This window comes from Bradyrhizobium diversitatis (assembly GCF_016031635.1).
In the GTDB taxonomy this organism is placed as follows: Bacteria; Pseudomonadota; Alphaproteobacteria; order Rhizobiales; family Xanthobacteraceae; genus Bradyrhizobium; species Bradyrhizobium diversitatis.
This window is the reverse complement of record NZ_JACEGD010000004.1, coordinates 171,048-228,718: the sequence shown is the minus strand read 5'-3', so window position 1 is coordinate 228,718 and position 57,671 is coordinate 171,048. Positions and strand designations below refer to the sequence as shown.

At 64.4% G+C, this 57,671-nt stretch carries 47 protein-coding genes and 1 pseudogene (2 of these 48 cut by a window edge); 28 read left to right on the top strand and 20 right to left on the bottom strand.

The window, feature by feature from the left end; all coding sequences use genetic code 11:
* Positions 1–29, bottom strand: partial view of a DUF1214 domain-containing protein gene (locus H1B27_RS05290; protein WP_061877991.1) — the start only. It extends 550 nt beyond the left edge of the window; only the first 29 of its 579 coding nucleotides appear in the window; its start codon is at positions 27–29; the stop codon falls past the left edge of the window.
* Positions 30–38: 9 nt separating this feature from the next.
* A complete protein-coding gene (locus H1B27_RS05285) occupies positions 39–2,327 on the bottom strand; it encodes a transglycosylase domain-containing protein (RefSeq protein ID WP_197965259.1) in 2,289 nt (762 codons plus the stop codon).
* 290 nt (positions 2,328–2,617) lie between these two features.
* On the opposite strand from H1B27_RS05285, the gene H1B27_RS05280 reads away from it, so the two are divergent.
* Together H1B27_RS05280 and H1B27_RS05275 are read left to right on the top strand one after the other, a co-directional pair.
* Complete coding sequence (locus H1B27_RS05280; RefSeq protein WP_197965258.1) at positions 2,618–3,133, top strand: YcgN family cysteine cluster protein; 516 nt, start codon at positions 2,618–2,620, stop codon at positions 3,131–3,133.
* 165 nt (positions 3,134–3,298) lie between these two features.
* Positions 3,299–4,882 carry an MDR family MFS transporter gene (locus H1B27_RS05275; RefSeq protein WP_061878638.1) on the top strand — a complete coding sequence of 528 codons (1,584 nt, stop codon included), beginning with the start codon at positions 3,299–3,301 and terminating at the stop codon, positions 4,880–4,882.
* Positions 4,883–4,886: 4 nt separating this feature from the next.
* Here H1B27_RS05275 and H1B27_RS05270 read toward each other — a convergent pair whose 3' ends face one another.
* The 6 genes and pseudogenes from H1B27_RS05270 to H1B27_RS05245 form a co-directional block, all read right to left on the bottom strand.
* Complete coding sequence (locus H1B27_RS05270; protein WP_197965257.1) at positions 4,887–7,382, bottom strand: GAF domain-containing sensor histidine kinase; 2,496 nt, start codon at positions 7,380–7,382, stop codon at positions 4,887–4,889.
* Between the two features lie 99 nt (positions 7,383–7,481).
* Positions 7,482–9,137, bottom strand: a pseudogene (locus H1B27_RS05265) (thiamine pyrophosphate-requiring protein); the annotation flags it as partial.
* Between the two features lie 89 nt (positions 9,138–9,226).
* The gene (locus tag H1B27_RS05260; RefSeq protein WP_197965255.1) at positions 9,227–12,157 is read right to left on the bottom strand and encodes an ATP-binding protein; all 2,931 of its coding nucleotides are present in this window, start codon (positions 12,155–12,157) and stop codon (positions 9,227–9,229) included.
* A 182-nt stretch (positions 12,158–12,339) separates the two neighbouring features.
* Entirely contained in the window at positions 12,340–12,762 is a 423-nt protein-coding gene (locus tag H1B27_RS05255; protein ID WP_197965254.1) for a putative quinol monooxygenase, read from the bottom strand.
* An 81-nt stretch (positions 12,763–12,843) separates the two neighbouring features.
* A complete protein-coding gene (locus tag H1B27_RS05250) occupies positions 12,844–13,689 on the bottom strand; it encodes a VOC family protein (RefSeq protein WP_197965253.1) in 846 nt (281 codons plus the stop codon).
* A gap of 38 nt (positions 13,690–13,727) precedes the next feature.
* Positions 13,728–14,741: an aldo/keto reductase gene (locus H1B27_RS05245; protein ID WP_197965284.1), complete on the bottom strand. Its 1,014-nt coding sequence runs from the start codon at positions 14,739–14,741 to the stop codon at positions 13,728–13,730.
* Positions 14,742–15,155: 414 nt separating this feature from the next.
* Here H1B27_RS05245 and H1B27_RS05240 point away from each other — a divergent pair, with 414 nt between their 5' ends.
* From H1B27_RS05240 to H1B27_RS05225, 4 genes are all read left to right on the top strand, one after another.
* Complete coding sequence (locus H1B27_RS05240; RefSeq protein ID WP_197965283.1) at positions 15,156–16,091, top strand: helix-turn-helix domain-containing protein; 936 nt, start codon at positions 15,156–15,158, stop codon at positions 16,089–16,091.
* Positions 16,092–16,173: 82 nt separating this feature from the next.
* Complete coding sequence (locus H1B27_RS05235) at positions 16,174–16,638, top strand: (2Fe-2S)-binding protein (RefSeq protein ID WP_197965252.1); 465 nt, start codon at positions 16,174–16,176, stop codon at positions 16,636–16,638.
* A gap of 1 nt (position 16,639) precedes the next feature.
* Positions 16,640–18,895, top strand: a complete 2,256-nt coding sequence (locus H1B27_RS05230) for a xanthine dehydrogenase family protein molybdopterin-binding subunit (protein WP_197965251.1) — start codon at positions 16,640–16,642, stop codon at positions 18,893–18,895.
* Between the two features lie 8 nt (positions 18,896–18,903).
* Entirely contained in the window at positions 18,904–19,536 is a 633-nt protein-coding gene (locus H1B27_RS05225) for a hypothetical protein (protein ID WP_197965250.1), read from the top strand.
* 34 nt (positions 19,537–19,570) lie between these two features.
* On the opposite strand, the gene H1B27_RS40965 is transcribed toward H1B27_RS05225, so the two are convergent.
* The 7 genes from H1B27_RS40965 to ku form a co-directional block, all read right to left on the bottom strand.
* Complete coding sequence (locus tag H1B27_RS40965) at positions 19,571–19,810, bottom strand: hypothetical protein (protein ID WP_311976926.1); 240 nt, start codon at positions 19,808–19,810, stop codon at positions 19,571–19,573.
* Between the two features lie 1,351 nt (positions 19,811–21,161).
* A complete protein-coding gene (locus H1B27_RS05215) occupies positions 21,162–22,757 on the bottom strand; it encodes an MBL fold metallo-hydrolase (RefSeq protein WP_197965249.1) in 1,596 nt (531 codons plus the stop codon).
* A complete protein-coding gene (locus tag H1B27_RS05210) occupies positions 22,754–23,674 on the bottom strand; it encodes a ribose-phosphate pyrophosphokinase (RefSeq protein WP_197965248.1) in 921 nt (306 codons plus the stop codon). The genes H1B27_RS05215 and H1B27_RS05210 overlap by 4 nt, the downstream gene beginning before the upstream one ends.
* A complete protein-coding gene (locus tag H1B27_RS05205; protein WP_197965282.1) occupies positions 23,671–25,212 on the bottom strand; it encodes a thymidine phosphorylase family protein in 1,542 nt (513 codons plus the stop codon). Before H1B27_RS05205 ends, H1B27_RS05210 begins: the two co-directional genes overlap by 4 nt.
* 141 nt (positions 25,213–25,353) lie before the next feature.
* Positions 25,354–25,518: a Flp family type IVb pilin gene (locus H1B27_RS05200; protein ID WP_028177856.1), complete on the bottom strand. Its 165-nt coding sequence runs from the start codon at positions 25,516–25,518 to the stop codon at positions 25,354–25,356.
* Between the two features lie 290 nt (positions 25,519–25,808).
* Complete coding sequence (locus H1B27_RS05195) at positions 25,809–26,045, bottom strand: hypothetical protein (RefSeq protein WP_197965247.1); 237 nt, start codon at positions 26,043–26,045, stop codon at positions 25,809–25,811.
* Between the two features lie 60 nt (positions 26,046–26,105).
* Positions 26,106–27,086 carry a non-homologous end joining protein Ku gene (ku, locus tag H1B27_RS05190; protein ID WP_197965246.1) on the bottom strand — a complete coding sequence of 327 codons (981 nt, stop codon included), beginning with the start codon at positions 27,084–27,086 and terminating at the stop codon, positions 26,106–26,108.
* 232 nt (positions 27,087–27,318) lie between these two features.
* Between ku and H1B27_RS05185 the strand changes: the two genes are divergently transcribed.
* The 13 genes from H1B27_RS05185 to H1B27_RS05125 all read left to right on the top strand — a co-directional run bounded on the left by H1B27_RS05185 (position 27,319) and on the right by H1B27_RS05125 (position 42,117).
* Positions 27,319–27,474 carry a hypothetical protein gene (locus H1B27_RS05185; RefSeq protein ID WP_162832009.1) on the top strand — a complete coding sequence of 52 codons (156 nt, stop codon included), beginning with the start codon at positions 27,319–27,321 and terminating at the stop codon, positions 27,472–27,474.
* 235 nt (positions 27,475–27,709) lie between these two features.
* Entirely contained in the window at positions 27,710–28,384 is a 675-nt protein-coding gene (locus tag H1B27_RS05180) for a response regulator transcription factor (protein ID WP_011085905.1), read from the top strand.
* A gap of 98 nt (positions 28,385–28,482) precedes the next feature.
* Positions 28,483–29,859, top strand: a complete 1,377-nt coding sequence (locus tag H1B27_RS05175; RefSeq protein ID WP_061877977.1) for an ATP-binding protein — start codon at positions 28,483–28,485, stop codon at positions 29,857–29,859.
* Positions 29,860–30,019: 160 nt separating this feature from the next.
* Positions 30,020–31,420, top strand: coding sequence for a hypothetical protein (locus H1B27_RS05170; protein WP_197965245.1), 1,401 nt, complete (start codon positions 30,020–30,022; stop codon positions 31,418–31,420).
* A 98-nt stretch (positions 31,421–31,518) separates the two neighbouring features.
* Positions 31,519–31,788: a hypothetical protein gene (locus H1B27_RS05165; RefSeq protein WP_028177861.1), complete on the top strand. Its 270-nt coding sequence runs from the start codon at positions 31,519–31,521 to the stop codon at positions 31,786–31,788.
* 130 nt (positions 31,789–31,918) lie between these two features.
* A complete protein-coding gene (gene ccmI, locus H1B27_RS05160) occupies positions 31,919–33,022 on the top strand; it encodes a c-type cytochrome biogenesis protein CcmI (RefSeq protein WP_197965244.1) in 1,104 nt (367 codons plus the stop codon).
* Positions 33,023–33,059: 37 nt separating this feature from the next.
* Positions 33,060–33,569: a cytochrome c maturation protein CcmE gene (ccmE, locus tag H1B27_RS05155; RefSeq protein ID WP_061877974.1), complete on the top strand. Its 510-nt coding sequence runs from the start codon at positions 33,060–33,062 to the stop codon at positions 33,567–33,569.
* Positions 33,566–35,548 carry a heme lyase CcmF/NrfE family subunit gene (locus tag H1B27_RS05150; RefSeq protein WP_197965243.1) on the top strand — a complete coding sequence of 661 codons (1,983 nt, stop codon included), beginning with the start codon at positions 33,566–33,568 and terminating at the stop codon, positions 35,546–35,548. The genes ccmE and H1B27_RS05150 overlap by 4 nt, the downstream gene beginning before the upstream one ends.
* Positions 35,549–35,552: 4 nt before the next feature.
* Positions 35,553–36,035, top strand: a complete 483-nt coding sequence (locus H1B27_RS05145; RefSeq protein ID WP_028177865.1) for a cytochrome c-type biogenesis protein — start codon at positions 35,553–35,555, stop codon at positions 36,033–36,035.
* Positions 36,036–36,148: 113 nt separating this feature from the next.
* Entirely contained in the window at positions 36,149–37,492 is a 1,344-nt protein-coding gene (locus H1B27_RS05140; RefSeq protein WP_197965242.1) for a methyl-accepting chemotaxis protein, read from the top strand.
* 221 nt (positions 37,493–37,713) lie between these two features.
* A complete protein-coding gene (locus tag H1B27_RS05135) occupies positions 37,714–39,291 on the top strand; it encodes a Do family serine endopeptidase (RefSeq protein WP_061877971.1) in 1,578 nt (525 codons plus the stop codon).
* A 275-nt stretch (positions 39,292–39,566) separates the two neighbouring features.
* Positions 39,567–40,247, top strand: a complete 681-nt coding sequence (locus H1B27_RS05130) for a response regulator transcription factor (protein WP_061878634.1) — start codon at positions 39,567–39,569, stop codon at positions 40,245–40,247.
* A gap of 691 nt (positions 40,248–40,938) precedes the next feature.
* The gene (locus H1B27_RS05125; RefSeq protein WP_197965241.1) at positions 40,939–42,117 is read left to right on the top strand and encodes a calcium-binding protein; all 1,179 of its coding nucleotides are present in this window, start codon (positions 40,939–40,941) and stop codon (positions 42,115–42,117) included.
* A 121-nt stretch (positions 42,118–42,238) separates the two neighbouring features.
* On the opposite strand, the gene H1B27_RS05120 is transcribed toward H1B27_RS05125, so the two are convergent.
* The 5 genes from H1B27_RS05120 to H1B27_RS05100 form a co-directional block, all read right to left on the bottom strand.
* Positions 42,239–42,886 (bottom strand): helix-turn-helix domain-containing protein, encoded by a 648-nt coding sequence (locus tag H1B27_RS05120; protein WP_131870224.1) that lies wholly within the window; start codon positions 42,884–42,886, stop codon positions 42,239–42,241.
* Between the two features lie 102 nt (positions 42,887–42,988).
* Positions 42,989–43,564, bottom strand: a complete 576-nt coding sequence (locus H1B27_RS05115; protein ID WP_311976925.1) for a sarcosine oxidase subunit gamma — start codon at positions 43,562–43,564, stop codon at positions 42,989–42,991.
* Complete coding sequence (locus H1B27_RS05110) at positions 43,557–46,541, bottom strand: sarcosine oxidase subunit alpha family protein (RefSeq protein WP_197965239.1); 2,985 nt, start codon at positions 46,539–46,541, stop codon at positions 43,557–43,559. Before H1B27_RS05110 ends, H1B27_RS05115 begins: the two co-directional genes overlap by 8 nt.
* The gene (locus tag H1B27_RS05105; protein ID WP_197965238.1) at positions 46,538–46,807 is read right to left on the bottom strand and encodes a sarcosine oxidase subunit delta; all 270 of its coding nucleotides are present in this window, start codon (positions 46,805–46,807) and stop codon (positions 46,538–46,540) included. The genes H1B27_RS05110 and H1B27_RS05105 overlap by 4 nt, the downstream gene beginning before the upstream one ends.
* A 12-nt stretch (positions 46,808–46,819) precedes the next feature.
* Positions 46,820–48,070 carry a sarcosine oxidase subunit beta family protein gene (locus H1B27_RS05100; RefSeq protein WP_197965237.1) on the bottom strand — a complete coding sequence of 417 codons (1,251 nt, stop codon included), beginning with the start codon at positions 48,068–48,070 and terminating at the stop codon, positions 46,820–46,822.
* A 138-nt stretch (positions 48,071–48,208) separates the two neighbouring features.
* Here H1B27_RS05100 and H1B27_RS05095 point away from each other — a divergent pair, with 138 nt between their 5' ends.
* From H1B27_RS05095 to urtC, 9 genes are all read left to right on the top strand, one after another.
* Positions 48,209–49,102 (top strand): class II glutamine amidotransferase, encoded by an 894-nt coding sequence (locus tag H1B27_RS05095; RefSeq protein ID WP_197965236.1) that lies wholly within the window; start codon positions 48,209–48,211, stop codon positions 49,100–49,102.
* On the top strand, positions 49,102–49,797 hold the full coding sequence (locus tag H1B27_RS05090) for a GltB/FmdC/FwdC-like GXGXG domain-containing protein (RefSeq protein ID WP_197965235.1): 696 nt from the start codon (positions 49,102–49,104) through the stop codon (positions 49,795–49,797). Before H1B27_RS05095 ends, H1B27_RS05090 begins: the two co-directional genes overlap by 1 nt.
* A gap of 17 nt (positions 49,798–49,814) precedes the next feature.
* Positions 49,815–51,164: an FMN-binding glutamate synthase family protein gene (locus tag H1B27_RS05085; RefSeq protein WP_197965234.1), complete on the top strand. Its 1,350-nt coding sequence runs from the start codon at positions 49,815–49,817 to the stop codon at positions 51,162–51,164.
* A 33-nt stretch (positions 51,165–51,197) separates the two neighbouring features.
* Positions 51,198–52,496, top strand: a complete 1,299-nt coding sequence (glnT, locus tag H1B27_RS05080) for a type III glutamate--ammonia ligase (RefSeq protein ID WP_197965233.1) — start codon at positions 51,198–51,200, stop codon at positions 52,494–52,496.
* Positions 52,497–52,659: 163 nt separating this feature from the next.
* Positions 52,660–53,826 (top strand): transporter substrate-binding domain-containing protein, encoded by a 1,167-nt coding sequence (locus tag H1B27_RS05075; protein ID WP_197965232.1) that lies wholly within the window; start codon positions 52,660–52,662, stop codon positions 53,824–53,826.
* Between the two features lie 35 nt (positions 53,827–53,861).
* The gene (locus H1B27_RS05070; protein ID WP_131870214.1) at positions 53,862–54,470 is read left to right on the top strand and encodes an ANTAR domain-containing response regulator; all 609 of its coding nucleotides are present in this window, start codon (positions 53,862–53,864) and stop codon (positions 54,468–54,470) included.
* Positions 54,471–54,720: 250 nt separating this feature from the next.
* Positions 54,721–55,977, top strand: coding sequence for an ABC transporter substrate-binding protein (locus H1B27_RS05065; protein WP_197965231.1), 1,257 nt, complete (start codon positions 54,721–54,723; stop codon positions 55,975–55,977).
* Between the two features lie 62 nt (positions 55,978–56,039).
* Positions 56,040–56,933: an urea ABC transporter permease subunit UrtB gene (gene urtB / locus H1B27_RS05060; protein ID WP_197965230.1), complete on the top strand. Its 894-nt coding sequence runs from the start codon at positions 56,040–56,042 to the stop codon at positions 56,931–56,933.
* Position 56,934: 1 nt separating this feature from the next.
* Positions 56,935–57,671: the 5' portion of an urea ABC transporter permease subunit UrtC gene (gene urtC / locus H1B27_RS05055; RefSeq protein WP_197965229.1), read on the top strand. It continues 412 nt past the right edge of the window; only the first 737 of its 1,149 coding nucleotides appear in the window; its start codon is at positions 56,935–56,937; the stop codon falls past the right edge of the window.

Here is a 57,671-nt window from a genome sequence, read left to right as displayed (position 1 = left end):
GCCGTCAATGTGATCAGGATCAGCCGCACGGGTTTCAATCAGTTCTTGCGCGGAGCAGAGGCGTTGGCGTTCTCTTCCGCATAGTTTTGCGGGAAGGCGAGCGCGCTCGTCGCCGAGGACGGCTTCGCCGGCTTGCCGTCGTCGGCCGCGGATTTATTCGCGGTCCTGGCCGCATCATCGAGCAGCTTCTCGACGCGCACGAGGACGTCGGCACCGCGCTTGGTCAGCACCGGCGGCGGACCCGGCTTGGTCTCCAGCACCTTCGCCGCCGCATTGGCCTGCGCGTTGGAAACATGCTGCGGCGGCAGCTTCTGGCCCATGCCGATGCCGGGGATCTCCCGGACCTCGACGCCCTGATGCGCCGCGAGCATGATGTCGTGCCAGGTCTGCGCCGGCAGCGAGCCGCCGGTCATCCGGTTGGTCGGCGAGTAGTCGTCGTTGCCGTACCAGACCGCGCAGGTGAAGTTGCCGGTGTAGCCGACGAACCAGGCGTCGCGATACGCATTGGTCGTGCCGGTCTTGCCCGCGGTCGGAATGCCATCGAGCGCGGCGCGGCGTGCGGTGCCTTCGCTGACGACGTGGCTCATCATGCCGGCCATGTCGGCGGCAACGGAAGCGGGGATCGCCTGCCGCGGCTTCGGGCCGTCGCGGTCCCAGCGCCAGACGAGGTCGCCGGCACCGGTGCGCACTTCGAGCACCGCATGCGGCGTCACCGCCTTGCCGCGGTTGGGGAAGGTGGCGTAGGCCACGGCATGCTCGAGTACGGTGACTTCGTCCGAACCGATCGGCAGCGACGGCGTGTCGGGCAGCGGCGCCTTGAGACCGAAGCGGCGGGCGACCTCGACGATCTTGGCGCGGCCGATCTTGGCCGGGTTCGGTGCCTTCGGCTGATCCCGCCGGCCGATCTCGATCGACAGCTTCACCGGCACGACGTTGATCGAGCGCGTGATCGCCTGCGTCAGCGTCACCGAGCCGGAATAGGAATGGCCATAATTCTGCGGGCACCAATTGCCGATGCAGACCGGGCCGTCGACCACGATCGAGTTCGGCGTGTAGCCGTTCAGCAGCGCCGTGGTGTAGACGTAGGGCTTGAACGAGGAGCCGGGCTGGCGATAGGCGTCGGTGGCGCGGTTGAACTGGCTGGCGCCGTAGTCGCGGCCGCCGACCATGGCGCGGACGCCGCCGTCGAGATCGGCGACGACGGTCGCCGCCTGCGTCGCGTGATAGTCGCGGCCGAACTGGCGCAGCTGGTTCTCGACCGCGTCCTCTGCTGCCTTCTGCACGTTGGTGTCCATCGCGGTGCGGACCACGAAGACGCGCTCGGTGTACGACTTCGGGAAGGTGTCGACCAGCTTGCGCATCTCGTCGAAGGCGTAGTCGAGATAGTAGTTCGGCGAAGCCTCGTCGCGGCGGTCGACGGCGAAGGCCGGATTGCGGCGGGCGCCGAACACCTGGCCCTCGGTCATGAATCCGGCATCGACGAGGTTGTCGAGCACGACGTTGGCGCGGGCGCGGGCGGCGGGCAGGTTGATGTGGGGGGCGTATTTCGTCGGTGCCTTGAACAGGCCGGCGAGCATCGCAGCTTCCGCCAGCGTCACGTCGCGCGCCGACTTGTTGAAGTAGAAATGCGCCGCGCCGTCGACGCCGAAGGTGCCGCCGCCCATATAGGCGCGGTCGAGATACAGCTTGAGGATCTCGTTCTTGGTCAGGCGCCATTCCAGCCAGATCGCGAGGAAGGCCTCGTTGACCTTGCGCTCGATGGTGCGCTCGTTGCTCAGGAACAGATTCTTGGCGAGCTGCTGGGTGATCGAGGAGCCGCCCTGGCGCACGCCGCCGGCCTGGGCGTTGGTGACGAGCGCGCGCGCGGTGCCGGCGATGTCGATGCCGAAATGCTCGTAGAAGCGGCGGTCCTCGGTCGCCAGCGTCGCCTTGATCAGGACATCGGGAAAGTCTTCCAGCGGGATCGAATCGTTGTGCTTGATGCCGCGGCTGCCGATCGGATTGCCGTAGCGGTCGAGGAAGCTCACCGCGAGATCGGACTTCTTCAGCCAGTCCTCGTCCGCGGTTTCGCGGAAGGCGGGGATGGCGAGGGTGAGCATCACGACCATGCCGCCAAGCCCGAGCGTCGCGGCCTCCGACAATGGCTCGATGAACACCCAGCGCTTCCAGCGCCCGACATAGAACCGGTCCATGAAGGTCGAGTAGCGCTCGTAGAGCTCGCGGATGCCCTTGGCCGAGGAGAACAGCGAGGAGTCGATACGCGCATCGAGGTCGAGGAAGAAATTCCGGACCCTCTGCTTCCAATGCGGTGGTATGATCTGTCGCACCTAGAACCCTTGAGGCTTGCTTCGAGCGTTCAAGCACCCGGCCGGGGCGGCATCGAGACGTCTTGGAGGAATGTTGCGGCAAACCCAAGGCGCCCGGGCAGCATCCGAGGGACTTGCTGTTCCTTCTAGCCGAGCGGGGCCCATAAACCAATGGTCACGCTCGCGATTTTGAACAACAGGCCTAACTGACCCCGGGTCATTACGGGCTTCGGAGAGGCCTCGCTTGCACCCTTGCGGCCGTGCCCCCTAGATGGCGTCGCCGTAGCTCTTTCGAATTTTTGTTGAGGCGCATGACCGCAGCTCCCAAACGACCCTCAGGCCAGGAAGAATTCTTCTGGAAAACCAAGACGTTGGAAGAGATGTCGGGGGCCGAATGGGAAAGCCTGTGCGACGGCTGCGGCCGCTGCTGCCTGAACAAGCTCGAAGACGAGGACACCGGCCGGATCTACTTCACCCATGTCGGCTGCAAGCTGCTCGACGGGGCGAGCTGCGCCTGCAAGGACTATCCGAATCGTTCCGACAAGGTTCCGGATTGCGTCCGCCTGACCCCGGCCAATGTCCGCACCCTGAATTGGCTGCCGCCGAGCTGCGGCTACAAGCTCGTCGCCGAGGGGCGCGACCTCTATTGGTGGCATCCGCTGGTTTCGGGCGATCCCAACACCGTGCACGAAGCCGGCGTCTCCGTGCGCGGCCGCGTCGAGGGAAGCGAGGAGGAGATTCCGGACGAGGAGCTCGAGAACCACATCGTCCAGTGGCCGGCCGTGCTGCCGAAACGGGCCCGTCTGAAGCGACGCCCAAGGGACTGACAAGGGACTGATCCGCCGCTCCTTGAGATCACGTGTTCGGGATGGCCCTGCGATGGGATGCACCCATGCGCCGTGGTGCCTGCCTGGGAAGAACTTTGCTGTCTACATTGGATTGCATAGAACGAATCCTTCGCGGCGTTGCGCCGCCACATGACGTCCGACGAGATGAACAAAATCGAACGGCAGAGTGCTGCCGACGTCCAGACATTGCCTGACGACATTGCCGACGAGCTGTCCCGCCTTCCCAGCGAGGTGTTGAGCGTCGATGACGCGCCGTCCATCGCTCCGCCGGTGCCGCTGACCTCCGACGAGGTCCGCACCATCGTCATCAGCCTGATGCTGACGATGTTCCTGGCAGCGCTCGACCAGACCATCGTGGCGACCGCGCTGCCGACCATCGGGCGACAGTTCCAGGACGTCTCGAATCTCTCCTGGGTGATCACAGCCTATCTGCTCGCCTCGACCGCGGTTGCGCCGGTGTTCGGCACGCTCAGCGACATCTACGGTCGTCGCGTCATGATCATCATCTCGCTCAGCCTGTTCGTCGCGGGCTCGGTGCTGTGCGCGATCGCCCCGAACATGCCGATGCTGATCCTGGCGCGCGGCCTCCAGGGCCTCGGCGGCGGCGGCATCATGCCCGTGGTGCAGACCGTGATCTCCGACGTGGTGAGCCCACGCGAGCGCGGGCAATACCAGGCCTATTTCTCCAGCGTCTGGATGGTCGGCGGCATTCTTGGCCCGGTCATCGGCGGCGTGTTCGCCGAGCATCTGCACTGGTCGATGATCTTCTGGATCAATCTGCCGCTCTCGGCTGCCGCGATCGCGCTTCTGCTGCCGAAGATGAAGAAGATCCCGGTGTTCCACCGCAAGCGCAAGGTCGATTGGCTCGGCGGCGTGTTGCTGATGGCCTCCGCCGTCGTCTTCATGCTGGTGCTGACCTGGGGCGGCACGCGCTATCCGTGGCTGTCGCCGACCGTGCTCGCGATGGTCGGTGGCGCGGTCGCGCTCGTTGTCAGCTTCGTCTGGCACGCCCGACGCGCCGACGAGCCGTTCCTGCCGCTGCCGCTGCTCGGCGGAAGCGTCGTGCCATTCGGGCTGATGGCAGGCGGTTGCGCGCTCGGCGCGATCACGGGCCTCACGGTCCAGCTGCCGCTCTATTACGAATCCGTCTATCATCTCACCGCCAGCGAGGCGGGGCTTGCGCTGATCCCGCTCGCGGCGGTCTCGACCATCGGTGCGGCCGTCGCCGGGCGCACGATGGCTCGGGCCAAGCATTACAAGCGCGTCGCCATCATCGGCACGTCCTGGGCCGCGCTGTGCGGCCTCGGTCTCACGCTGACGACGCTGCCGCTCTGGGGCCTTTTGACGCTGATGGCTGCGTTCGCGCTCGGCCTCGGCACCACCTTTCCGGTCTGCGTGGTCTCGGTGCAGAATTCGGTCGCGCGGCCGCAGGTCGGCACCATCACCGGCGCCTTGAACTTCTTCCGCTCGCTGATGTCCTCGTTCACGGTCGCAGCTTTCGCAGCCATCCTGCTGATCGCGCTGGGTGCCGACATCCCGCTCGCCGGCGAGCATCATGCCGCCGGCGTCGTCAATGCCATTCCCGCCGAGGACATGCGGCATGCGTTCCGTTACGTCTTCGGCGCCGCTACCGCGCTGATGACCGGCGCTGCGCTCTGCCTGATTGCATTGGAGGAGCGGCCACTGGCTGGTCCTTCGGTGAAGCAATCCGTCGAGATGGCGGAGTAGTGGCCTAGCCGCCTGTCTCCGTAAAACCGCTCTTCCGCGGTAGCAGAATCGTAAATTCGGTGAACTCGCCGGGCTTCGTCGCGACGTCGATCGTGCCGCCGTGCTGCTTCACCACGATGTCGTGGCTCATCGACAGCCCGAGGCCGGTGCCTTCGCCGGCCGGCTTGGTGGTGAAGAACGGATTGAACATCTTCTCCTTCACATCGTCCGGAATGCCGGTGCCGTTGTCGCGGATGCGGATCTCGACGCTGTCGCCGCGGTCGCGCGTCGCGGCAAGCACCACCGGCGCGTAGTCGGCGGCGCCGTCCGCCCTGCGCTTTGCGACCGCATGGAAGCCGTTCGAGATCAGGTTCAGCAGCACCCGGGTGATCTCCTGCGGAAACACTTCGGCTTGTCCGGCCGCGGGATCGAGCGCGCGCTCCAGCGTCACGGTGAACCCGGGCTTCTCGGCGCGTGCACCGTGATAGGCGAGGTTGAGGCTTTCCTCGACCAGCGCGTTGATGTCGCTCAACCCATGCTCGCCGCCGCCTTCGCGCGAATGCCGCAGCATGTTCTTGACGATTGAATCGGCGCGGCGGCCATGCTGCACGACCTTCGCCAGATTGTCCTTCAGGAGGCCCGTCAGCTCGTCGACGTCCGCGCGCACCTCCTCGGCGAGCGATACCGGCGCAAGCACATCGTTCAGCTCCTCGGTCAGCTCGGCAGACAGCGAGGCGAAATTGTTGACGAAGTTGAGCGGGTTCTTGATCTCGTGCGCGATGCCCGCGGTGAGCTGGCCGAGGGATGCAAGCTTCTCGGTCTGAATCAGCCGGTCCTGCGCGGCGCGCAGATCGTCGAGCGATCTGGCGAGCTCGCTTGTGCGGTCCTGCACCTCGTTGAACAGGCGCGTGTTCTCGACCGCGATCACCGCCTGATCGGCAAAGGTCTTGAGCAGGTTGATCGCCTTGTCAGGGAAATGACCGGGGTCCGGCCGCGTGACGGCGATGGTGCCGATCGCGACGCCGTCGCGCAGCATCGGCACCACCAGGATGCTGCGGTAACCTCGCGTTCGCGCCAGTTCCTTCATGGCCTCGGTGAGTCCGGGTTCGCTCTGCATGTCGCTGCGGAAGGCATATTGTCCGCTTTGGGCTACCCGGCTGTGAATGCCCGAGCTCGACAGCGGCGCCGGGAAGGAGCTGAGCAGATCGGCGTTGCCGGCTTCATTGTCGGTGGTGAAGGCCGCCAGATGCAGCATGCCGTCGATGACGCGGGTGACGGTCGAGGAGTGCCCGCCGATCAGCGCCTTGGCGCTGTCGGAGATGGCCTGGAACACCGGCGTGACGTCTGATGGTGAGGCCGCGATCACCTTGAGGATATCGGCGGTCGCGGTCTGACGTTCCAGCGCTTCCCTGGTCGCGTTGAACAGGCTGACATTCTTGATCGCGATCACCGCCTGGTCGGCGAAAGTCTGGAGCAGCCGCACATGATGCTCGGCGAAGCTGCCAGTCGCACGGCGCGTGGCGATGATGATGCCGATGGCTTCGCCCTCGCTCATCAGCGGGGTAAACAGCATGCTGCGATAGCCCCGCGCACGCGCGATGTCGCGTGCGGCCGGCTCGAGCTCGGTGTCGGGCAATTGCGCGGCGGCACCATTGGCAACGAGCTGATAGGGCGGGAATTGTGCGAACGGCACCGGGAACGAGGCCTGGAGCACGCGGTCGCCGGCCGGATCGGTCGGCGTGAATGCCGCAAGGTGGGCGGCGCCGTCGATGTAACGCAGCACCGCGGTGGAGAAGCCTCCGATCAGCCGGTTGGCATTGATGGCGATCGCCTCGAATACCGGCTGCACGTCGGACGGCGAGCCCGCCATCACCTTCAGGATGTCCGCGGTGGCGGTCTGGCGTTCGAGTGTCTCCTTCGTCTCGTTGAACAGTCGCGCATTCTCGATCGCGATCACCGCCTGGTCGGCAAAGGTCTGGAGCAGCTGTACGAGATCGGGCGCGAATGCGCCTGTTACAGCCCGCGTGACGCTGATCATGCCGACCGGCGCGCCCCGGTTCATCAGCGGCATGAACAGTACGCTGCGAAAGCCGCGCAGCCGCGCCAACTCCCGGTTCAGCTCCGGAACGTCGGCGGCCTCGCTGTCCGGAAACTGGATCGTCTCGCCGTCGCGCACCAGCGCAAAGGTCGGGAAGTCCGCGATCTTGCGCGGGAACGCGGCCCTCAGCCCCTCGTCCGCCTTCGGGCTGGTCGGCGTGAACGCCACGAGGTGCAGCTCGTCGCCGATGAACTGGAGCACGGTGGCGGAGAAGCCGCCGAGCAGGCGCTTCGAACTGGACGCGATCGCCGCGAAAACCGGTCGCGCGTCGGAGGGCGAGGCCGCGATGGTGCGCAGGATCTCGGCGCTGGCGCCCTGGCGATCCCGCGCAATCGCAAGCTCGCCGCGCAGCTGCGCGTTCTCGGCTGCGACCGACTGCAATCGGCGCTCGAGTTCCTCGATTTCATCGGAAGGGGTGGTCATTTCTAATCCGGCTCGATGCCACGACAGGCGTGACACCTCGGCGGATTATCACATCTTCCGCGGCCGGTGCCAGCGCTTGCGGTTCAAGCCCGGCCCGTCTCACGTGCCTGGCCGCGACACCTCCGTCTCCTTGCTGGTGATGAACTCCAGCAGCACCGGGATGCCTTCCCTTGTCTTCTGGATGCCCCGCTTGATCGCGGGCACGATGTCCTCCGGCCTGGTCACCCGCTCGCCATAGCCGCCGAAGGCGCGCGCCATCGCGGCGTAGTCGCCGGAAATGTCGGTCGAGCGATACTTTTCGGTCGAGACCGGCATCACCTTCAGTTCGATCGCCATCGAGAAATTGTTGAGCAGGATCGACATGATCGGGATGCGCTCGCGCACCGCCGTCTCGAAATCCATGCCCGTGAAGCCGATGGCCGCATCGCCCCAGACATTGATGCAGAGTTTGTCGGGCCTTGCGAGCTTGGCGCCCATCGCCAGTCCAAGGCCGTAGCCGAGCTGCGTCGTCTTGCCCCAGCCGAGATAGGTGAGGGGCGCGACCGCTTTCCAGAACGGAGAAAGCTGGTCGCGCGGACTGCCGGCATCGTGGGTGATGATGGTGTTCTCGACGTCGACGGTGTGCTGGAGGTCCCACAACACGCGGTACGGGCTCAACGGTGCGTCGTTGCTGGTCAGCTTCGGCATCCATTTCGCCAGCCACTCCTTGTGATAGGCCGCGATCTCGGCCGCGACCGCCGAGGCTTCGCGATCCGTGGTGACGCTCTTGCCGATCTCCTCCAGCAGCGCGTCGAGCACGAGGGCGGCGTCGCCGACGAGGCCGATCTTCGCTTCCACGTCCTTGTTGAGATGATTGGGATCGAGCGTGGAGTGAATGATGGCTTTGCCCTTCGGCATCGCGATGCCGAAATTGGTCTCGGTGAAGGAGCAGCCGATGCCGAAGATGACGTCGGCCTCGCTCAGGAACTTCGGAACCGCGCGCGGCACCGCAAGGCCGCCGGAGCCGAGCGAGAGCGGATGCGTTTCCGGAAACGACGACTTGCCTCCGAGGCTGGTGGTGACGGGGATCGCCAGCCGCTCGGCGAGCCGTTTCAGTTGCGGCCAGGCCTGCGCGTAATGCACGCCTTGGCCGGCATAGATGACCGGCCGCTTCGCGTTGACCAGAAGACTGGCCGCTTCCTTCACATGCACGGGGTCGGCGCCGTAGCGGGTGCGCAGCACTGGCGTGTAGTCGAGCGGCTCCGGCACTTCCTCGTTCCACATGTCCGAGGGGATCTCGACGATCACCGGCCCGCCGCGGCCGTTCTTCAGCTTGGTGAAGGCGCGGCGGAAGATGTTGGCGACTTCCGCCGCCAGGATGATCGGCTCGGACGATTTCGAAAACGGCTTCATCGCCTCGCTGGAATTGAAGTTCGGCTCGACATGCGAAAGCCTGCGCTGATAGCCCATCGGCAGCACCAGCACCGGCACGGACTCGCCGAAGCACTGGGCGACGCCGCCCATCGCATTCTCCGCGCCGGGCCCGTGCTGCATGCAGAACGCGCCGATGCTGCGCCCCGACGTGACCCGCGAGATCGCATCCGCCATGTGGATGCCGACGCGCTCCTGCCGCACCATGACAGGGCGGATCTCGACTTTCGCCGCGTGCTCGATCAGATGGTTGACCGGATAGCCGCAGAGGATCTCGATCCCCTCGCGCCTCATGATTTCCGCGATCGCAGTCCCGAGCTTCATGGCGTCTCTCTCCCTGGGGGCATGGCCGGTTGGTCCCGGCCGATTGGAGAGAGAGGATCAGGAATTACGTGAGGCGTAAAGCGCGCACGGCTGGTGCGGCGGTAGGCCAGCTATGCGCCGCGGGCGTGCACTGGATTTGGCTGGCGATAGTGGCCGCAGCTGCTCGCCGTCGGTCGCGCGCACTGCAGCAGGCGCGAGGCAGCAACCAGATCCGGCGTCTCGAAGCCCTCGGCGAAGCTTTCATAGATCGGGGCGAGCAGTCGGACAGCCTTGATCCTGCGGCCGGTCCCGATCCAGTGTGCGGCGAGATCGGTGGCGATGCGCAACTCGAATGTTGCCGCTCCAATGGCGCGTGCTTCGGCGAGTGCCTGTTGTAGCCGCTTTTCAGCGCGCAGCGGCTCGCCGGCGTGGAGAAGGACCGCTGCGTCGACCCGTTGAAGCTCCGACCGGCACCAGCGCTCGCCTTGACGTTCCTGATGGCCGATCGCCCGCGTGATGGCCTCGCGCGCCTCCGCGATCCGCCCTTGCCGCAAATAGGCGCGGGCGAGGACCGCGAGATAGCTGCCGATCCGCATCAGGAAGCGACATTCGATCAATTCTTCGATCGCGGCCCGAATATCCTCCACTGCGCGCCGATCGCCATGCAGGTCGCGAAGGCAGGCGGAGAAATAGCGCTCGACCGGAACCCAGCGCGAGATGCGCTCACGTTCCAGGTTGCGACGCAGACGCTCGGTGAAGCTCGCGAGCGCGTCCAGATTGCCGGTTTCGAGCGCGACAGGAAGCGCGGCGAGCCCGAGCGCATTCGACTGCGATACCCAATGGCCACTGCGATCCGCGGCCTCGACGGCGTCGCGGGCGAGCTTCGCAGCGTAGTCGGCTTGCCCCTGCATCCACGCCACGAACGGCAGGTTGAAGCGGACGGTGATGAACCGGTAGACTTCGTTCGCATCCTCGCGTGAACGGCCCTTGGCCAGCGAATAGGTTGCCGCGAGACGATCTAGAACTGCGCGGCTCTTGCTCAATTCTCCGGCAAAGGCGCAGGCCCATGCCAGTGCGCGGTCGGCTTCGGAGGTTGCCGTCAAATCGCGGTCGCGGTCGGCTAGCTCCGTGGCCTCCTCGAGATAGGTTATGGCGCGCGGGACCTGGCCAATCTGCAGCAGGTAGAAGGCAAAACCGACCAGCGCGCGCTGCTGATACTCGATGTTGCCGGCGCTCCTTGCAAAGGCGATGGCATCGAGCCAGGCGACCTCGTTCTCATTCGACATCTTGCGGGCGTAGAACAGGCTCCTTCCAAGGGCGCAGGCGAGCTTTGCCTTCAACAGATCGTCGCACGAGACGGTCTCGGCCAGGGCGAGCGCCTCCTCCAGCCGCGCCTGCGCTTCCGACAGGATGGAGGTTTCCGACCACAGGGTGATCGCTGCAACCGTGAGCCTGATTCCGAGGACAGGATCGCCGTCCTCGCCGAATGCCCATGAAAGAGCGGCGCGCAGATCGGCGATGCGACCAAGGTAGCGCTGTGTCCAATCGGCCGGCTCGCGCCAGTTCCATTCCTCCTCGGATTGTTCGAACAGCGCGAGGACGCGTTGCGCATGGCGGGGCAGCGCCTGGCCGCAGGCAGGATCGGCCCGTCGCCGCTCGGCGGCATAGCGCCGCGTGCTGTCGAGCAATCGGTAGCGCAGGCTTGCACCCTGGGCCTGCGCGCTCAAAAGCGATTTGGCGACGAGACTGCCGAGTCCGGTGACGACGTCGACCGGCGTAAGCCCTGCCGCCTCGGCGACGAAGACCGCGTCCTCAACCTCGAAGGCGTCGCTGAACACCGACAGCAGGCCGAACAGTCTGGCTTCCCTCTGCGACAGCAGCCTGAAGCTCCAGTCGATCGTCGCCATCAGGGTTTCCTGGCGCGGTGGCGCGCCATCGGCGGCGGGGGCGCGAAAACCCAGATTGTGGTCGAGGATTGCCACCAATTCGCGAGGATTGAACCTGCCGATCTGGGCTGCCGCCAACTCGATGGCAAGCGGAATGCCGCCGAGTGAGTGGCAGATCCAGGCGATGGCCTCGCAATCACGATCGACGAACTGGTAGTCCGACCATTCGGCGGCGCGGCGAACGAACAACTGCACCGCGGGAAATCTGACGGCCTGATCGACGGTCGGGGCATAGCCGGATTTCGGTGAGGCCAGCGAACCCAGCCGGACGACATGCTCGGTGGCGTTGCCGAGCGGCTCGCGGCTCGTGGCAAGCAACCTGGAAGACGATGTGTCTGCCATGAACCGGCCCGCGAAGATCGTCGCGGCGGGTAGCACATGCTCGCAATTGTCGAGAATGAGCAGCATCTGCCGCGGTCTCAAATAGTCGAGGGCCGCAGCCAGACTGTTGTCCGGATTGCCTCTGATGCCCAGCGCCGTCACCAGTGCCGCGCCGAACAGCGTCGGATCGGAGATCGTGGCGAGATCGACGAAGCAGACGCCGTCGCGACACCGTGGCGCAAGTGCCTGGGCGACCGCCAGGCCAACCGTCGTCTTGCCGATTCCTCCGGCGCCAGCCAGGGTCACGTGCCTGTTGTCGGCCAGCAGGCCGGCGATCTCGACGACCTCTGCTTCACGACCAACGATGCCGCGCGGCAACGGCGGATTGGACAACGGGAGCGGTTCGGCGAACGCCAGATCATCCTCGATCTCGCCGATGCTGATTTGCACCTCGGCGATGAACTTGTACCCGCGGCGCGCCACGGTCGCGATGTAGACGGGTTCGATCTGGGTATCTCCCAGCGAACGCCGCAAGCTCCACATGTTGACCTTGAGATTGCTGTCGTGGAGGAAGGTCCCCGGCCAGGCCGCGGCCATCAGCTCATTCTTGCTGACGAGTTCGCCGCAGCGCTGCACCAGCACTTGCAAGAGTTCGAATGCGCGCCCGCCCAGTTTGACCGGGCGTCCGTCGAGAAGGAGCAACTGGCGGCGGGGAACCAGTCTGAATGGGCCGAAGCAGTATGTGAGCTCCCGTCGGAGTGTGGCCCGTTGCCGTGTCTCCGTGGCAGCCCGCATTGATCCATGCCAATCGATCGAACAGATCGTCTGCCATTATCATGCACTGCAAACTGGTTGAAGAGAGTCGTTCTGAATTCGCACGATCGTCGCGGGCATCTGCCGCGGGATTGCTGCGACAAAATCGCTCATGCGCCGGCCGGAAGGTGCCGGCGCGCGGAACGGATTCTCGACCGAACTCGCTATTTTCGGTGTTTGCCAAGAACCGCCATGCGCATGACTTCGACGCCGCCATCGGCAAGTTCCGGTAGCTTGGCGAACCAGTCTTTCACATAGGGCATCGCGTTGTGCGCGTCGAAATCGGTCTGGCTGGCGAAGACCTCGTAGAAGATGAAGTGACCGGGCCTGGCGCGGTCTTCCTGAAGGAAATAGACCAGGTTCTTGGGATCGCCGCGAACCAGGTCGATCAGCGGCAGTGTGGCGGCGCGCAACGCGTCTTCCTTCCCGGGCTTGGCCCTCACCTGCGCCACCACCGAATATGCGCCATCCGGAATCTCCTGATAGCGCACGCGCGGCGCTTCCTCGGCGACCGCGGACGGCGCCGTCATGGCCATCGAGGCGGCGGACAGCAGGACGCAAAGCGAATTGCGGACGAGACTTTGCATGATGAGCTCCTTTAGATGTGATCGTGAGTGCGAGGCGGCCAGGTCACCGGCACTGACCGGTCGCGCGCCACGCTTGAGGCGTCAGCGCACGACTTTTTGCTGCCGCTTTGCCAGGGCCTCGCTGAAGCGCCTCTTGACCGGGTCGAGCGCTTTGACGAATTCGAGTTGCTCGCCCTCGGGACCCTTGCAATAGATCAGCTCCCAACCGTTCGAAGGCTCCGCCGTCACGCGGTTCGTGTTGGCGCTGCGTGGAGCCGCCTTGCGGTCCGCTTCCGTCATGACGCGGATGGTGCGGTTCGCTCTCACCTGTGTCATGCCGCGGCGCGCGGACTCGGCTTCGAGGTCGGCGATGAACTTGTTGAAGTCGACGTCGTCGCGGACGTAGAAGCAGATGTGCATCATGCGCGGGAAAGCCGGGCTCATGTGCTCCAGCGGTTCGGCAAAGCTCTTCGCGCCGCCCATGGGCTGATCGGCCTCGCGATATTGCAGCAGTTCGAGCACCATGTTGTCGAACTGGATGAAGCGGACATCGAGCCGCTGTGCTCCGCTTCGCAGGTCGGGAACGCCGATCGTCCGCGGATTGACCCCGCGTGCGTTCGCCTCGATCTCCTGGTCGGCCAGCAGCGTGTTCTGCACCCCGTCGCCCTGGAAGTCGCCATGACGAAAGACCTCGGTGCCGCCGAGCACCTCCGTATAGAACTCGTAAGCCCGCTCCATGTTCTGGACCGTCAACCCGAAATGCTGGACGCCCTGCAGCCGCGCGCCGAGCGGCGCCTCGTTGCGCTCGGCTGGGGACATGCCGTCCGGCGCCGCGGACGCGGCTGACGGCATGCTGCCGACCGCAAGACCGGTGATCATCGCGGCGCCTGCCGTGCGAAGCAGGTTGCGGCGTTCGATTTCGGCAATGTTGCACGTCTCATCGGTCATTCTCGTCTCCTCGGTCTATGGGTGATGTCATGTGCCGGTCAGCCGGCGTCCGGAAGCGGAGCAGCCGGATTGACGAGACCGGCCGATCGAAGTTCGCGCCAGAAATCGCCGGGTATTGATTGGTCAAGGGCCGCGCGGTCCTCGGCGATGCGGCCGGGCCGGCTCGCCCCGGGGATCACGGCGGCGACCACCGGGTTTGCCAGCGCGAACTGCAGGCCTGCGGCCTTCATGCTGATGCCATAGCGATCGGCGATCGCCCTGATCCGCGCCACCTTGTCGAGGATTTCCGGAGGGGCTGGCGCATACTCGAAGTTCGGACCGCCGACGAGCGCGCCCGAACTGTAGGGTCCGCCGACGACGATCGCGAGCTCATGCTCCGCAACCATCGGCATCACCCGCTGAAGCGCCCTCGCATGGTCCAGCAGCGTGTAGCGGCCCGCGAGCAGGAAGCCGTCGGGGCGCGGCTCTTCGAGCGCGAGCAGCAGCTCGATCGGCTCCACCCGGTTGACACCCAGCCCCCATGCCTTGATCACGCCCTCGTCGCGCAGCCGGTCGAGCGTCCTGAACGCGCCCTTGCGCGCACTCTCGAAGATCGACAGCCACTCGTCTCCGTAAAAATCCTGCGCAACGTCATGCACAAAGGCGATATCGATATGGTCAGTGCCCAGCCGCTTCAGGCTGTCCTCGATCGAGCGCAACGTCCCGTCCCGGGAATAGTCGTTCACGATCCTGTTCGGACGACCATGTTTGAAGACGCCGCCTTTCTCGCCGAGATCGCGGGCACTGACATCCTCGACCTCGTCCAGGATCAGGCGCCCGACCTTGGTGCTGATCACGTACTCCTCACGCGGCCGGCCGGCGAGCGCTGCACCCATGCGGATCTCGGCGAGACCTGCGCCATAGAAGGGCGCGGTGTCGAAATAGCGGATGCCGTCGTCCCAGGCGGCATTCACCGTCGCGAGGGCTTCCCGCTCAGGGATGTCACGAAACATGTTGCCGAGCGGCGCCGCGCCGAAGCCCAGTCTTCCCGGCAGAATATCCTTGAGAGCCATGCTGCATATCCTTCGCTGGTAACGGACGGGACCATCGTCGGCGACCGCGGCAACGTCGACCTCGACGATCACACGTTCGGTCTTCGTCACATCGATCCGGCAGGACTGCCGTTCGATGGAGCATCAATGGCTCATCCGGCCATTGCGGTATTTCCGATTCCTGCGCGATGACCGACGCATCTTGCTGATCGGGACTGGGTCAGCCGCTCGAGCCAATCGAGCGTATCGTTCAAGCCTTTGCTTTGGCTGCCTTTTACCTCTTTTAACCGCGCCGGCTCTGGACTTCGCTACTGCGCCTTGTGAGAAATCCGCATCGGCGTGGCAGCGACCGGGGCTGCAACTCACCACCGGATGGAATGATCGCTCGTTCGCGATACGGGGCCGGGATTCGCCGCAACTGAAGCGGAGGTCATGATGGCGCTCGTGACGCATGGAGACCAGAAATACAGGAACAGCGAGAAGCTCGCGGCGGCCAGCGATTGGCCGGGACTGAGTATCGAGCATCGCAAGTTCGAGGCGGGATGTCAGGCAACGCCCGTTCCCATCTGCACCGAGCTCGTCATGCTGCTGTCAGGGGGCGGGATGGTGTGCCGCGCCGGCAACGGTGAGGTCCAGAAGAGCCTGGCGCGGCCGGGGATGAGCTACCTCGTGCCCGTGGGGACGCAGGAGAGCCATCTCGAGCTTTCCGACCGGATGGAATGTCTGCATCTCTATCTGCCGCCGGCGCTGCTCGACCACAGTGCCCTCGCGGATTTCGATATCGACCCGGCAAAGATCGAGATCGCCTACGCCCACGGTCTGGCGGACCAGGTGCTCTTCCACATCTGTTCGCCGCTTCGCGACCTGCTCCATCGCCCGCGCCAGCCGACCGACGCGCTGTTCGTCGAAGGGATCCAGGTCGCGCTCGCGGCACATCTTCTGGGAAATTATACGATCGAGCGCTGGCGCGCGCCCGAACGGTCGCCGTCGCTTGAGCCGCGGCGTCTTCAGCGCGTGCTGGACTATATCGAGGCCTCTCTTGGCGGCGACATCAGGCTCGAGGATCTGGCGGCGCAGGCCTGCCTCAGCCCCTATCATTTCTCACGGTTGTTTCGTGAAGCAACCGGACTGTCACCGCACCGCTACGTCACCGATCGCCGCGTCCAGGCTGCGCGGCACGAGCTCGCACGCGATCGCCTGTCCCTGGTCGAGATTGCCCTGGAGTTCGGTTTCGGCTCGCAGGCCAATTTCACGCGCGTATTCCGCAAGGCCGCAAGTCTCACGCCGGGGCAATATCGCGAACTGTGCTGCGGCCAGGCGGCTGTGAATGCGGATCGCAACGATACGGCATTCCGCAGGGATTGCGCATGATCCCGCAGGATTCGCGAATACGGCTCAACCTGTATCGTGCAGTGCTGTTACGACGACCAGATACGCGAGGGGATAGACCGACATGATCGAACTCACGGTGAACGGGATCAAGCGCCAGGTCGACGTCGTTCCCGAGATGCCCCTGCTGTGGGTGCTGCGCGACGAGCTCGGCATCACCAGTGCCAAATATGGCTGCGGGGTCGCGCAATGCGGCGCCTGCACCGTTCACATCGACGGCAAGGCGGTGCGGTCCTGCCAGTCGCATATCGGCGAGGTCGCGGGCAAATCGGTCGTCACGCTCGAAGGCCTCGACAACAAGGATCACCACCCGGTCTTGCAGGCCTGGATCGAGCATCAGGTGCCGCAATGCGGCTACTGCCAGACCGGACAGATCATGCAGGCGATCTCGCTGCTCACGAAGATACCCAAACCGACGGACGAGCAGATCAATCAGGTGATGTCGGGAAACCTCTGCCGCTGCGGCACCTATCCGCGCATCCGCGCGGCGATCCATGCGGCCGCGGCCAAGAAAATGGCGGAGAAGTGATATGGGCCATATGCAGGACCTCTCGCGGCGCGCGTTTATCTTCGGCTCCGCCGCGATGGCCGGCGGCATTGCCTTCGGCTCCTATTGCGGTGCTGAAGCAGCCGCACCGGCCGCCGGCGACAATCCCTTGACCGCCGGCCTCGGGCCGAATTCCGTGACGTTCAATCCCTGGGTCGAGATCAGCCCGGACAAGATCACGCTGATCGCACAGCATGCCGACATCGGCCAGGGCGTCGGCTCGGTGCAGCCGATCATGATCGCCGAAGAGATGGACCTCGATCCCGGCCAGTTCGAGATCCGCTTTGCAGAGCCTAGCCCCGCCTATTTCAACACGGGCTTCGCCGACGAGTTCGCACCGTTCGTGGCCGCGGACCAGAGTCCCGCCGCCGAGGAAGCGCGCGCCAAGACGCTCGAATGGCTTCGGGAGTCCGGCCTGCAGATGACCGGTGGATCGAGCACGATCCCGGACACCTATCAGAAGCTGCGTGTGGCCGGCGCGATCGCGCGAGAGACGCTGAAGGCCGCAGCGGCCAAACGTTCGGGCGTCGCGATGGCCGACCTTCGCACGCAATCAGGCCATGTGATCCTGCCCAACGGAAGCAAGATCGCCTATGTCGCACTCGCCGCGGAGGCGTCGAAAATTCCGCCGGTGCTCGATGCGCAGCCGCGCGATCCGTCCAAATGGCGCATGCTCGGCAAGCCGATGATGCGGCTCGACATCCGCTCGAAAGTGATGGGCGAGCTGAAATTCGGCATCGACCAGAAAACGGAGGGCATGCTCTATGCCTCCGTCAAGCTGAACCCCAACAAGGGGCAGCCGCTGAAATCATACGACGCCAGCAAGGCGCGCTCGATGCCGGGTGTCAGGAATATCCTCGAAATCAAGAACGGCGTGGCGGTGATCGCCACGAACAGCTGGTACGCGATGAAGGCGGTCGACGCCATCGCATGCGAGTGGGCGCCTTCAGTCTATCCCGCCGAGCAGGCCGACCATTGGAAGGTGCTGGAATCTTCTTTCAAGCCGGAATTTCTGGGCAAGGAGTGGCGAAAGATCGGCGATATCGACGCCGGCCTGAAGACGGGCAAGCTCGTCGAAGCCGAATATCGCGCACCCTATGTGGGGCATCAGCCGCTCGAGCCACTGAACGGGATCGGCCTCGTCACCGACAAGGGCATGGAGATATGGGTTGGCCATCAGAGCCCGCGCTTCGTGCAATGGGTCGCGGCGACCGCGATCGGCCTCAAGCCGGAACAGATCACCTTTCACAACCAGTGGACCGGCGGAAGTTTTGGTCACCGCCTCGAGTACGAGAACGTCCGCGTTCTCGCAGAGATCGCCAACCAGATGAAGGGCACGCCGATCAAGCTGGTGTTCTCGCGCGAAGAAGATTTCCTCCAGGATATTCCGCGGCAGATTGCCATTGCGCGGCACCGCGGCAGCGTCGACAAGAGCAAGATCGTCGCCGCCGATCTGCAACTGGCCTCGACGACACCGCTCAAGGGACTGCTCGAGCGTTCGGGCACGCCCTCGAAGGATCCCGACGGGCAATTGGCCGCCGGCCTATGGAACGTCTATTACGACATCCCCAATTTCCGGGCCACCAGCTACGAGGCGCAAGGGTTGTCGCCGAGCACGACGTGGCGCTCGGTCGGCGCCTCGACATCGGGCTTCTTCACGGAGAGCTTCATCAACGAATTGATCCACGCGGCCGGTCTCGATCCCATGAAGGCGCGCATCGCGATGTGCACCGTGCCGCACTATCGCAAGGTGCTGGAGACCGTCGCGGAGATGTCGGACTGGAAGGGACCGCTCGGCAACGGCCGAGGACGGGGCGTTGCCTTCGTGGAATCGTTTGGCACGCCGACCGCTGAAGTCGTCGAGGTGACGGCCACGGACCGAGGCATCAGGATCGACAAGGTCTGGGTCGCGGCCGACGTCGGCAAGGTCGTCGATCCCGTCAATTTCGAGAGCCAGGTGCAGGGCGGCGTCGTCTGGGGCCTCGGCCACGCCATCAACTGCGAGCTCACCTACGCCAAGGGCGCGGTGCAGCAGACCAATTACAACCACCATGAAGCCATGCGGATCTATCAATGCCCGGTCATCGAAGTTCGCGGGCTGGAGAACGATCCGAAGGTGAGGGGCATCGGAGAGCCGCCGGTTCCGCCGGCCGCGCCTGCGCTCGCCAATGCGATCTTCGCGGCCACCGGAAAGCGCATCCGCGAAATGCCCTTCAACAAGTTCATCGATTTCGTGTGAGGCGAGCCATGAGGAGATCTCTAATTGCGGTCGTCTTCGCGGCTTCTGCCGTCGCGGCGCTCACCGGGATCGTTGCGGCCAAGGACGAGGCCGCAAAGGACGTGCTGCCGCCCGGCAGTGTCAGCCGCGTCCAGGGACTGGAAGCCTGGAAGCGGATCGAGGCCGTCGTGACCCATTCCCGGTGTGCCAACTGCCATGTCGATGCCAAAGCCATACCCATCTGGACGCCGGCCGGCGAAACCAAGCCGCGCCCGCATGGCATGAACATCCATGGCGGCGAGAGCCGCATCGGCGCGGAGGCGATCCCGTGCTCGACCTGTCACATGACCTCCACCCAGGCAAACGAGCCGGCACCGTCACCGCCGCGCGCCGGTATCGACTGGCAACTCGCGCCGGTAGCTTTCATCTGGTTCGGCAAAAGTGGTGCCGAGATATGCGCGCAGATGAAGGATCCCAAGCGCAATGGCGGCCGCGACGCCGCCGGGCTCGTCGGGCATTTGCGGCACGATGCATCCTTGAACGGCTTCATCCCGCGGGGCTGGGCGCCCGGAGCGGGCCGCTCGACGCCGCCTGGCACCTTCGAAGATCACGTCAAGGACATGGCGATGTGGGGAGCGGCCGGGCAACCCTGTCCGAATTGATGCGTTCGCTGTCTCACTCGGGCTGACCAGTCTCCTATTTGCAGTTCTTGCAAATCGTCAGCTTTCGCCTCAGCGCCTCATCGTCCTGATCGAGCGATTCCTGCCCTGCGGAACTGTTCTTCGCTGCGCGTGACCTCGCGGGCGGCGCGACCAGACTCAAGGCGTCGCGGTCTTCGCTGCCGACGGTGAAGCCATCGTAATCGGCAGCGGGATTCGGCGAGAGCGGTAGTGCGCCGATCACAGGCGTCGAAGTATCCGTGCCGGGCGTCGCCAAGGCTGGATCGCGCTTCGGCCGCGAATTCTTGGCCTTCGAAGGTGGGGGCGATGCAATCGGAGCAAGCGAAACCGGCGGTGCCACCGGAGCCTGCCCCCTCGCGCTATCCTGTGCCCAGAGGCCGACACACACAAGGCCGAGGCCCAAGAACGTCGTGCGTCTCATCCGCATCCTCAAATAGCTTTGTTCAATGATCGATCGCATGCTCATTCGAGCCACGCCGTGTGGAAGAATATCAGGGCTCAAATGACCGTCAAAGTTGACGGAAATAGGGAGCTGGCTCCACCCGGGCCACGATCTCTTGTGTGGCCCGACAGACGAAACACGCCAAAGCTGGGTCAATCGCGGTCCGCAAGATATTCGTATTGACCGAAATTCGGATATGGCGTAAGACCCGAAACATCCCGCCCGCCACAAGGGGCGTTTCGCAATCGTCACGGGACGCGGGCCGGGATGCGGTGGCCGCGACGGCGTCGGCGCGCAAGATTGGCTGCAGGGCGGGAAACCGTGAGCAGCGATCGGCGCGATACGACACGGCGCTGACAGCGTCTTCGTATGGTCTCGACGGTGAGCGCACGCCAGCCGTGGAGGGCCCAGCGAGGATGTGCGCGGACGGAGAAGTCGTGTGGTCCTGACGCCCGGGGTCTGTGCGTCAAGTCATGTGGTGATGCTCACGGCCCAACCGGGCACGCACATCAGCCATCTGCATGGCGACGGGGGCAATAGTGCATCGCTCCCCGAAGGAGAGCACGAAGGACGCCGTTAAAACCATCGCGCAGGGAAGGCCGGGATGCTGGCATCACCTGTCGTCCACCCCGTGCGCGTTCTCATTGCACACGGGACTTCGGGTGCCTGCCGGTGCCCGGCCTTCCTTGCGCCCTCGCTTTCGAGGAGGGCGAAAGCGGACAGCAAGACTCGGGCGAAAGACGCCGCGAGGCCGCGAAGGTATGTCCGGATGAAATGCGAGTCGTTAGAGCGACGTCGTCTCTCCACACTCCGTCATTGCGAGCGGAGCGAAGCAATCCAGAATCTCTCCACGGAAGGATTCTGGATTGCTTCGCCGCAGGGGTTCCTCGCAATGACGATTTCGAGCAGCGCCCGCAATTCCATCTCCGTCACCCAGAGGCGCTCGCCTCTTCGGCGAGTCTCGAAGGGCGACGGCCCCGCTGTTGCCGCGCGCGGCTGCATCTCGGCCGCGTATCCTTCGAGGCTCCTGATGGGACGCTCCGCGCCCCATCGCTCGCGCCTCAGGATGACGGAATTGATCGATGCGCTTGGCGAGCTATCGCCGCTCCCCGCAACGACTGAGGTTGGAGTGACGCTGATGCCGAAGGCGACGGGCGATCGCCCATTACGCCTTCTCCTGCAGCGCGCGGCGCAGCCTTCGGATGATGACGCCGCGGGCGCGGTCGTCGGCGGCGGCTGCGACACGATCGCTGATGTCGAGCATGAGCTCGGACATCTCGTTGTGCCAGTCGAGACGGGTCACGGCCTCCGGCGCGAGCCGCCGTCGGTGATCCACGTCGAGCACGCGCGGTTCGGGCGCGGCGAGCTCATAGATATCGTCCAGCATCGGCTGGTAGACCTTGGCCGCGGGAATGATGCGTTCGGCCACGCGCTCGGCGAGCCCCGCAATCGCTCCTTCCTCGCCGTGGACCAGGAACAGCCCGCGGGCGATCGGGCGTCGCGCCGCGATCCAGCTGGCCATGCCGGCCCCGTCGGCATGGCCCGAATATTCGTCGATCATGCGGATGCGGGCCGCGACCTTGATCTCCTCGCCCTGGATCCGCACGGCCTTGGTCCCGTTCTGGAGGAAGCGGCCGAGCGTGCCGTTGGCCTGGAAGCCGGCGAGAAGCACGGTCGCGCGCTGGTTCCACAGCCAGCGCTTCAGATGATGGCGGATGCGGCCGGCGTCGCACATGCCGCTCGCGGCGATGATGATGTGGAATCCGGACAGGCGCATGATCGCCTTGCTCTCGTCCACGGTTTCGGTGAATTTGAGATGCGGCGAGTTGAGCAGGCGGGTGGCGTCGACGGATGGGTCGAGGCTCTCCGAATGCCGGCGGAACACTTCGGTCGCGCGGATCGCGAGCGGCGAGTCGAGGAAGATCGGTGCGGTCGGAATCCCGCCATGCTCCATCAGGTCGACGAAATCGACGATCAGCTCCTGGGTGCGCTCGACCGCAAAGGCGGGAATCAGCAGCGCGCCGCCGGCCGCCGCGGCGTCGCGCACCTCGGCGGCGAGGTGCTTGCGGCGGAGTGCGGGTGTCGTGGCCTCGCGTACCCGGTCGCCATAGGTCGATTCCGAGATGACGTAATCGAAATCGGTCGGCGCTTCGGGATCGGGCTGGAGCAGCTTGGCCTCCGGTCCGACGTCGCCGGAGAGCAGCACGCGCAGCGGACGCGGCGAACCTTGCTCGGCGATTTCGAGCTCGATCGAGGCGGAGCCGAGCAGATGGCCGGCGTTCCAGTAGCGCGCGCGGACTCCCGGGATCACGTCGGTCCAGCGTTCATAGTCGACCGGGCGAAACGATTGCAGCGATGCGATCGCATCGGCCTGCGTGTAGATCGGCTGCACCTCCTTGCGCCCGCGCGAGGCGTTGCGCCGGTTGAGCTGCGTGACTTCCGATTCCTGGATGCTGCCGGCGTCGGGCAGCATGTAGGAGCAGAGATCGATCGTGCCGCGCGTTGCCAGGATCGGCCCCTCGAATCCCGCGCGCACGAGTTTCGGCAGCAATCCGCTGTGGTCGATGTGAGCATGTGTGAGCAGCACGGCATCGATATCGGCGGGGCGAAACGGAAAGGCGCCGTAGTTGAGCTCCTTCAACGTCTTCTGGCCCTGGAACAGCCCGCAATCGACCAGGAAGCGGCCCGTCGCGGTCTGGAACAGATAGCTCGACCCGGTCACGGTGCGGGCGGCGCCGCAAAATCGAACGGTGATGCTCATGTCGTCGTCTCCGGAAGATGTGTCGTGGCCGATTCGGACCGCAAGGCGGCCGCGAGAATCTCGTCGAGCGAGATCGCATTGGTCGGATGCGGCACGCTGTCGGTCGAACGGATCGACCGTATGCCGGCCTCGGTGAATGCGGCGATCATTGCGGGTGGAAACAGCGCGTGCGTCACCACCGCATCGACGACCGTAGCCCCCATTGCTCTCAGCGCCTTCGCTGCGGCCGTCAACGTCGTCCCGGAGGAGACGATGTCGTCCACCATGAGCGCCGGTCGTCCCGAGAGCAGGGCAGGGTCGGCAAAGCTGACGGCGACGGAGCGATCGCCGTGGCGCGTCTTGCGCGCCACAGTGTGCTGCAACCGCAAGCGGCTCGCGACATCGCTCACCCAGGGCTCGGACTCCATGTCGGGCCCGATCACGACGGTCGCAGGATCGATGCTGTCGGCCGCCAGCGCCTTCGCGATCGCCGGCATGGCGGACAGGTTCTCCGCTTCGATACCAGGAAACACGGACCTGATGTCGGGAGTGCGGTGCAAATGCGCATCGACGGTGACGACGCGGTCCACGGTCGTTGCAAGCAGATTGCCCATGGCGCGCTGGCTGATGGCCTCGCCCGCATGAAAGGCAGCATCCTGCCGCATGTAGCAGAGATAGGGCGCGACCAGGACGAGCCGCTTCGCGCCGCCACGTCGCAGGGCCTCCGCGGCGAAGAGCAGGGTGATCAGCTTGTCGTTGGGTTGATCGAGCGGGGCATAGAGGATCGTGGTGTCGCTCGCCGGCGCGACTGCAACGCGCAGTTCTCCGTCCGGAAAGCGGTGCACGGCGATCTCGCCGCAGGCAAGCCCAAGCCGCGCCGCGAGCCGCTTCGCCGCATCGGCGCCGGACGGCAATGTCTGGAGCGCGATCGTGCTCACGGCGCCGTCGTGCCCTGCAGGGCTTCGTGACCGTTGACGAGGTAACCGGTCTCTTCGGCGGCGGCATCGGCGACCAGATCATGCTCGGGATGGTCGAAAGTGTAGACGCGATAGAGCGGCTCGCCCTGCTCGACGCGATCGCCGATCTTCTTGAACAGGCGGATGCCGGCGCCCTTGTCGAGCGGCGCGCCGGCGGTGCGGGCGAGGCGGTTCAGGCGCAGGCAGTCGATGGCGGACACGATGCCGTCATGCATCGCCTTGACGTCGAAGCTGAGCGGTCCCAGCTCGTTGCTGCATGTCGACGGGCCCTGTGCGTCGATGATCTTCTGCATCTGCTTCAGCGCCGCGCCGCTGTCGAGCAGTTCGCGCGCCCGGGCATAGCCCGCGCCGCCGCGCAGCTTCGGGTCGTATTCCAGGAGATGGGCGGCGAGCCGGAGCGATTTCTCGCGCAGATCGCGCGGCGCGCCCGGCTCGTTGCCGAGCACCGCCATGACGTCGTTGGCTTCGAGCACCGGCCCGATGCCGTTGCCGATCGGCTGGCTTCCGTCGGTCGTGATCACCTCGACCGAGCGGCCGAAGCGGTCGCCGACGAATTCGAACAGCTTTCGCAGCCGCATGGCCTCGACGCCGCCGCTGACCTTCGCGGTCGGCCCGACCGGAATGTCGATCAACAGGTGGGTCGAGCCTGCCGCGATCTTCTTGGACATGATGGAGGCGACCATCTGCTCGCGGGTATCGAGGCTCAGGGGGCGCTCGACCGAGATCAGGACGTCGTCGGCCGGCGACAGGTTCACGTGCCCGCCCCAGATCAGGCAGCCGTTGCAGGAAGAGACGATCGCCTTCATCTCCTCGACGCCGATATTCACCCGCGCCAGCACCTCCATCGTGTCGGCTGTGCCGGCGGGCGAGGTAATGGCGCGCGAGGAGGTCTTCGGGATCGGCAGGCCATGGGCGGCGACGATCGGCACCACGACCATCGACGTGCGGTTGCCGGGGATGCCCCCGATGCAATGCTTGTCGACGACGACCGGGTTCGGCCAGATCAATTGCGTGCCGGCCTGCGCCATTGCCCCCGTGAGGGCGAGAAGCTCGTCGCTGGTGATGAAGCTCGCCGACCCGATCAGGAAGGCGGCGATCTCCATGTCGGAGTAGCGGTAGTGCGCGAGGTCGCTGATGATCGCGCCGATCTCGGCCTGGCTCAAGGTCCGTCCGCGGATCTTCGCGCGCACCGCTTCCAGGCTCTCCGGAGGCGAGGCGGGCCTGACCGTGACCGGCGTGCCGACGGCTTCCGCGAAGCGCCGGAACGCAGGTTCGGAGAGGCCGATCTCGTCCGAAGCCGCCAGCGTATCGTCATCCGTGATCAGCAGCGTCGCCAGCAGAACCTTGCCGCCACGACGAAGCTCGACGCGGCTGAAGCCGCGGAAGATTTCCGCGCGCAGCGCCTTCGAGTGCCGGGAGACGACGACGACGTTTTCGCGGCCGGTATCGAGGCGGACGCGGCGGATCTTCAGTTGGGAGTGCGGAAGGTCTGGATGCATGGACAGGCCGGCAGCAGGGAGTTGGGTCTCCATGCTTAAGCGTCGCTGTTCCGGCGCTGTTGACCCAGATCATGGCCCGCGGGTCGGGGGAGACATGGAGCGAGGGGCGTGGCGCGCCGTTACGCAGGCCAGGGCCAGCCGTTACTTCATCGCCGAGCTGATCGAGTTGAACTTGTTGTTGAGCAGCGCGCCGCCCGTGTTGTTCACGACGGTCACGATTGCCAGAGCGATTCCGGCGGCGATCAGGCAATACTCGATGGCGGTTGCGCCATTCTCATCGGCAAGGAAAGACCTCAGCAGACGCATTGCCAGCTCCTGTTCATCCGATCCAATGCATGGTCGCGTCCTAATCGGACTCGTAAATCGATCGAGTATGTCTTTGTGCGTGCCGGAAGAATTTGGGCTCGCGCGATCGCGACCCCGCTCATACGACGGCATTCATTAAATTAAGGTTCCGTCGATCCGTCCAAATGGCTTCAAATCGGCAGCCCAGGGGCTGCACCGGCCCAGTGCCCGTCAAGGCGTGATCGTGCAGCCGCTTAACCGATTGTTGAGCCTGTTCGTCAACGGACCGGCAAGGACATCTCCATCGCGCTTCATCCGCTCCGGCCGTCCGCATTCAGCGCCCGCAGCATGGCGATACGGGCGAACATCACCCATCCGCCGCCCGTCTCGGCCGCATTGATCAAGGTCTCGATGGCGGTCTGCCAGTGCGCCTCGTGCTGGGCGTCATCGGGCAGCTGCATGACGTAGTCCGCCGCATCCTGAAGCGTCAGCAGCTTGCGCTTGTTGCCCACGCGAACGGGATCGTCGAACGCCGTCGACCAGGGCATGTCAGGCCGGCCGATCGGCGGGGAGAGACATCACGGCGCGATTCGCGGGGCGTGATGCTGCTAGCCGGCCTTCTTCGCCCGCGCCGGTGTCCGCACCGGCTTGTCGGTCGCCTTCTTCGGCGTGGTCGCAGCCTTCGCCGCAGCTTCCTTGCCGCCCTTGCCTGATATCGGCAGCAGCATCTCGCGCTGCCCCTCGACACGCTTCTTCGGCCTCTTGCCCTTGACGGTCTCCTTGGCGACCTTCGCCGCGGGAGCAGCGTCCTTCTCGTTCGCGATGCTTCTCTTCAGCGCGTCCATCAGGTTGATGACGTTGCCGCCGGTCTTCGGTGCGGCCTTGGCCGCGATCGGCATGCCGCTGCGCTTCTTGTTGATGAGATCGATCAGGGCGGTCTCGTAATGATCCTCGAACAGCTCGGGCTCGAACGCGCCGGACTTCTTCTCGACGATGTGTTTTGCGAGGTCCAGCATGTCCTTGGTGAGCTTCACGTCCTGGATGTCGTCGAAATATTCCTTTTCGCTGCGGACCTCGTAGGGGTAGCGCAGCAGCGTGCCCATCAGCCCGCTGTCGAGCGGCTCCAGCGCGATGATATGCTCGCGGTTGGTCAGCACCACGCGGCCGATCGCGACCTTGTCCATGCTGCGGATGGTCTCGCGGATCACCGCATAGGCATCGTGGCCGACCTTGCCGTCCGGCACGAGGTAGTAGGGGCGGATCAGATAGCGGTTGTCGATGTCGGCCTTGGGCACGAACTCGTCGATCTCGATCGTGTGGGTGGAGTCGAGCGCGATCTCGTCCAGCTCGTCCTTGGTGACCTCGATATAGGTGTCGGTGTCGACCTTGTAGCCCTTGACGATGTCCTCGGAGGTCACCTCGTCGCCGGTCTCGGCGTCGACCTTGAGGTATTTGATCCGGTGGCCGGTCTTGCGGTTGATCTGGTTGAACGAGACCTTCTCGGTATCCGAGGTGGCCGGATAGAGCGCGACCGGGCAGGTCACGAGCGACAGACGCAGAAAACCCTTCCAATTGGCGCGGGGGGCCATGGGCTACTCCAGACGCAACAGAGGACAAGCGCCAAGGATAACATCGCCAAGGTGCGAATCATAGCAACCGCCGGCGCGGAATCTTGCAACGGCGTTAATCGCCGCCTGCGCCGTATTGCCGGACGGGCCCACGGTCCGGAACATCGCCCGAGATCACGCGTTGCCCTGGGCACTTCATAACCGCGAGGAACGTCGCGGTCATCGCAAGCGACAGCCACAGATTGAGGTCACCATGGCAACCACGCGAGAGCAGAACCGCATCGTGGAAACTCCGACCGAGGCGCGCCAGGGCGAGCCCGGGCCTTCGGTGGCGGCGCTGCTCGCCATCTCGACCGGACTTGCGATCCTGATCCTCGCCGTCGTCTGGTTCGTCTTCTTCCGGACCTGACCGCCGGATCCGGACGCCGGCTCCCCCGGCTCGCCGCCCGACGCGGCACATTGCGCCCGCCATGCCCCGGCTCATCCCGCGGCATGGCGGGCGCAGTCGCATTGGCTTGCAACAGGTTCTATATGTCCAAAAAGTAACGTAGGCCGGTTCCCTGCGTTCATATTCAGTTCACGCCGGAATTGCTCATCTCTGGCAGTGTTCATGCAGCCTGTTCTTGCAGCCTTTGGAGAGAAGCGTGCGCCTGCTCGTTGTTGAGGACGACCCCGATCTCAATCGCCAGCTCACCAAGGCGCTGACCGACGCCGGCTATGTCGTCGATCGGGCCTTCGACGGGGAGGAGGGGCATTATCTCGGCGACAACGAGCCCTATGACGCCGTGGTGCTCGACATCGGCCTGCCGAAGAAGGACGGCATCTCGGTGCTGGAGGCCTGGCGCCGCAACGGCCGCACCATGCCGGTCCTGATCCTCACCGCACGCGACCGCTGGAGCGACAAGGTGCAGGGCTTCGATGCCGGCGCCGACGACTATGTCGCCAAGCCGTTCCACCTCGAGGAGGTGCTGGCGCGCATCCGCGCCCTGCTGCGCCGCTCGACCGGCCACGCCCAGAGCGAACTCAGCTGCGGTCCCGTCACGCTCGACACCCGGACCGGCCGGGTCAGCGTGTCAGGCAATCCCGTCAAGATGACCTCGCACGAATATCGGCTTCTGGCCTATCTGATGCACCATTCCGGGCGGGTGGTCTCGCGCACCGAACTGGTCGAGCATCTCTACGACCAGGATTTCGACCGCGACTCCAACACCATCGAGGTTTTCGTCGGCCGCATCCGCAAGAAGCTCGATGTCGACATCATCCAGACCGTCCGGGGCCTCGGCTATCTCCTGACCCCGCCGCCAGCGCCGGGGGCTTGAGGCCGAGCGGTCCGGGCTTGACGGCCGCCCTGACACGGGCCTTGGTCGGACCATGACCTCCGACGACCTGACTTCCAGCCTCTGCCCGGACCGTTCCGATGGCCGCTAGCTCACTTGCGAACCGACTGTTCCTGTCGGCGACCGCCTGGCTCGTGGTGATTCTGGCCATCACGGGCGTGGTGCTGTCGTCGGTCTACAAGAACGCCACCGAGCGCGCCTTCGACCGCCGGCTCAACCTTTATCTGCGCACCCTCATCGCCGAGGTCGCGACCCCCGACGAGCCGCCGGACCGCCAGTTCCAGTCGTTGGGCGAGCCCCTGTTCGAGCTGCCGTTGTCAGGCTGGTATTGGCAGATCACGCGCACCGACACCGAAAAGCCGGAGGTGCGCTCCTCGCGCTCGCTCTGGGACAAGAAGCTGCCGAAGCTGGAAGACGAGGGCGCCGAGCTCACCGCCGCCGGCATCAGGCTCGCCTATGTCGATGGGCCGGAAGGGCAGAATCTGCGCATGGTGGAACGGCCGGTCGATCTCGGCGCCGACGGCAAATATCTCGTCAGCGTCGCCGGGGACGACACCGAGATCTTCGACGAGACGCGAAGCTTCGACTACTATCTCGGCGGCACCTTCACCGCGCTCGGCATCGTGCTGCTGCTGACGACCGTGTTCCAGGTCCGCTTCGGCCTCGCACCGCTCAAGCGCATCTCGGAGTCGATCGCCGACATCCGCTCCGGCCGGGCGGAACGGCTCGAGGGTGAATTCCCGGTCGAGATCGCGCCGCTGGCACGCGAGACCAACGCGCTGATCGATGCCAATCGCGAGATCGTCGAGCGCGCGCGCACCCATGTCGGCAATCTCGCCCACGCGATCAAGACGCCGCTCTCGGTCATCGTCAACGAGGCCGGCGCCCACCTGGCCGATCCGTTCGCGGCCAAGGTGATGGAGCAGGCGGACCTGATGCGCGACCAGGTCGCTCATCATCTCGAGCGTGCGCGCATTGCGGCGCGGGTCTCGGTGGTCGCGACCGTAACGGAAGTGGCGCCCGCCATCGAGGCGCTGCGGCGGACCATGGAGAAGATCCATCGCGATCGTGGCATCGTCGTCGAGGCCAGGGCCGATCCGTCGGCAAAATTTCGCGGCGAGCGGCAGGATCTGGAAGAGATGGTCGGCAATCTCGTCGACAATGCCTGCAAATGGGCGGCCTCGCGCGTCTTGATCGAGGTGCTGGTCGAGGCGCCGCGCCAGGCGGGTGCGGGTCCGCGCCTGCGGATCATTGTCGATGACGACGGCCGGGGCCTGTCGGAAGCGGAACGCGCGCAGGTCTCCAGGCGCGGCCAGCGGCTCGACGAGTCCAAGCCCGGATCGGGACTCGGCCTCTCCATCGTGGTCGATCTCGCCGCGCTCTATGGCGGCAGCCTTTCGCTCGGCGCTGCGCCGACGGGCGGCCTGCGCGCCGAATTGGTCCTTCCGGGACTCTAGTTCCTTGTTTCGACGTTGTTTTTCGTCTTCGTTGATCCCCCTCTGGTGAAAACCGCGGGCATTCGGACCCACTTCCTAAACGGCTTCTTAAGTGGGGCGTCCTATGATCGCGCCCGGACGCATCCCATGTCCGCCATTTTACCGTGCATTACCCGGGCGCATGAGCCAGACATCGATCGAGCGGCTGAGGGAATATCTCGCGCAGCTCCCGCCGCAGGCGCAGGCCCTGCTGATGCGAGAGTTCGAGCGCGCGCTGGAGCGCGGCCAGGATACGGCTGTCGCGACCCTGGTGCTCGAGCAGCTGCGCAACATCGTCCGCAAGACCGAGGCCGATGAAGCCGCGCCGCCGCGCACGGACGATCTGTCGCGGTTGCTGTTCCAGGTGCTGGAACCGTTCCTGGTCGAGGCGGGCACGCCGATCAGGGTTGGCCAGATTCGCCGCTCCTCACTCCAGCCGATCTGGCAGTGGCTCGGCCGTGACGGCGCACCGGACAAGGTGAACGAATTCGAGGCGCTGCTGTCGCGCCTGCCGGCCGACAATGCAGGGCAGGTCGAAGCCCTGGCCTTGAGGCTCCAGGCGGTGGCCGCGGATGCCATCTTCGAGCTGACGGGACCGGGCGGAGGCGACAAGTCGCGCGCTTTGGCCCGCGTCGGCCCGCCGAACGTGATCGAGGATCTCTATTCCGTTGGTGCGATACTCCAGGTCCGCGAGGCCATCGCCACCGTGAACGAGCGGCTGCCGCGCTTCCTGCGCACCTTCGGCGATCCGCAGATCGCCTCGGTGACGTCGGCGCTCAACATTCCCGCGCTTCAGACGCCGCAGATGCTGCCCTTCGCGCTCTCAATGGTCGTGCAGCGGATGACCGCCCCCTGGCAGATCATCCGCCTCGCCATCAAGATTGCCGCGTCCGACGACGAGATACGAGTCGCGGCAACCCCTTATGGCGTTGCCGTCACGATCGCGCTGCATGATTTGTCCTGCGTGGCCGCGATCCTTCGCATGGACATCAAGCGCGGCCATTTCGACAACGTCGCCGACAATCTCAAGACGCTGCACGACGGCGTGCGCGGCCTGCGCACCGAGCTCGACCTGCGCAACGATTCCGCCTGGGGCAAGCAGTTGACGTCGATCCGCGCCGACATTTCCAATGCGCTGCAGTCCGAGATCGACAGCGTTCCAGGCCGCGTTCGCCGCATCCTGCGCCAGCGCCCCGAGAAGGACATTCCGCCGGGCGCGAGGGTCGACAGCACAGAGGTGGAGGAAGCGGTGGCGCTGATCGACTTCGTCGCGACCTGCCGCAACTATGCGAGCGAGCTCGCGATCAACGAGGTGACGCTGCGCACCTATTCCGATCTCCAGCAATACGTGGAACGCTCGACCGAGCAGCTGGTGCAGTCGCTGCGTGCCGCCGATCACAAGGTCCGCACCTATCGACAGCAGCAGGTGCAGGCCGCGATCCGCTTCTGCCAGGTGCTGTTCGGCGACGATTACGCCTCGCTGATGAGCCGGGCCGCGGAGAACGCACTCACTGGCGAACGCAAATCGTCGCGCGCGGGCTGATCAAGCGCAAATTTCATTGTCGCAATTTCTGGTTGACCACATCGCTGGCGCACCGTACGGTCCCCGAGCAAGTCCGGGGAATTTCTATCTGTAGGCGCATGAAACCCGTTATCAGCTCGATCGAGATTGAGAACCGCGTCATCGTTGCCAAGTATCAAAGGCTGATGGTTGGCGCCAAGGTGGTGCTGGTCGAGAAGGCAAGCGATCGGCAACTGCCGGAGACGACCACGAGGGTTGCATCTCGGGTTCCGGTCGGAGCGTTGCGCATCAGATTGCCGGATGCAATCAAGCCGGGAACATACTTTCTGAGGGCCTTCAACGGGCACGGCGAGGACGCGGCGCGAAGCGCGGACTTCGAGATCGGCTAAGCCGTTGGATTTTCAACTCTTCGGGACTGTACGCAGTGCAGCGCTTTGACAATTGTCAATTGCCGCATTGTCCGGCCGTGGTGTAAAGGCACCTATAGGCGCGGTTCGTGCGCTGCCGGAAGCTTGCCAGATGACTCTATGGTTCGTGTTCGCGCTGATGACGGTCGCGGCGATTTTCGCCGTGCTCTGGCCGCTTGGCCGCAGTAGCGGTGCGCAAGATCAGGGCAGCGAGGTCGCGGTCTACAAGGACCAGTTGGCCGAGGTCGAGCGTGACCTCGCCGCAGGACTGATTCCGGCGCCGGAGGCCGAGGCTGCGCGCGTCGAGATCAGCCGCAGGCTGCTTGCGGCGGCAGCCAGCGAGCCCGCAATGGCGCCGAGGTCGAACCTCAAATGGCGCCGTGCGGCGGCCGTGCTGGCGCTCGCCGGCCTGCCGCTCGTTGCGGTCGCCGTCTACATGCCGCTCGGCTCACCCAAGCTTCAGGACTTTCCCCTGGCGCAGCGGGAGCGCGGGTCGGGCATGGCGCAATCGCTCGAGAACCTCGTCGTTCAGGTCGAGCAACATCTGGAAAAGAATCCGACCGACGGGCGTGGCTGGAACGTGCTCGCGCCGGTTCTGGAGCGGCTCGGCCGCTTCGACGATGCGGTGCGCGCCTATCGCAACTCGCTCACCTACAATGGCGAGAGCGCGGAGCGCCGGTCCGATCTCGGCGAAGCGATCTCGGCCGCTGCCGGCGGCGTGGTGACCGCCGAGGCCAAGGCCGAATTCGAGCGAGCACATGCCTTGAGCGCCGACGATCCCAAGGCGAATTACTTCCTGGGTCTTGCCGCCGAGCAGGACGGCCGCAAGGACGATGCAGCCAATATCTGGCGCGCGCTGCTTGCGAAAGCGCCTGCGGATGCGCCGTGGCGTGCCCTGGTGCAGTCCTCGCTGGCGCGGGTCGGTGGCGGCACGATGCCGGCGCTGTCCGACGAGACGATTGCTGCCTCCAAGGATATGGCCGAGGGTGATCGCAACGCGATGGTGCGTGGCATGGTCGATCGTCTGGCCACGCGGCTGAAGCAGAACGGTGACGATGTCGAGGGCTGGCTGCGCCTGGTGCGTGCCTATCTCGTGATGGGCGAGCGGGACAAGGCCATGGGGGCATCGGCCGATGCCCGGCAGGCGGTTGCCAGCGACGCCGAGCGGCTGCGCCAGCTCAACGACGGCCTCAGGACTCTCGGGCTCGGCGGATGACGATTTCGGGACGAGAGATGCGGAGAACGGATACGCCATGACGCGCAAGCAGCGACGTATGACCATCATCGGCGGCTCGCTCGCCGTGCTCGCGCTCGCGGCCGCGCTGGTGCTCAACGCATTGCGCGACTCCATTGTGTTCTTCTCGACCCCGACCATGGTCGCCGAGAAGCATATCGAGCCCGGCAAGCGGTTTCGCCTCGGCGGCCTGGTGCAGCCCGGCTCGCTCCAGCGCGGCGATAATCTCGCGGTGACCTTCGAGGTCGCCGACGGCAGTGCCAAGCTGCCGGTCGCCTACAAGGGCATCCTGCCCGACCTGTTCCGCGAAGGGCAGGGCGTGGTCGCCGAAGGCGCACTCGACGCCAACGGCGTGTTCAAGGCCGATACCGTCCTCGCCAAGCACGACGAGACTTACATGCCCAAGGAGGTCGCCGATGCCCTGAAGAAGCAGGGGCACTGGAAGGACGATTACGGCGGCAAGGCGTCCGAAGGCACCAAGCCTGCGGCCACGACCGCACAGGGCAATCCCCAAGGAGCGATGCGGTGATCGCAGAATCCGGACATTACGCGCTGGTGCTGGCGCTTGGGCTCGCGCTGATTCAGTCCATCGTGCCCTTGATCGGCGCGCGCCTGCGCGATGCAGCCCTGATGAATGTCGCGCGCTCCACGGCGCTGGCGCAGCTCCTGTTCGTCGGTGTGTCGTTCGCAGCGCTCGTGATGCTGCACGTGAATTCGGATTTCTCCGTCGCCAACGTGTACGAGAACTCGCACTCGACGAAGCCGCTGCTCTACAAGATCACGGGCGTGTGGGGGAACCACGAAGGCTCGATGCTGCTGTGGGTGTCGATCCTCGCGCTGTTCGGCGGATTGGTTGCGAGCTTCGGCAACAACCTGCCGCTGTCGCTGCGCGCACATGTGCTGGCCGTGCAGGCCTGGATCGCCAGCGCCTTCTATCTCTTCATCCTGGTGACATCGAATCCGTTCCTGCGCATCGCCAATCCGCCGATCGAGGGACGCGATCTCAATCCGGTGCTGCAGGACATCGGTCTCGCCGTGCATCCGCCGATGCTCTATCTCGGCTATGTCGGCTTCTCGATCTCGTTCTCCTTCGCCATTGCGGCGCTGATGGAGGGACGGATCGACGCCGCCTGGGCGCGCTGGGTGCGGCCCTGGACACTGGTCGCCTGGATCTTCCTGACGCTCGGCATCGCCATGGGCTCGTACTGGGCCTACTACGAGCTTGGCTGGGGCGGCTGGTGGTTCTGGGATCCGGTCGAGAACGCTTCGCTGATGCCGTGGCTCGCCGGCACCGCGCTGCTGCATTCCGCGCTGGTGATGGAGAAGCGCAATGCGCTGAAGGTCTGGACCATCCTGCTGTCGATCCTGACCTTCTCGCTGTCGCTGCTCGGCACCTTCCTGGTGCGCTCGGGCGTCATCACCTCGGTGCATGCCTTCGCCACCGATCCCACCCGCGGCGTGTTCATTCTGCTGATCCTCTGCCTGTTCATCGGCGGCAGCCTTGCGCTGTTTGCGGGCCGCGCCACCTCGTTGAAGCAGGGCGGCCTGTTCGCGCCGATTTCGCGCGAGGGCGCGCTGGTGCTGAACAATCTCTTGCTCACGGTGGCCTGCGCGGTCGTGCTGTTCGGCACGCTCTATCCGCTGGCGATGGAGATGCTCGCCGATTTCAAGATGTCGGTCGGCGCCCCCTTCTACAATCTCACCTTCGCCCCGCTGTTTGCCCTGTTGCTGCTCGCGGTGCCGTTCGGGCCGATGCTGGCGTGGAAGCGCGGCGATCTGCTCGGCGTCATGCAGCGCCTGCTCGCGGCGGGCGTTGCCGGCCTCGTCGCCGTCGCCATCGCCTGGGGCTGGGCAACTGGCGGCAGCACGCTGGCGCCGCTTGCGATCGGGCTCGGCGTCTTCGTCATCGCCGGCGCCGTGACCGACATCGTCGAGCGGACGGGCCTGGTCCGGATGCCGTTCGCAACGGTGCTGCACCGGGCGCGCGGCCTGCCGCGATCGGCCTGGGGCACGGCGTTTGCGCATGCCGGCCTCGGCGTCGCGCTGATCGGGATCGTCTGCGAGACCACCTGGAACAGCGAATACATCGCGACGATGAAGCCGAACGACGTCGCTCATGTCGCCGGCTACGAGCTGAAGCTCGACGGGCTGTTTCAACGCCAGGGCCCGAACTACCGCGAGATGATCGCCGAGTTCAAGATCAGCCGCGATGGCGAGGCGCTCACGGTCATGACGCCGTCGAAGCGCAGCTTCACCACGCGCGGCTCGTCGACGACCGAGGCCGCGCTGCTGACGCGCGGTGCGAGCCAGCTCTACGTCTCGCTCGGCGACGCCACCGCCGAAGGCGCGATCGCCGTGCGCATCTATTACAAGCCGATGGTGCTGCTGATCTGGTGGGGGCCGGTGCTGATGGCGTTCGGCGGCGTACTCTCGCTCTCCGACCGTCGTCTGCGCGTCGGCGCGCCGAAGCCGGCGCGAGCCAAGCAGCGCCTCCAGCCCGCGGAATGATCCTATGCGCCGCATGATGGCCGCGTTCATCGCGTTGATGCTGCTGGCCCCGCCTGCGGCCCACGCCGTCCAGCCCGACGAGATCATGTCGGACCCCGCCAAGGAATCGCGCGCGCGGGAGCTGTCGCGCGAGCTGCGCTGCATGGTCTGCCAGAACCAGTCGATCGACGATTCCGACGCCCCGCTGGCACGCGACCTGCGGCTCCTGGTGCGCGAGCGCATCGCCGCCGGCGACAGCAATTCCCAGGTGCTCGACTTCCTGGTGGCGCGCTACGGCGAATTCGTGTTGCTGAAACCGCGCTTCGAACGGCAGAATCTGTTGCTGTGGCTGCTCGGGCCGGTGCTGCTGATCGGCGGGGCCCTGGCGCTGTGGCTGCAGATCCGGCGCCGCGCGCGAAGCGGTGCAGACGTACCGGCACCGCCGCTCACGCCCGAGGAGGAGGCACGGCTCGCCGCGTTGATGTCGGACGATGCCAAATCTTCCTGACGTCCAAGCATAAAATGGAACGGAAGCCGCGGCCGCTGCCGCGCGCTTCATGCTATGTTGACCTTTGTCTGGAAGCTTGTGGCGAGATCGATTCCAGCCTCCGAGTCCTCCCGATGTTCGCGAACAGCAACCTGACGATCCGCTTCCTGGTCGGTGCCGTCGTCGCTGCGTTATTGTTCCTGCTGAGCATCGGCGGCGGCACCGGCTTCATCGCGGTGCTCTATCTCAACAACGAGATCACCAGCCTGTCCTCGGACTTCGCCACGCTGAGCGGACCCGTGCGCGACCATGCCATGCAGACCTATCAGCAGGCGCAGACCGCGTTCTCCTGGTTCCTGGTCGCCTGCGGCGTGATCGCCGTCCTCGCCGCCGCGATCTGCCTCACCACCTGGTTCGCCGTGCGCAACGGCATCCTCACTCCCTTGGCGGCGATCGTGCATGCCATGCGCGAGGTGGCCGATCAGAAATTCGAGACCGCCGTTCCCGGGCTCGGACTCACCAACGAGATCGGCCTGCTCGCCGGGGCGCTGGAGGTGTTCAAGACCAACGGCATCGAGCGGCGGCGCCTCTCCGAGCAGCAGCTGCACGAAGCACGGCATCAGGCCGAGCGGTCGAAATTCCTGGACGATCGGATCAGGCGTTTCAACGATCTCGTCGCCAGCGTCGTCGACAGTGTGGCGTCGTCGGCCGTGCATCTGAAGACCAATGCCGAGACGCTGTCGCGGACCGCCAACGACACCAGCACCAAGGCCAATGCGGTCGCGAGCGCCGCGAACCAGGCCAGCACTAGCGTGCAGACGGTCGCGGGCTCTGCCGAGGAGATGACGAACTCGATCGGCACGATCAGCCGCCGCGTCACGGACGCGACCCAGCGCGCCGAGGGCGCGGCGTCCAAGGCGGAGAAGAGCCGCGATACCATCCACACGCTGTCGGATGCCGCCGACAAGATCGGCGAGGTCGTCCAGCTCGTGCAGGCGATCGCATCGCAGACCAATCTCCTGGCGCTCAATGCCACCATCGAGGCGGCGCGGGCAGGGGAGGCGGGCAAGGGGTTTGCCGTGGTCGCGTCAGAGGTGAAGAATCTGGCGCATCAGACCAGCAAAGCGACGGAGGAGATCACCTCCCATGTCGCCAGCATTCAGGGCATCACCGCAGAGACCCGCGGCGCGATCGACGGTATTTCCAAGACGCTGTCGGAGATTTCGTCCATCATGTCCGGCATCGAGGTCGACACCGCCCAGCAGCGCAACGCCACGCAGGAGATCACGCGCAGTGCCCAGGACGCCGCGCGCGGCACCCTCGACGTCTCCAACCACATCATCCAGATCACCTCGACCTCCGCGGAGACCGGCCGGATGGCCGCCGAGGCGCGGGATTCGGCGGTTGACCTGTCGCAGCAGGCCGAGACCCTGAAGCGCGAAGTCGACGAGTTCATCGTCAGCGTCAGGGCGAGTTGAGAGCGCCAAATATCGCGCTCAGGCGCTGTTCCAGGAAATCGGTTAAGTTCCTGTAAGGCAACGACTTTCGGCGTGCGCTGAACTGCCGCATCCACGCACCCCTTCATTACGAAAGTTTAACCCCGCCGCCAGCGCACGGTAAGGCGCGAGCCCCCATGTTCAGGTTCGTAAGGTGCTGGCATCCCGCACCAAAGGAATTCAAGGCTCCTGGAGATTTCTGCATGACCGAACGTCCCGACCTTTCGAACCTTCCGTCGTACCGGCAGCCGCGCCGGTCGGTGTTCTCTGCGCGCAAGCTCGCGCTGATGGCCTCGGTCGTCGCCGGCCTCGGCGCGGCTGTCTACGGCTTCAGCCCTTCGACCTCGCCGGCGGACCTGTTCTCCAGCCCGGCGCATGCGCAGGTCAACAACGAGGTTCGTCAGGTTGAGCGTCCCGTCGGTTTTGCCGATATCGTCGAGCGCGTGAAGCCGTCGGTGATCTCGGTGAAGGTCAACATCAAGGAGAAGATCGCGAGCAACGATGACGGCGATGATTCCGCCTCGCCGTTCCAGCCGGGCTCGCCGATGGAGCGCTTCTTCCGCCGCTTCGGCGGTCCCGATGGCATCCCGGGCATGAAGGGAGGTCGTGGCCGCGTCGTGCAGGGCCAGGGCTCCGGCTTCTTCATCTCGGCCGACGGCTATGCCGTGACCAACAACCACGTGGTCGACGGGGCCGACAAGGTCGAGGTCACCACCGATGACGGCAAGACCTACACCGCCAAGGTGATCGGCACCGACCAGCGCACCGACCTCGCCTTGATCAAGGTCGAGGGCGGCTCGAACTTCCCGTTCGCCAAGCTCGCCGACAGCAAGCCGCGGATCGGCGACTGGGTGCTTGCGGTCGGCAATCCATTCGGCCTCGGCGGTACCGTGACCGCGGGCATCGTTTCGGCCAGCGGCCGCGATATCGGCAACGGGCCCTATGACGATTTCATCCAGATCGACGCGCCCGTGAACAAGGGCAATTCCGGCGGTCCGGCCTTCGATACCAACGGCGAGGTGATGGGCGTCAACACCGCGATCTACTCGCCGTCTGGCGGCAGCGTCGGCATCGCATTCTCGATTCCGGCCAACACGGTCAAGAGCGTGGTCGCGCAGCTGAAGGACAAGGGCTCGGTCAGCCGCGGCTGGATCGGCGTACAGATCCAGCCCGTGACCTCCGACATCGCCGACAGCCTTGGCATGAAGAAGGCCGAAGGCGCGCTGGTGGCGGAGCCGCAGGCCAACGGTCCGGCCGCCAAGGCGGGCATCGAGTCCGGCGACGTGATCACGGCGGTCAACGGCGAATCCGTCAAGGACGCCCGCGAGCTTGCCCGCACCATCGGCGGCATGGCGCCCGGCGCGACCGTGAAGCTCAACGTGCTCCACAAGGGCCAGGACAAGGTCGTGAACCTCACCCTCGGCCAGCTGCCGAACACGGTCGAGGCCAAGGCCGACTCCGACAAGGACAGCGGCAAGGGTGCCAATCGTGGCACCGACGTGCCCAAGCTCGGCATGACCGTGGCCCCCGCCAATTCGGTGGCTGGCGCCGGCAAGGAAGGCGTCGTGGTCACCGAGGTCGATCCGAAGAGCGCCGCGGCCGAACGCGGCTTCAAGGAAGGCGACGTGATCCTCGAAGTCGGCGGCAAGAGCGTGGCCACCGCGGGCGAAGTCCGTGATGCCATCAACGCAGCGCGGACCGACAACAAGAACAGCGTCCTGATGCGCGTGAAGAGCGGCGGCCAGTCGCGCTTCGTCGCGGTGCCCCTCGCCAAGGGCTGAGGCCTTCAGGAGGCTTACGAGATGAAGGGTATCGCCGGCATCAGTCGCCCCCGCCGCCGGTGCCCTTCGGGGAAGCAGCGCAACGCTGGCTTCCCCTGTCTACCTTCCGGTGGAATTACGCCCCCCTCCGTCGGAAGGCCTAGGGCGGTGAGGTCCCCCCAGCTTCACCGCCCGCCTTTTTCCTGCTTCGACACTCTCCCGCTCGGCTTGCATGCCGGTGCCGCTCGCGCCATGTTTAGAGAAGGTTGACCTCCTTGACCGCCGCCGAACGCACGATGCGCCTCCTGATCATCGAAGACGACCGCGAATCCGCCGACTACCTCGCCAAGGCGTTTCGCGAAGTCGGACACATTGCCGACCACGCCGCCGACGGCGAGGAAGGCCTCGCCATGGCCGAAAGCGGCGATTACGACGTGCTGGTGGTCGATCGCATGCTGCCCAAGCGCGACGGCCTGTCGCTGATCGGCGCATTGCGCGACAAGGGCAGCACGACGCCGGTGCTGATTCTCTCCGCGCTCGGGCAGGTCGACGACCGCATCAAGGGCCTGCGCGCCGGCGGCGACGACTATCTGCCGAAGCCCTATTCTTTTGCCGAGCTCCTGGCCCGCGTCGAAGTGCTGTCGCGCCGCCGCGGCGGCCCCGCCGAGGAAACGCTCTACCGCGTCGGCGATCTCGAGCTCGACCGGCTGTCGCATCGCGTCGCCCGCGGCAAGGACGAGCTGACGCTGCAGCCGCGCGAATTCCGCCTGCTCGAATACCTGATGAAGCACGCCGGCCAGGTGGTAACGCGCACCATGCTGCTCGAGAACGTCTGGGATTATCATTTCGATCCGCAGACCAACGTGATCGACGTGCACATTTCGCGGCTCCGCTCCAAGATCGACAAGGGCTTCGAGCGTCCGCTGCTGCACACGATCCGCGGCGCCGGATACATGATCCGTGACGGGATCAGATAAGGCCCGGTGATCGTTTCACTTTTTCAACCGTCATGATTGTGGATTGCCGGATTTTTACCACATCCTCCAGCCGTCAGTGCAAATTCCGAGGTCGCAGAAGGGCCAGGAGCCGATGTTCTCAGCAATCAGCGATGCTGTTAATGCTTCTCCATGAATGAGAGCACCGCTTGGTCATTGGCGATGGGATTGTCTGGGAGCTTGCCGGGATCTCCACCCTCTCGCTTTTAGGCAGGCACGCTTCGAGCTGATCTACAATCCGATGAAAGAAGCGTGGGCTTCGCTCGCCATTGGACACCAGTGTGGGTGCTGTAATCATCTTCGCCATATCGCAGGTAAAAGCCGCGCGAAGCCGCTTCGGCTTGCGTCCAGTCTAACATTCTGAACCGACATGTAGCGGCAGCGCTTCAACGGAAGCATTGGCCAGCAGTTGACGCACGCCCTCGAACTTCTGTCAGGACTGCAGATTGGCAAGACGCCACCGCTCGTTGATCGGGTCTAGCCAACATGTCCTCTGTTCCTGGCGATATGAGGAATGATAGCCGCCGCGCGGCGGTCGCAATCATGTCCAGTTCTCGGCGAATCTCGGTCATCAACCCGAGGTAGCTTTGGCCGTCCGAGCGAAATGCTCGTGTTTCGCGAGCGAGACCCCCGCATCTTCACGTTTTCTTCTGCCTTTGAAATTGGAGTTGCCATGCGCCGTCTGCCCAACGACACGATCACGCTGACCATTCCGCAGCTCAGCTTTGAAACCTTGTTCGGAGATCCTGAGTTCCCGTCCAATGCGCATGGCGGCAACGACACCATCACGGTGAACGTCGACGGCCTGACGTTCATCAATCTCGTGGGCGATGCCGCAGCCCTGCTGGATCATTCCCGGGGCGGCAACGATACACTCACGGTCAACATCGCGAGCGAGAACAACACCGTCATCGTCGACGGTGATGCTCAATCCATGTCCGGCCATTCCAAAGGCGGCAATGACACGGTGACCGGCGACAGCACGGGCTCGGTACGCAACGGCTTCACACTCTATGGCGACGCCGAGGGTGCCATGTCTGACCACGTGCAGGGCGGCAACGACACCGTCATCGGCGCGTTCGGCGGCCGGTCATTGAACACACTGGTCGGCGATGGCGGAACCATGTCCGGGGACACCCATGGCGGCAACGACACGCTGGTCGCTCTCCAGACCGGGCAGACCGGCTCGGCACTTCTGTACGGCGATGCCTTCGGCCTGAGCGATCATGCGCACGGCGGCAACGACAATCTCACCTTCACCGTCGGAGACGATGCCCAAACCGGAGGCGGCAGATTATACGGCGATGGGGGTGGACTCTCGGGTGAAGCACGTGGCGGGAACGACACCCTTACGATTGTCGATCTCCATGGCAATGTTCACTTCTATTCCTTCCTGCTGATTGGCGATGTCGATTCCATGTCCGGTAACGCGCAGGGGGGCAACGATGTCCTCGCGGGCGGATCGTACGTCGACATGTTGATGGGCGACGCGCGGACCTACGATCCAGCGGCCCCAGGTTCGATCACAGGCGGCAGGGACATCCTAAACGGCAAAGGCGGCAATGACGAGATGTGGGGCGGACCGAACAGCGACATCTTTGCGTTCGACAAGGGCTCGGGCCAGGACCTGATCCATGACTTCAATCAAGGCAATACGATCGTCGGCAGCGCGGCGGTCGAGCACGATTTGATCGACGTGCAAGACTACGGCTTTGCGGACTGGGCTGCACTGAAGAGCCTGATCAGCGACGACGCCTCGGGCAATGCCGTGGTTCACCTGACGGCCAGCGATACGATAACGCTGCAGGGCGTCCGAACGGCGGACCTGCATGTGACGGACTTCATCGTCTAGTGCCATGTCAATTGCTGGCGATGGCGGTAGCCGGATCAACTCTATCGACGAACAAGCCAACCGGCACCTGCAGGAGAGTTTGCTGATGCCGCCGCTCGCTGGGGAAGCATGTTGGCGAAGATCACCCGCGTGGATACACGATGATAGACAAATACGTCATGGGCAGCTTGACGAGCCGCTCGGGACCGTGCAACGCGCCGGAATCAAACAGGATGGAATCGCCGGGCCGCAGACGGTAACTGCTATCGCCGTGCCGATAGTCGACCTCGCCAGTGAGCATGTAGATGAATTCCATGCCGGCGTGCTGGAATGCCGTGAAGGGCTCGGCGTCCTCCTTCAACGTGATCATGTACGGCTCGACGACGACGTCGCCGCCGATGACATGTCCGAGCAATTGGTAGACATGACCCACTTTGGTTCCGCGCCGCTCGATCACGACGCCCTGCTTGGCGCGCACGAATGAACAATCGCGTCGCTCTTCTGAGGCCGCAAACAACAGGCTGAGCGGGACGTTGAGCGCCTTGGCGATCGACTGAAGCGTCGCCAGTGACGGAGAAATCTGCCCGTTCTCGATCTTCGACAGCATGCCGGCCGAGATGGACGACGCGGCTGATAGGTCGAGTACCGACAGATCGCCGTCCCGGCGCAACTTTCGGATCTGGGCACCCAGGGCGCGTTCGAGGTTGCGGGGATCCTGCGGTGCGTTGGAGCCGGTACGGTATTCAGGCGCCTCGCGTGAGACTGTTTTCGAGCTTTTGGCCCTCGCCATCGGATAGGTCCTTTAGATGAGACCCGGAGCAGAGCCCAGGGCCGGTCGACCAGTACAGCAGGATTGGACGGCACGCAGCTTCGATGCATTGCCGACAGGCGATCAGTTCCGTGCGAGCCCGAACCCTGCCAGGCTGTCATCCAGCCAGCGACGGAAACTGTCGACAAGGCTGCGGAAGACCGCAATCTCGAAAACCGGTGTACCGTCTTCCAGATCATCCAGCCGCCAGATGATGGCGCCGAGGTGCGAAACGGCTGTCACGGCGACGGCGCCCGGCGCGAATGCACGGTTGTGCAGATCGATCGGAAAACCCTTGGCGAGAGCCTGGCCGATCCGCGGCCCGCTGACGCGATGGATGACATAGCCGTCGGTCTGATCGGTCACCGATGCGGCATCGCCGACAGCCTGCTTCAACGAGACGGAAAACCCATTGCCGCCATCGTCCTGCGTCGCGAGCCAGGTCGTGGGCCCGATCCCGAGAAAGGCGACATCGCCGGATGCGCTGCGGCGCGGACCGGGAACGAGATCGATTCCATAGGCGGTCTTGACGCGCTGTTTCAATTGCTCGTCCGCGCCGCGCCGAACCATGATGGTCGCGTAGCCGAGATCATTGCGTATCGATACGATGACGCCCGGGTTGGAGGACGCCGCAAAGCCATGATTGAGACGATCAGCCACGCAGCCGCGCTCCTTCCGGATCATAGAAGACGGGAGAACATATCTCGGCCTCGAAATCGGCACCTCGCAGAGGGTCGACGACCCGCAAGATCTGTCCCACGCGTTCTCGGCCGCGTGCCAGCAGAGCCAGCGCAATCCAATGGCCGAGCATCGGCGAGAATGCCGACGACGTGACGTATCCCTGATCGTTCTCGAGCTTGACGGCTGCACCGGGCGAGAACAGGTGAGCGCCGTTGCGCAGGCGTTGCCGGCGATCAATCGGCTTTAACCCGATCACGGCCGGACGGTCCGGATCGACGAGTCCGGGCCGACGCGCAAGCACCTTGCCGATAAAGTCCTTCTTGCCCATCATCCGGCCGAGCCCGAGATCGTGCGCGGTGGTGGTGCCGTTCAGCTCGTTGCCGGCGACGTGTCCCTTCTCGATACGCATCACGCCAAGCGCTTCGGTGCCATATGGAGTGAGGCCGTACCCGGCGCCCGCCTCCATGATGGCGCGGATCGTCTCGTCACCAAAGCGCGCCGGGACCGCGAGCTCGTAGCCGAGCTCGCCCGAAAAGGAGACGCGGAACAGCCGCGCCGGCCGCCCTCTCCAGCAGAAATCCGCGCAGGCGAGATACGGAAATGCGGCATCGGATATGTCGATCGCGCCGCCGAGCAGACGATCCAGAAGATCGCGCGCGCGCGGTCCGGCAATGGAGAATTGGGCCCACTGCTCGGTGACGGAGATGGCCTGGACGTCGAGCTCGGGCCACAGCACCTGTCGGGCGTGATCGAGATGCTGCATCACCTTCGCTGCGTTCGCCGTCGTCGTCGACATCACGTAGTGATCGGGCGCAAAGCGGGCGCAGGTTCCGTCATCCATCGCGATGCCGTCCTCGCGCAGCATCAGTCCATAGCGCACTTTGCCGACGGGCAGGGTGGAGAAGGTGTTGATGTAGATGCGATCGAGGAAGATACCGGCATCCGCGCCCTGGACGTCAATTTTGCCCAAGGTCGAGACGTCGCAGACGCCGACGGCGCTGCGCACGGTCTTGACCTCGCGAATCACGGTCGAGAGCCAGTCCGCTTCGCCTGGTCGCGCGAACCATTGCGCGCGCCGCCACGGGCCCGCGTCGACGAAGGTCGCGCCGAGCTGTTCGGCCCACCGGTGGCTCGGCGCCAGCCGGACCGGGCGGAAATCCTGGCCGCGATGACGGCCGGCGAAGGCGCCGATCGCGACCGGCGTGGCGGGCGGTCGCGCGATGGTGGTGCCGACCTGCGGCATCGGACGATCCGTGAGCGCCGCCATCATGGCGTGACCGATCACGGCTGCCATCTTGCCCTGGTCGGTGGCCATGCCGAGCGTGGTGTAGCGCTTCAGATGCTCGACCGACGTAAAGCCCTCGCGAGCGGCAAGCGCGATGTCGGCCTGCGTCACGTCGTTCTGGTAGTCGACGAAAGCCTTCGATCGGGATGCTGCGGCTTGCCACAGCGGCTCGCCGGAGATGCTCTCGTCGTCGACGACGAATTCGGGCCGGGCGCCGGATTTGAATCCGGCAGCATCCGCACTGGTCGCCCCGGCAGCCGTCCCTTGTTTCAGCGCTTCCGCCAGCGTCAGTGCGCCGCTCGCGGCGCCGATGACGACGAGATTCCGCGGCAGATCGCCTGGCAGGAAGGCCGAGCGTTCCTCGGACCAGCGCGGACGACCGCCGAGATGGGTCGAGAGCGCGAGGTTCGGATTCCAGCCGCCGCTGACCGCAAGCAGGTCGGACTCGATCGCGATGTCGTCGCCCTTATTGGTCCGCACGCGAATTTGGCTGAGACCATGTGCGCCGCGTGTGTCGATGACGTGCGCGCCCTTCAACAGTCTGGCGCCGATCGTCTGGCCGGAGGCGACCAGCGATGGGGAGATCTCGGATCGTGCATCGATGATGGCTTCGACCTTGACTCCGGCACGCGCGAGGTCGAGCGCGGTGCGCCAGCCGTCGTCGCAACTCGTGAACAGGGTCGCCGCCTTGCCCGGTGCCACGCCGTAGCGATTGAGATAGGTACGCACCGCGGAGGCCAGCATGATTCCGGGACGGTCGTTGCCGCCGAACACGATCGGCCGTTCGATGGCGCCCGCCGCAAGGATGGATCGCTGCGCCACGATCTTCCATAGGCGCTGCCGCGGCTGGTGTGCGGGGGGAACGGGCAGGTGATCGGAAACGCGTTCGAGCGCGCCGAAAGTGCTCCCGTCATAGGCGCCGAAGATTGTGGTCCGCGTCATCATTGTGACGTTCGGAAGTGCGTCCAGCTCTTTGGCGGTGTATTTGGCCCATTCAACGCCTGAGAGGCCGTCGATGGTGTGGACGTCGTTGTTCAGCCGGCCGCCGGGGATGAAGTCATCATCCGCGATGATGACCCGGGCGCCCGCGCGTCCCGCTGCCAGCGCCGCGGCGAGACCGCCGGGGCCACCGCCGATGACCAGCACGTCGCAGAAGGCGTACGCCTTCTCGTACTGGTCGGGATCGGGCTGCAGGCTGGCCCTGCCGAGGCCAGCGGCACGTCGGATCAGAGGCTCATAGACTCGCTCCCAGAACGAAGCGGGCCACATGAAGGTCTTGTAGTAGAAACCGGCGACAAACAGGGACGACAGCAGCGAGTTGACCGCACCGAGATCGTAACGCAGCGTCGGCCAGCGGTTCTGGCTCAGGGCTTCGAGCCCGTCAAACAGCTCGATCGTGGTGGCGCGCGTGTTCGGCTCACGACGTGCGCCGGTCCGCAATTCGACCAGCGCATTCGGCTCCTCGGCGCCGGCGGTCATGATGCCGCGTGGACGATGATATTTGAACGAGCGGCCGACGATCCTGACGCCGGACGCCAGAAGAGCGGATGCCAGCGTATCGCCCTGGAAGCCCTGGTACTGCTTGCCATCGAAGTGGAAGCGCAAGGCTCTGCTGCGGTCGATCAGACCGCCGTCGATTCGGTTGGGTTGCGGGGCGCTGATGTCGCTCATGCACGGACCCGGTCGCGGGCAAAGGTGGCTTTGGTGATGTCATGGGTCCTGGTATTGCGCTCGACTTCCAGCCAGCTTCGACAGCCGGACGCGTGATACCAGAGTTCGCGATGCAGCCCGGACGGATTGTCCCGCAGATAGGCCGCTTCGAAGAATTCGCGGTCGGCGTCGGGTGCGTCGGCGGCTGGCCGCGGGGCGCTGGCATCGCCAAGATAGGCGAATTCGCTGACGTCGCGATTGCCGCAGAACGGGCAGGGAATGCGCATGCCGATCGACCTTCAGTGCAGATTGGGTTGGGCGCCCTGGCCCTTTTCATCGAGCAAATAGCCGCTCGCGAAACGGTCAAGCCGGAAGGCGCGTGCCACTGGATGCGGTTCGTCGCGGGCAATCAGATGGGCGAAGCACCAGCCGGATGCCGGCGTGGCCTTGAACCCGCCATAGCACCAGCCGGCATTCAGATAGAGGCCGTCAAGCGGCGTGTGGTCGATGATGGGCGAGCCGTCCATGGACATGTCCATGATGCCACCCCATGAGCGCAACATCCGTAGCCGTCCAATCATGGGCATCAATGCCATGCCGCTTTCGCAGACATCCTCTACGGTCGGCAGATTGCCGCGTTGCGCATAGGAATTGTAGCCATCGATGTCGCCGCCGAACACGAGGCCGCCCTTGTCGGACTGGCTGATATAGAAGTGGCCTGCGCCGAAGGTGACGACGCCCGGAATCAACGGCTTGATGGCCTCGCTGACGAAGGCCTGCAAGACGTGGCTTTCGAGCGGCATGCGCAGACCGGCCATGGCCGTCAGCCGCGAGGTATTCCCGGCAACCGCCAGCGCCACCTTCGGTGCGCGGATCGTCCCGCGCGTCGTTTCCACGCCGACGACGCGATCGCCCTCACGGATCATGCCGGTAACTTCGCAATTCTGGACGATGTCGACGCCGCGGTCGCTGGCCGCGCGCGCATAGCCCCATACGACGGCGTCGTGACGGGCCGTTCCGCCGCGTCGCTGCAGCAGGCCGCCCTCGATCGGAAATCGGGCATTATCGAAATCGAGGAACGGCAGCATGCGCCGGACGGCGGTCCGGTCGAGCAGTTCGGCGTCGACGCCATGCAGCCGCATCGCGTTGCCGCGGCGGGCTGCGGCGTCGCGTTGCGCATCGGAGTGGAACAGGTTCAGCACGCCGCGCTGGCTCACCATCGCGTTGTAGTTCAGATCTTTCTCCAGGCCCTCCCAGAGCTGCATCGAGAATTCGTAGAAGGGATTGTTGCCAGGCAGCAGGTAGTTCGAGCGGATGATCGTGGTGTTGCGGCCGGCATTGCCGGAGCCGATCCAGCCCTTTTCCAGCACGGCGATGTTGGCGATGCCGAAATGTCTCGCGAGATAGTAAGCCGTCGCAAGGCCGTGCCCGCCGCCGCCGATGACGAGGACGTCGTAGGACGATTTCGGGCTGGCGTCGCGCCAAGCCGCCGTCCAGCCGCGATGGCCGAGCAGCGCTTGACGCGCGAGACTGAAGATCGAGTAGTGCATGGAGGATCGCATTGGTGGTGATGGAAGCTGAGCTTTGACGACACTATTCCATATTTCCTGACAAGAAAACATTGTTCTCGATAGTTGACAGCCGTCCACGCGGGACGATATGCATGGCTCGCCCGATGGAGAGCAGGCATGTGCGGTATTGTCGGTCTATTCCTCAAGAACCCGGGGCTGTATCCTAAGCTGGGGTTTCACCTTGCGGCCATGCTCGGCGTGATGAGCGATCGCGGTCCCGACAGCGCCGGGTTCGCGGTCTACGGCAGCTCGCAAGCGGATCACGTCAAGCTCACGCTGCGGGCAGCATCGGCCGTCGAGATTCGTGAGGCGGTGGCGGATCTCGGCAAGGCGGGCGCAGGCGATCTGGACTCCGTCTTTCACGACACCCACGCCGTGGTCTCGGTGCCGCTGGCGCGTGAACAAGAGGTGCGCTTGCTGATCGCACGCGACAGTCGCGTGACGCTGGCCGGCGTGGGTGCCAGGATGGAGCTGTTCAAGGAGGTCGGGCTTCCGGAGCAAGTCGCCAAGCGGTTCGAACTGTCGGGAATGAGTGGCACGCACGGCATCGGCCACACCCGGATGGCCACCGAATCCGCCGTCACGACGCGTGGTGCGCACCCGTTTTCGACCGGAAAGGACCAGTGTCTGGTTCATAACGGCTCGCTCTCCAATCATTGCGGCGTACGGCGCTTTCTCAGCCGGGAAGGACTGACGTTCGAAACGGACAACGACAGCGAGGTTGCCGCGGGTTTCCTGACCTGGCGCATGCAGCAGGGTGCGTCGCTGGAGCAGGCGTTGACGGACAGTCTCGCCGATCTCGACGGGTTCTTCACATTCGTGGTCGGAACCGAGAGTGGTTTCGCGGTGCTCCGCGACCCCATCAGTTGCAAGCCGGCCGTCATGGCCGAGACCGACGATTATGTCGCGTTCGGATCGGAATATCGCGCGCTCGCCGTACTTCCCAATGCCGGAAGAGCGCGGGTCTTCGAGCCGGAGCCGGCCAGGGTCTATGCGTGGGAGTTGCGCTGATGCGCTCGGTCGATCTCGAGGAAAGCAGCGTCCGTGAACTCAATGGCGAGCTGCATCGGCTCACGCCGGAGACCAACGAGACGCGATGGGTGATCGAGCATCCGCACGGCAAGCATGCCATCGCCTGCGGTCTCGATGCCCCCGTGACCGTCGAGGTGAAGGGGCATGTCGGCTATTACTGCGCCGGCATGAACAAGCATGCCACGATCGTCATCGATGGAAATGCCGGCGTCGGAGTTGCCGAGAACATGATTTCCGGCGAGGTCCGGGTGAAGGGCGACGCCAGCCAGGCGGCGGGGGCGACCGGCGTTGGCGGGCTGTTGGTTATCGAGGGCAATGCGTCGGCGCGTTGCGGCATTTCGATGAAGGGCATCGATATCGTCGTGAAAGGCTCGATCGGTCCGATGAGTGCGTTCATGGCGCAGGCCGGCACTCTCGTCGTGTTCGGCGATGCCGGCGAGGCGCTCGGCGATTCCATCTACGAGGCGCGGCTTTTCGTGCGCGGATCGGTGGCAAGCCTCGGTGCAGACTGCATCGAGAAGCCGTTGTCGGACGAGGACAAGGTCATTCTTCTCGGGGTGCTGGAGAGAGCAGGGCTGTCGGCCGGTTCGGACGGCGGCCCAGACGGTTTCCGGCTCTATGGATCGGCCCGCAAGCTCTATCATTTCCACATCGACAACGTCGATGCTTACTGAGGCAGGACGGCTTCCCGATGAATGCACAGAGTCCGAAGGCCGCCACCCCGCCGCGATTCTCCGCGACCTTCGATCCGCAGGCCATCGCCGAGATCCAGCGCGCGGCGGCGACCGGCATCTACGACATCCGCGGCGGCGGTGCCAAGCGCAAGCTGCCGCATTTCGATGACCTGCTGTTTCTCGGCGCGTCGATCTCCAGATATCCGCTGGAGGGTTATCGCGAGCGCTGCGGCACCAATGTCGTGCTGGGCGGCCGCTTTGCCAGCAAGCCGATCGAGTTGAAGATTCCGATCACGATCGCCGGCATGAGCTTTGGTGCGCTGTCGGCGCCAGCGAAAGAGGCTTTGGGGCGCGGGGCATCCGCAGTCGGTACCTCGACCACGACCGGTGACGGCGGCATGACTGACGAGGAACGCGGGCACTCGTCGATCCTGGTCTATCAATATCTGCCTTCGCGTTATGGCATGAACCCGGACGATCTCCGGCGCGCGGATGCGATTGAGATCGTGATCGGGCAGGGCGCCAAGCCCGGTGGTGGCGGCATGCTGCTGGGCCAGAAGATCTCGCCGCGCATCGCCAGGATGCGGACGCTGCCGGAAGGCATCGATCAGCGCTCGGCCTGCCGGCATCCGGATTGGACCGGGCCGGATGATCTCGAAATCAAGATCGAGGAATTGCGCGAGATCACCGACTGGGAAAAGCCGATCTACGTCAAGGTCGGTGCCAGCAGGCCCTACTACGATACGGCGCTCGCGGTGAAGTCCGGTGCCGACGTCGTTGTTCTCGACGGCATGCAAGGCGGCACCGCTGCGACGCAGGATGTGTTCATCGAGCATGTCGGGCTGCCGATCCTCGCTGCGATCCGGCCCGCGGCACAGGCTTTGCAAGATCTCGGCATGCATCGCAAGGTCCAACTGATCGTATCGGGCGGCATCCGCAACGGCGCGGATGTGGCCAAGGCGCTCGCGCTGGGAGCGGATGCTGTTTCGATCGGCACCGCCGCGCTCATCGCGATCGGCGACAACGATCCCGGTCTCGAAGAGGAGTATCGGAAATTGGGCAGCACCGCAGGGGCCTATGACGACTGGCAGGACGGACGCGATCCCGCCGGGATCACGACGCAGGACCCGGAGCTTGCCGCACGGCTCGACCCGGTCAAAGCCGGCCGGCGCCTTGCAAACTATCTCTCGGTGCTGACACTCGAGACCCAAACCATAGCTCGTGCGTGTGGCAAGAGCCACGTCCATAATCTTGAGCCCGAGGACCTCGTAGCGCTGACGCTCGAAGCCGCGGCGATGGCGCGCGTCCCCTTGGCCGGAACTTCGTGGATACCGGGTCATGACGATCCGAAGGCGGATTTGGCGTGAACCTGCTCAACGGCGAGTAGCTTGGAGACAACGATGTCAACGAAGCTTTCGGATACAGCGCGCGAGAAGGGGATCAAATACTTCTTGATCTCCTATGCCGATCTGTTCGGCGTACAGCGGGCCAAGTTGGTGCCGGCTGCGGCGATCGACGGCATGGCCAAGAACGGCGCGGGATTTGCCGGCTTTGCCACCTGGCTCGATATGACGCCTGCTGATCCGGATCTGTTTGCCGTGCCGGATCCCGATACGCTCATCCAGTTGCCTTGGCGGCGCGAGGTCGGCTGGTTGGCCGCCGATCCCTGGATGAACGGCAAACCGGTTGCGCACGCGCCGCGCAACGTGCTCAAGCGCAAGATCGCGGAGGCTGCGGGCGCCGGCCTGACGATGAAGACCGGCGTGGAGTGCGAGTTCTTCCTGCTGACCGAGGATGGCCGCGAAGTCTGCGACACTGCCGACCGGCAGACAAAGCCTTGCTATGATCAGCAGGCGCTGATGCGGCGCTACGATGTCATCAGTGAGCTCTGCGACGCCATGCTGGAGCTCGGCTGGCAGCCCTATCAGAACGATCACGAGGATGCCAACGGCCAGTTTGAGATGAACTGGCAATTCGACGAGGCGCTGGTCACGGCCGACCGGCATGCCTTCTTCAAATACATGGCGCGCTCCATCGCCGAGAAGCATGGCCTCCGCGCGACCTTCATGCCGAAACCGTTCATCTCGCTGACCGGCAGCGGTTGTCATGTGCACGTGTCGCTGTGGAAAGGTGAACGAAACCTGTTCGAGGACGAAGGCGGCGAACTCGGCGTCTCCGAGCTCGGCTATCATTTCCTTGGCGGCGTGATCAATTCGGCCGACGCTCTGGCCGCTATCCTCAATCCTTCGGTCAATTCTTACAAGCGCATCAACGCGCCGCGAACGATCTCGGGCGCGACCTGGGCGCCGAATTCGGTTACCTACACCGGAAATAACCGAACCCACTTGATCCGAATTCCCGAGGCCGGCCGTTTCGAGCTGCGGCTCGCCGACGGAGCTGCCAATCCCTACCTGCTGCAGGCAGCGGTTCTATCTGCCGGACTCGACGGCCTCAGCAACAAGCGAGATCCCGGAAAGCGGCTCGACATCAACATGTATACCGAAGGGCATACCGTGACCTCGGCCAAGCGGCTCCCGATGAATCTGCTCGATGCCTTGCGAGCGCTCGAACATTCAAGCGTGCTGCGGGATCATCTCGGGGAGTTCGTGCCCGCCTATCTCAAGCTGAAGCATGAGGAGTGGAACGACTACGCACGCCATCTGACCCAATGGGAACGAGACAATACCTTGGACTGTTGATATCCGAACGAAATGCGTCGTGCCCAGGGCCGTTCCGGGCGTTTGATGCGGCCGTTGACGTCATCCCCATTATTCATCATAGACTGGGGATGCCGCAAAGGCGTGATACGGCACCGCGAGAAGAGGGGCGGCGTTGACGGATGCAGCCAACGATCGTGATTTGATGGTGTCAGCCAAAGACAATTCGGACAGTTGGCGGGTTGGCGTGCTGTTCTCGCAGACGGGCGTGACGTCGGCCATCGAGCGCACGCAGCTGAATGCGACCTTGCTCGCGATCGAGGAGATCAATGCCAATGGCGGAGTCCTCGGCCGACCGGTCGAACCCGTGATCTACGATCCCGCTTCCGATCCGAAGAAATTCCGCGCCTTTGCCGAGCGGCTGTTCCAGTTCGATCGCATCAGGATCCTGTTCGGCTGCTACATGTCCAGCACGCGCAAGGCTGTGCTTCCCGTCGTCGAAGGCCACCGCGGCCTGCTGTTCTATCCGACGCAATACGAGGGGTTCGAGTATTCGCGCAATTGTATCTACACCGGCGCGGCGCCCAACCAGAACTCGATCCAGCTTGCGCGTTTCCTGCTTTCCACTTACGGCAACCGCTTTCTGCTCGTCGGTTCCAATTACGTCTATCCCTATGAATCGAACCGGTTGATGGCGGACTTCGTCGTGCAGAGCAAAGGCAAGGTGCTCGACGAGATCTATGTGCCGCTGCAAGCCAGCCAGGGGGATTTCGACAAGGTCATCGCGCGGATCAAGAAGACCTCGCCGGAGGTGATCTTCTCCACCGTGGTTGGAGCCGGCACTGCGGCGTTCTACCGTGCCTATCGGGCGGCAGGTTTCGACCCCGCACGCATGCCGATAGCAAGTCTCGCCACCAACGAGGCGGAGGTTGCCGAAATGGGCGCGGAGGCTGCCGAGGGACACATCACCGCGGCACCGTTCTTCGAGACCCTGTCCTCGGCGGCTGCGCGGCGTTTCGTCTCGAGCTTCAAGCAAAAATACGGAGACGATGCGCCCGTGACGGCCGGCGCCGAAGCATCCTACTTCCAGGTGCATCTGGCGATGCGTGCAGTCGGAAAGTGCGGCTCCGACGATCCGGAACAGGTGCTTGGCAATCTCAGGGATTTCGAGTTCGATGCGCCGCAGGGAAGGGTGCGTGTCGATCCCGAAAACAACCACACCTATCTTTGGCCGCGGATCGCGCGGCTTGATCGAAACGGCCGATTCCAGATCGTGTGGAATCCAGGTGTGCGCGTGAAACCGGATCCCTATTGTGTCGTGCAGAGCCTCGACGATTGGTCCGTCGATGACCAGCAACTCATTCGTCCATGATCCCCGTGGTTGCCTAGTGGGACGGAGAACCGGGCGTGGCCATTCAAATTCTTCGCGATCTGCGTGGTCTGCGGGTTCATGTCGTGCATCCCCCGGATTCGGAGCGGACCAAGCTGGTCGAGCATCTGCGTCGCATCGGCTGCATGGTGGAGATGCAATGGCCGGTGCCGGAATGCTGGCAGGAAGGGGCCGACATCGTGCTGCTCGCGATCGAGCACGACATGCGGACCGAGATGCAGCGCCTGTTGAAATCCGATGTCAATCGCCGGCCGACCCTGATCGCCGTCGTGTCCTACGAGGATCCGTCGACGCTGCAACTTGTGCTCGAGTTCGGCGCCGTCGCAGTCATCGAGCGTCCGATCCGGCCGTTCGGCTTGTTGACCAACATCACCATTGCGCGCAGCCTGTGGTTGGAGCGTCGCGAAGCTGACAAGCGTGTACGCAAGCTCGAACGCAAGCTCGCAGGCATTCAACGTATCCAGAAAGCCAAAGCAATCCTGATGGATGGCCAGGGATTGAGCGAGGCTGATGCCTATGAAAGCATCCGGCGACAAGCCATGTCGAAGCGCTTGTCGATGGACGACATGGCCTCCGCGATCATTCACGCAAACGAGCTGTTGCAATATCGCGCCAAAGGTGATTAGCTTTCGACCGTCGTCAAGAGAAAATCTTTCGCGACTTTGCCGAACCATCGATGATGCTGGTTCGGCTCTGGCTGAGCAGCCCGAAGGACCCGCGAGGGTCCGTCGGGCTTTTTTTTGTTTCTTGGGGCGCGTGGTGTTGTCGCCACCTTCGTGTTGACGACGCCCGCTTGAGTCTTGGCGATTGTCTGACGGAAGCAGCGTACTTCGGTGCGATCGGAGATCTGTGTCTGGAGCTAACGGGGAGTGTGCAATGGCAGTTGATAGACGTAAATTTCTGAAGGGCGGCGCTTTGGCGGGCGGCGCGTTGATCACATCCCCCTGGGTGTTTTCGACGGGCGCTCATGCAGCGGGCGAGATCAAGGTCGGCGTGCTGTTCTCGCTGACCGGCGGGTTGTCGATCGTGGAGAAATCGCTGCACGACGCCACGATGATGGCGATCAGCGAGATCAACGCTGCCGGCGGCGTCAAGGGCATGAAGATCGCGGCGATCGCCGAAGATGGCGCGTCGGATCCGAAGACCTACAACGAGAAGGCGTCGAAACTCGTTATCCAGGATCGCGTGCCGACCGTTTTCGGCTCCTATACTTCGGCCAGCCGCAAGGCCGTGCTGCCGGTGTTCGAGAAGCGCAACAACCTCTATTTCTATCCGACCTACTACGAAGGCTTCGAGTGTTCTAAGAACGTCGTCTATACCGGCGCTGTTCCGAACCAGCAGCTCTCGAACTTCATTCCCTGGATCATCAAGACGCTGGGCAAGAAGAAGTTCTTCATCGTCGGATCGAACTACATCTATCCCCGCGAGATGGCCAAGGTCTCCAAGATTCTGATCGAGAAGAACGGCGGCGAATGGGTCGCCGATGAATATCTTGAGCTTGGCCATTCCGAATGGGGTTCGATGGTCAACAAGATCAAGAACTCCGGCTGCGACGTCGTTCTGTCCAACGTGGTCGGCGATTCCGTGATCGCATTCTACCGCGAGTACAAGAACCAGGGCCTCACCCACGACAAGCTTCCGATCTGCGCGACCGTGACCTCCGAGATCGAGATCGCGGCGATGGGTGCCGATTACGCGGTCGGCTCTTACACCTCGTTTCCCTATTTCCAGGCCATCGATACCGACCGCAACAAGGCCTTCATCGAGCGCTATCGGGCCTTCGTGAAGGATCCGAAGGCGGTGACGCACCACGCGCTGGAATCATCCTATTTCCAGGTTTTCCTATGGAAGCAGGCGGTCGAGAAGGCCGCCGAGGTCACGCCGATTGCGATCCGCGAGGCTGTCAAGGGTCAGGAGTTCGACGCGCCCAACGGCCACGTCAAGATCGAAGCCGAGAACCTGCACACCTACCTGACCCCGCGCATCGCGCAGTGGCAACCGGACGGTCAGGGCAAGATCATCGACGCCTACAAGGAGCCGGTGATGCCGCTGCCTTATGTCGCCTATGGCGAGACGCCGACGAACCTCTTCTGCACGTCGAAGGGGCTCGACGCAAGCAAGCTGAAAACCTGACGTCAAGGAAACCCCGTCCATCGCGCGGCCGTCCCGCGCGATGGACGATGAGGTGTGTTGCCATGCTCGAAGTTCTGTTCATCGGTCTCAGCCTGGGTTCGATCCTTCTCCTGGTCGCCCTCGGCCTTGCGATCACTTATGGCGCCATGGGCGTCATCAACATGGCGCATGGCGAGATGGTCATGGTCGGCGCCTATGTGACGGTGCTGTCGGGTCTTTGGCTCGGGACGAACATCTTCGTCGCAATCCCGCTCGCTTTCATCGTGACGGCGCTGCTCGGGCTTTTCATCGAGCGCATCGTGGTACGCAAACTGTACGGGCGGCTGCTCGACACCCTGCTGGCGACCTGGGGCGTCGCGATCCTGATCCAGCAAGCCGTGCGGCTGGAGTTCGGACTCTCGTTCTTCGGCATTCACATCCAGGGACTTGGCCCCGGCCTGCAGAATGTCGATGTACCCGGGATATTGCAGGGTACCCTTCACATCGCCGGCGCCGACATCAATCGCTACCGGACCTTCATCATCCTCGTCACGGCGGTTCTTACGCTCGCCACGTGGTTCCTGCTCTATCGAACCGTCGCAGGCACCCAGGTCCGCGCCATTATCCGCAATCCGAAGATGGCCGCGGCCTGCGGCATCGATGTCGACCGCGTCAACGCGCTGACCTTCGCGTTCGGCTCGGGCCTTGCCGGCGTCGCCGGCGTGATGATGTCCGGCTTCAAGACGGTGTTTCCGGACATGGGCACGCCAATGGTTGTCGACGGCTTCATGGTCGTCGTGATGGGCGGCGTAGGCAGCCTGCTCGGATCGGTGCTGTCGGCCGGGATTCTCGGCGAGATCAACGGTGTGGTTGCCGCCGGGACCAACGATATCCTGGCACGCGCGGTCGTGTTCGGTGTGGTGATCGCGATCATCATTCTCAAGCCGAAGGGCCTGTTCGCCCTCAAGGGGCGCTGAGATGTCGTCGCAGCGCCGCATCGACTGGGCGATCTACGCCGGCTTCGTGATCCTGATCATGCTGGTGCCGCTGGTAATGGACCCGTTCTGGCTGAATCGCATCGCCAAATATCTGGTGTTCGGCATGCTCGGTATCGCAGTCGCGTTGTCCTGGGGCTATGCGGGCATCCTAAATCTCGGCCAGGGACTATTCTTCGGCGCTGGAGCCTACATGCTGGCGATGTCGTTGAAGCTGGCCAGCGCCACCAGCCTGCAGCAGGGCTCCGACAGGCCGGTGCCGGATTTCATGCTGTGGAACGCCGAGCCGGGGGCCAAGACCGAGCTCTGCTGCATCACCAAGGCCTCGTTCCTGTGGCTGCCATTTCAGAGCCAATGGTTCGGCTTTGCCATGGGCCTGATCCTGCCGGTCCTGATGGCGGTGGTGGTCGGCCTCATCGTCTTCCGCAAGCGAATCTCCGGCGTGTTCGTTTCCATCATCATGCTGGCGCTGGTGCTGCTGGTCCGGCTGGTGATGATCGATGCCCAGCCGGTCACGAACGGCTTCAACGGCCTGACCGATCTGGGCTGGTTCAAGATCGGCGATTTCGAATTTGATCCCTATATCGTGCCGACCTATTACCTGATCGCGGGTTCGCTGAGCGTCGTGCTGCTTGCAGCGCGGCTGCTGATCGACACCCGCGCCGGCGTGATCCTGCAGGCGGTTCGCAACGACGAGAACCGCGCCCGCTATCTCGGCTT

What these genes read in the sequence shown, in the direction of transcription:
- H1B27_RS05105 (WP_197965238.1), bottom strand. Translation starts at nt 46,807, where the DNA reads ATGCGCATTCCCTGCCCGTTCTGCGGCAATCGCGACGTCAGCGAATTC.
- H1B27_RS05085 (WP_197965234.1), top strand. Translation starts at nt 49,815, where the DNA reads ATGAATGCACAGAGTCCGAAGGCCGCCACCCCGCCGCGATTCTCCGCG.
- H1B27_RS05280 (WP_197965258.1), top strand. Translation starts at nt 2,618, where the DNA reads ATGACCGCAGCTCCCAAACGACCCTCAGGCCAGGAAGAATTCTTCTGG.
- H1B27_RS05165 (WP_028177861.1), top strand. Translation starts at nt 31,519, where the DNA reads ATGAAACCCGTTATCAGCTCGATCGAGATTGAGAACCGCGTCATCGTT.
- H1B27_RS05275 (WP_061878638.1), top strand. Translation starts at nt 3,299, where the DNA reads ATGAACAAAATCGAACGGCAGAGTGCTGCCGACGTCCAGACATTGCCT.
- H1B27_RS05125 (WP_197965241.1), top strand. Translation starts at nt 40,939, where the DNA reads ATGCGCCGTCTGCCCAACGACACGATCACGCTGACCATTCCGCAGCTC.
- H1B27_RS05170 (WP_197965245.1), top strand. Translation starts at nt 30,020, where the DNA reads ATGAGCCAGACATCGATCGAGCGGCTGAGGGAATATCTCGCGCAGCTC.
- ccmI (WP_197965244.1), top strand. Translation starts at nt 31,919, where the DNA reads ATGACTCTATGGTTCGTGTTCGCGCTGATGACGGTCGCGGCGATTTTC.
- glnT (WP_197965233.1), top strand. Translation starts at nt 51,198, where the DNA reads ATGTCAACGAAGCTTTCGGATACAGCGCGCGAGAAGGGGATCAAATAC.
- H1B27_RS05120 (WP_131870224.1), bottom strand. Translation starts at nt 42,886, where the DNA reads ATGGCGAGGGCCAAAAGCTCGAAAACAGTCTCACGCGAGGCGCCTGAA.
- urtB (WP_197965230.1), top strand. Translation starts at nt 56,040, where the DNA reads ATGCTCGAAGTTCTGTTCATCGGTCTCAGCCTGGGTTCGATCCTTCTC.
- H1B27_RS05245 (WP_197965284.1), bottom strand. Translation starts at nt 14,741, where the DNA reads ATGGCTCTCAAGGATATTCTGCCGGGAAGACTGGGCTTCGGCGCGGCG.
- H1B27_RS05215 (WP_197965249.1), bottom strand. Translation starts at nt 22,757, where the DNA reads ATGAGCATCACCGTTCGATTTTGCGGCGCCGCCCGCACCGTGACCGGG.
- H1B27_RS05240 (WP_197965283.1), top strand. Translation starts at nt 15,156, where the DNA reads ATGGCGCTCGTGACGCATGGAGACCAGAAATACAGGAACAGCGAGAAG.
- H1B27_RS05225 (WP_197965250.1), top strand. Translation starts at nt 18,904, where the DNA reads ATGAGGAGATCTCTAATTGCGGTCGTCTTCGCGGCTTCTGCCGTCGCG.
- H1B27_RS05090 (WP_197965235.1), top strand. Translation starts at nt 49,102, where the DNA reads ATGCGCTCGGTCGATCTCGAGGAAAGCAGCGTCCGTGAACTCAATGGC.
- H1B27_RS05200 (WP_028177856.1), bottom strand. Translation starts at nt 25,518, where the DNA reads ATGCGTCTGCTGAGGTCTTTCCTTGCCGATGAGAATGGCGCAACCGCC.
- H1B27_RS05100 (WP_197965237.1), bottom strand. Translation starts at nt 48,070, where the DNA reads ATGCACTACTCGATCTTCAGTCTCGCGCGTCAAGCGCTGCTCGGCCAT.
- ku (WP_197965246.1), bottom strand. Translation starts at nt 27,086, where the DNA reads ATGGCCCCCCGCGCCAATTGGAAGGGTTTTCTGCGTCTGTCGCTCGTG.
- H1B27_RS05195 (WP_197965247.1), bottom strand. Translation starts at nt 26,045, where the DNA reads ATGCCCTGGTCGACGGCGTTCGACGATCCCGTTCGCGTGGGCAACAAG.
- H1B27_RS05095 (WP_197965236.1), top strand. Translation starts at nt 48,209, where the DNA reads ATGTGCGGTATTGTCGGTCTATTCCTCAAGAACCCGGGGCTGTATCCT.
- H1B27_RS05260 (WP_197965255.1), bottom strand. Translation starts at nt 12,157, where the DNA reads ATGCGGGCTGCCACGGAGACACGGCAACGGGCCACACTCCGACGGGAG.
- ccmE (WP_061877974.1), top strand. Translation starts at nt 33,060, where the DNA reads ATGACGCGCAAGCAGCGACGTATGACCATCATCGGCGGCTCGCTCGCC.
- H1B27_RS05135 (WP_061877971.1), top strand. Translation starts at nt 37,714, where the DNA reads ATGACCGAACGTCCCGACCTTTCGAACCTTCCGTCGTACCGGCAGCCG.
- H1B27_RS05065 (WP_197965231.1), top strand. Translation starts at nt 54,721, where the DNA reads ATGGCAGTTGATAGACGTAAATTTCTGAAGGGCGGCGCTTTGGCGGGC.
- H1B27_RS05235 (WP_197965252.1), top strand. Translation starts at nt 16,174, where the DNA reads ATGATCGAACTCACGGTGAACGGGATCAAGCGCCAGGTCGACGTCGTT.
- H1B27_RS05145 (WP_028177865.1), top strand. Translation starts at nt 35,553, where the DNA reads ATGCGCCGCATGATGGCCGCGTTCATCGCGTTGATGCTGCTGGCCCCG.
- H1B27_RS05175 (WP_061877977.1), top strand. Translation starts at nt 28,483, where the DNA reads ATGGCCGCTAGCTCACTTGCGAACCGACTGTTCCTGTCGGCGACCGCC.
- H1B27_RS05140 (WP_197965242.1), top strand. Translation starts at nt 36,149, where the DNA reads ATGTTCGCGAACAGCAACCTGACGATCCGCTTCCTGGTCGGTGCCGTC.
- H1B27_RS05185 (WP_162832009.1), top strand. Translation starts at nt 27,319, where the DNA reads ATGGCAACCACGCGAGAGCAGAACCGCATCGTGGAAACTCCGACCGAG.
- H1B27_RS05230 (WP_197965251.1), top strand. Translation starts at nt 16,640, where the DNA reads ATGGGCCATATGCAGGACCTCTCGCGGCGCGCGTTTATCTTCGGCTCC.
- H1B27_RS05110 (WP_197965239.1), bottom strand. Translation starts at nt 46,541, where the DNA reads ATGAGCGACATCAGCGCCCCGCAACCCAACCGAATCGACGGCGGTCTG.
- H1B27_RS05075 (WP_197965232.1), top strand. Translation starts at nt 52,660, where the DNA reads ATGGTGTCAGCCAAAGACAATTCGGACAGTTGGCGGGTTGGCGTGCTG.
- H1B27_RS05250 (WP_197965253.1), bottom strand. Translation starts at nt 13,689, where the DNA reads ATGACCGATGAGACGTGCAACATTGCCGAAATCGAACGCCGCAACCTG.
- H1B27_RS05255 (WP_197965254.1), bottom strand. Translation starts at nt 12,762, where the DNA reads ATGCAAAGTCTCGTCCGCAATTCGCTTTGCGTCCTGCTGTCCGCCGCC.
- H1B27_RS05130 (WP_061878634.1), top strand. Translation starts at nt 39,567, where the DNA reads ATGCGCCTCCTGATCATCGAAGACGACCGCGAATCCGCCGACTACCTC.
- H1B27_RS05270 (WP_197965257.1), bottom strand. Translation starts at nt 7,382, where the DNA reads ATGACCACCCCTTCCGATGAAATCGAGGAACTCGAGCGCCGATTGCAG.
- H1B27_RS05205 (WP_197965282.1), bottom strand. Translation starts at nt 25,212, where the DNA reads ATGCATCCAGACCTTCCGCACTCCCAACTGAAGATCCGCCGCGTCCGC.